At 69.4% G+C, this 55,389-nt stretch carries 62 protein-coding genes (2 of these 62 running past the window's edge); 31 read left to right on the plus strand and 31 right to left on the minus strand.

Annotation, left to right across the window (positions count from 1 at the left end):
* Positions 1-502, plus strand: partial view of a polyphosphate kinase 1 gene (gene ppk1 / locus RYH79_RS10800; RefSeq protein ID WP_370898972.1) — the end only. Its footprint begins 1,982 nt before the window's first position; only the last 502 of its 2,484 coding nucleotides appear in the window; its start codon lies beyond the left edge, outside the window; its stop codon occupies positions 500-502.
* On the opposite strand, the gene RYH79_RS10805 is transcribed toward ppk1, so the two are convergent.
* From RYH79_RS10805 to RYH79_RS10820, 4 genes are all read right to left on the minus strand, one after another.
* Complete coding sequence (locus RYH79_RS10805) at positions 503-739, minus strand: hypothetical protein (protein WP_370898974.1); 237 nt, start codon at positions 737-739, stop codon at positions 503-505.
* Positions 740-989: 250 nt separating this feature from the next.
* On the minus strand, positions 990-1,913 hold the full coding sequence (locus RYH79_RS10810) for an alpha/beta fold hydrolase (protein ID WP_370898976.1): 924 nt from the start codon (positions 1,911-1,913) through the stop codon (positions 990-992).
* A gap of 199 nt (positions 1,914-2,112) precedes the next feature.
* On the minus strand, positions 2,113-4,743 hold the full coding sequence (locus RYH79_RS10815; protein ID WP_370898978.1) for a sensor histidine kinase: 2,631 nt from the start codon (positions 4,741-4,743) through the stop codon (positions 2,113-2,115).
* Between the two features lie 389 nt (positions 4,744-5,132).
* The gene (locus tag RYH79_RS10820; RefSeq protein WP_370898980.1) at positions 5,133-5,312 is read right to left on the minus strand and encodes a hypothetical protein; all 180 of its coding nucleotides are present in this window, start codon (positions 5,310-5,312) and stop codon (positions 5,133-5,135) included.
* Between the two features lie 177 nt (positions 5,313-5,489).
* Between RYH79_RS10820 and RYH79_RS10825 the strand changes: the two genes are divergently transcribed.
* The gene (locus RYH79_RS10825) at positions 5,490-6,074 is read left to right on the plus strand and encodes a response regulator (protein ID WP_370898982.1); all 585 of its coding nucleotides are present in this window, start codon (positions 5,490-5,492) and stop codon (positions 6,072-6,074) included.
* On the opposite strand, the gene RYH79_RS10830 is transcribed toward RYH79_RS10825, so the two are convergent.
* On the minus strand, positions 6,075-7,613 hold the full coding sequence (locus tag RYH79_RS10830; RefSeq protein WP_370898984.1) for a bacterio-opsin activator domain-containing protein: 1,539 nt from the start codon (positions 7,611-7,613) through the stop codon (positions 6,075-6,077).
* Between the two features lie 23 nt (positions 7,614-7,636).
* Positions 7,637-8,605 (minus strand): sensor histidine kinase, encoded by a 969-nt coding sequence (locus RYH79_RS10835; RefSeq protein WP_370898986.1) that lies wholly within the window; start codon positions 8,603-8,605, stop codon positions 7,637-7,639.
* A gap of 222 nt (positions 8,606-8,827) precedes the next feature.
* On the opposite strand from RYH79_RS10835, the gene RYH79_RS10840 reads away from it, so the two are divergent.
* Positions 8,828-9,499 (plus strand): HAD family hydrolase, encoded by a 672-nt coding sequence (locus RYH79_RS10840; RefSeq protein ID WP_370898987.1) that lies wholly within the window; start codon positions 8,828-8,830, stop codon positions 9,497-9,499.
* A gap of 176 nt (positions 9,500-9,675) precedes the next feature.
* On the opposite strand, the gene RYH79_RS10845 is transcribed toward RYH79_RS10840, so the two are convergent.
* Positions 9,676-10,845 carry an HD domain-containing protein gene (locus RYH79_RS10845; protein WP_370898989.1) on the minus strand — a complete coding sequence of 390 codons (1,170 nt, stop codon included), beginning with the start codon at positions 10,843-10,845 and terminating at the stop codon, positions 9,676-9,678.
* Between the two features lie 112 nt (positions 10,846-10,957).
* Between RYH79_RS10845 and RYH79_RS10850 the strand changes: the two genes are divergently transcribed.
* Both RYH79_RS10850 and RYH79_RS10855 read left to right on the plus strand, forming a co-directional pair.
* Positions 10,958-11,104: a hypothetical protein gene (locus RYH79_RS10850; RefSeq protein ID WP_370898991.1), complete on the plus strand. Its 147-nt coding sequence runs from the start codon at positions 10,958-10,960 to the stop codon at positions 11,102-11,104.
* Between the two features lie 48 nt (positions 11,105-11,152).
* On the plus strand, positions 11,153-11,533 hold the full coding sequence (locus RYH79_RS10855; RefSeq protein ID WP_370898993.1) for a DUF8009 family protein: 381 nt from the start codon (positions 11,153-11,155) through the stop codon (positions 11,531-11,533).
* Here the strand turns inward: RYH79_RS10855 and RYH79_RS10860 are convergent.
* On the minus strand, positions 11,520-11,714 hold the full coding sequence (locus RYH79_RS10860; protein WP_370898995.1) for a cold-shock protein: 195 nt from the start codon (positions 11,712-11,714) through the stop codon (positions 11,520-11,522). The genes RYH79_RS10855 and RYH79_RS10860 overlap by 14 nt on opposite strands.
* Before the next feature lie 261 nt (positions 11,715-11,975).
* Between RYH79_RS10860 and RYH79_RS10865 the strand changes: the two genes are divergently transcribed.
* On the plus strand, positions 11,976-12,614 hold the full coding sequence (locus RYH79_RS10865) for an HVO_0476 family zinc finger protein (RefSeq protein WP_370898997.1): 639 nt from the start codon (positions 11,976-11,978) through the stop codon (positions 12,612-12,614).
* Here RYH79_RS10865 and radB read toward each other — a convergent pair whose 3' ends face one another.
* Entirely contained in the window at positions 12,615-13,316 is a 702-nt protein-coding gene (gene radB, locus RYH79_RS10870; RefSeq protein WP_370898999.1) for a DNA repair and recombination protein RadB, read from the minus strand. It abuts the gene before it with no gap.
* Between the two features lie 105 nt (positions 13,317-13,421).
* Here radB and RYH79_RS10875 point away from each other — a divergent pair, with 105 nt between their 5' ends.
* Positions 13,422-14,414: a DUF4349 domain-containing protein gene (locus RYH79_RS10875; RefSeq protein WP_370899001.1), complete on the plus strand. Its 993-nt coding sequence runs from the start codon at positions 13,422-13,424 to the stop codon at positions 14,412-14,414.
* A gap of 206 nt (positions 14,415-14,620) precedes the next feature.
* Positions 14,621-16,846: a S9 family peptidase gene (locus RYH79_RS10880; protein ID WP_370899003.1), complete on the plus strand. Its 2,226-nt coding sequence runs from the start codon at positions 14,621-14,623 to the stop codon at positions 16,844-16,846.
* A 3-nt stretch (positions 16,847-16,849) separates the two neighbouring features.
* On the opposite strand, the gene RYH79_RS10885 is transcribed toward RYH79_RS10880, so the two are convergent.
* Positions 16,850-17,983 carry a glutamate--cysteine ligase gene (locus RYH79_RS10885; protein WP_370899005.1) on the minus strand — a complete coding sequence of 378 codons (1,134 nt, stop codon included), beginning with the start codon at positions 17,981-17,983 and terminating at the stop codon, positions 16,850-16,852.
* A 171-nt stretch (positions 17,984-18,154) separates the two neighbouring features.
* Here RYH79_RS10885 and trpY point away from each other — a divergent pair, with 171 nt between their 5' ends.
* Positions 18,155-18,640: a TrpY family transcription regulator gene (gene trpY / locus RYH79_RS10890; protein ID WP_370900866.1), complete on the plus strand. Its 486-nt coding sequence runs from the start codon at positions 18,155-18,157 to the stop codon at positions 18,638-18,640.
* Between the two features lie 44 nt (positions 18,641-18,684).
* The gene (locus RYH79_RS10895; protein WP_370899007.1) at positions 18,685-19,323 is read left to right on the plus strand and encodes an IMPACT family protein; all 639 of its coding nucleotides are present in this window, start codon (positions 18,685-18,687) and stop codon (positions 19,321-19,323) included.
* Positions 19,324-19,330: 7 nt separating this feature from the next.
* Here the strand turns inward: RYH79_RS10895 and RYH79_RS10900 are convergent, their stop codons facing one another.
* Positions 19,331-19,693 carry a cell division protein SepF gene (locus RYH79_RS10900; RefSeq protein ID WP_370899009.1) on the minus strand — a complete coding sequence of 121 codons (363 nt, stop codon included), beginning with the start codon at positions 19,691-19,693 and terminating at the stop codon, positions 19,331-19,333.
* A 100-nt stretch (positions 19,694-19,793) separates the two neighbouring features.
* Between RYH79_RS10900 and RYH79_RS10905 the strand changes: the two genes are divergently transcribed.
* From RYH79_RS10905 to RYH79_RS10920, 4 genes are read left to right on the plus strand one after another with little or no spacing between them, the layout of a single operon-like run.
* Positions 19,794-20,438 carry a DUF7095 family protein gene (locus RYH79_RS10905; RefSeq protein ID WP_370899011.1) on the plus strand — a complete coding sequence of 215 codons (645 nt, stop codon included), beginning with the start codon at positions 19,794-19,796 and terminating at the stop codon, positions 20,436-20,438.
* Positions 20,439-20,478: 40 nt separating this feature from the next.
* Positions 20,479-21,375, plus strand: coding sequence for an Sjogren's syndrome/scleroderma autoantigen 1 family protein (locus RYH79_RS10910; protein WP_370899013.1), 897 nt, complete (start codon positions 20,479-20,481; stop codon positions 21,373-21,375).
* 40 nt (positions 21,376-21,415) lie between these two features.
* The gene (locus RYH79_RS10915; RefSeq protein ID WP_370899015.1) at positions 21,416-21,808 is read left to right on the plus strand and encodes a DUF7315 family membrane protein; all 393 of its coding nucleotides are present in this window, start codon (positions 21,416-21,418) and stop codon (positions 21,806-21,808) included.
* 40 nt (positions 21,809-21,848) lie between these two features.
* Positions 21,849-22,121 (plus strand): DUF7314 family protein, encoded by a 273-nt coding sequence (locus tag RYH79_RS10920; RefSeq protein ID WP_370899017.1) that lies wholly within the window; start codon positions 21,849-21,851, stop codon positions 22,119-22,121.
* A 25-nt stretch (positions 22,122-22,146) separates the two neighbouring features.
* Here RYH79_RS10920 and RYH79_RS10925 read toward each other — a convergent pair whose 3' ends face one another.
* Positions 22,147-22,962 carry a hypothetical protein gene (locus RYH79_RS10925; protein WP_370899019.1) on the minus strand — a complete coding sequence of 272 codons (816 nt, stop codon included), beginning with the start codon at positions 22,960-22,962 and terminating at the stop codon, positions 22,147-22,149.
* 220 nt (positions 22,963-23,182) lie between these two features.
* Here RYH79_RS10925 and RYH79_RS10930 point away from each other — a divergent pair, with 220 nt between their 5' ends.
* The 3 genes from RYH79_RS10930 to RYH79_RS10940 all read left to right on the plus strand — a co-directional run bounded on the left by RYH79_RS10930 (position 23,183) and on the right by RYH79_RS10940 (position 25,017).
* The gene (locus RYH79_RS10930; protein ID WP_370899021.1) at positions 23,183-23,821 is read left to right on the plus strand and encodes a hypothetical protein; all 639 of its coding nucleotides are present in this window, start codon (positions 23,183-23,185) and stop codon (positions 23,819-23,821) included.
* 125 nt (positions 23,822-23,946) lie between these two features.
* Positions 23,947-24,687 carry a DUF3592 domain-containing protein gene (locus RYH79_RS10935; protein ID WP_370899023.1) on the plus strand — a complete coding sequence of 247 codons (741 nt, stop codon included), beginning with the start codon at positions 23,947-23,949 and terminating at the stop codon, positions 24,685-24,687.
* 63 nt (positions 24,688-24,750) lie between these two features.
* Positions 24,751-25,017 carry a hypothetical protein gene (locus tag RYH79_RS10940; RefSeq protein WP_370899025.1) on the plus strand — a complete coding sequence of 89 codons (267 nt, stop codon included), beginning with the start codon at positions 24,751-24,753 and terminating at the stop codon, positions 25,015-25,017.
* 98 nt (positions 25,018-25,115) lie between these two features.
* On the opposite strand, the gene RYH79_RS10945 is transcribed toward RYH79_RS10940, so the two are convergent.
* From RYH79_RS10945 to RYH79_RS10955, 3 genes are read right to left on the minus strand one after another with little or no spacing between them, the layout of a single operon-like run.
* Positions 25,116-25,355, minus strand: a complete 240-nt coding sequence (locus RYH79_RS10945; RefSeq protein ID WP_370899027.1) for an H/ACA ribonucleoprotein complex subunit GAR1 — start codon at positions 25,353-25,355, stop codon at positions 25,116-25,118.
* Positions 25,356-25,357: 2 nt separating this feature from the next.
* Entirely contained in the window at positions 25,358-25,639 is a 282-nt protein-coding gene (srp19, locus tag RYH79_RS10950; protein WP_370899029.1) for a signal recognition particle subunit SRP19, read from the minus strand.
* 54 nt (positions 25,640-25,693) lie between these two features.
* A complete protein-coding gene (locus RYH79_RS10955) occupies positions 25,694-26,884 on the minus strand; it encodes a PGF-CTERM-anchored ABC transporter substrate-binding protein (RefSeq protein WP_370899031.1) in 1,191 nt (396 codons plus the stop codon).
* 58 nt (positions 26,885-26,942) lie between these two features.
* On the opposite strand from RYH79_RS10955, the gene btuC reads away from it, so the two are divergent.
* The 7 genes from btuC (at position 26,943) to RYH79_RS10990 (ending at position 31,649) form a co-directional block, all read left to right on the plus strand.
* The gene (gene btuC / locus RYH79_RS10960) at positions 26,943-28,037 is read left to right on the plus strand and encodes a vitamin B12 ABC transporter permease BtuC (RefSeq protein WP_370899033.1); all 1,095 of its coding nucleotides are present in this window, start codon (positions 26,943-26,945) and stop codon (positions 28,035-28,037) included.
* Positions 28,034-28,978 carry a heme ABC transporter ATP-binding protein gene (locus RYH79_RS10965; RefSeq protein ID WP_370899035.1) on the plus strand — a complete coding sequence of 315 codons (945 nt, stop codon included), beginning with the start codon at positions 28,034-28,036 and terminating at the stop codon, positions 28,976-28,978. Before btuC ends, RYH79_RS10965 begins: the two co-directional genes overlap by 4 nt.
* Positions 28,979-29,064: 86 nt before the next feature.
* Positions 29,065-30,093: a class I SAM-dependent methyltransferase gene (locus RYH79_RS10970; protein ID WP_370899037.1), complete on the plus strand. Its 1,029-nt coding sequence runs from the start codon at positions 29,065-29,067 to the stop codon at positions 30,091-30,093.
* A gap of 9 nt (positions 30,094-30,102) precedes the next feature.
* Positions 30,103-30,234, plus strand: coding sequence for a hypothetical protein (locus tag RYH79_RS10975; protein WP_370899039.1), 132 nt, complete (start codon positions 30,103-30,105; stop codon positions 30,232-30,234).
* Between the two features lie 24 nt (positions 30,235-30,258).
* Positions 30,259-30,540, plus strand: a complete 282-nt coding sequence (locus RYH79_RS10980; RefSeq protein WP_370900868.1) for a TspO/MBR family protein — start codon at positions 30,259-30,261, stop codon at positions 30,538-30,540.
* On the plus strand, positions 30,501-30,605 hold the full coding sequence (locus RYH79_RS10985) for a tryptophan-rich sensory protein (protein WP_370900870.1): 105 nt from the start codon (positions 30,501-30,503) through the stop codon (positions 30,603-30,605). Before RYH79_RS10980 ends, RYH79_RS10985 begins: the two co-directional genes overlap by 40 nt.
* 63 nt (positions 30,606-30,668) lie before the next feature.
* Positions 30,669-31,649 (plus strand): alpha/beta fold hydrolase, encoded by a 981-nt coding sequence (locus RYH79_RS10990; protein WP_370899041.1) that lies wholly within the window; start codon positions 30,669-30,671, stop codon positions 31,647-31,649.
* A 3-nt stretch (positions 31,650-31,652) separates the two neighbouring features.
* Here the strand turns inward: RYH79_RS10990 and RYH79_RS10995 are convergent, their stop codons facing one another.
* Entirely contained in the window at positions 31,653-31,889 is a 237-nt protein-coding gene (locus RYH79_RS10995; protein ID WP_370899043.1) for a hypothetical protein, read from the minus strand.
* Between the two features lie 195 nt (positions 31,890-32,084).
* Here RYH79_RS10995 and RYH79_RS11000 point away from each other — a divergent pair, with 195 nt between their 5' ends.
* Both RYH79_RS11000 and RYH79_RS11005 read left to right on the plus strand, forming a co-directional pair.
* Entirely contained in the window at positions 32,085-32,582 is a 498-nt protein-coding gene (locus RYH79_RS11000; RefSeq protein ID WP_370899045.1) for a winged helix-turn-helix domain-containing protein, read from the plus strand.
* The gene (locus RYH79_RS11005; protein ID WP_370899047.1) at positions 32,572-33,183 is read left to right on the plus strand and encodes a hypothetical protein; all 612 of its coding nucleotides are present in this window, start codon (positions 32,572-32,574) and stop codon (positions 33,181-33,183) included. The genes RYH79_RS11000 and RYH79_RS11005 overlap by 11 nt, the downstream gene beginning before the upstream one ends.
* A 24-nt stretch (positions 33,184-33,207) precedes the next feature.
* Here the strand turns inward: RYH79_RS11005 and RYH79_RS11010 are convergent, their stop codons facing one another.
* From RYH79_RS11010 to RYH79_RS11025, 4 genes are read right to left on the minus strand one after another with little or no spacing between them, the layout of a single operon-like run.
* Positions 33,208-33,606, minus strand: coding sequence for a Zn-ribbon domain-containing OB-fold protein (locus RYH79_RS11010; protein ID WP_370899049.1), 399 nt, complete (start codon positions 33,604-33,606; stop codon positions 33,208-33,210).
* Positions 33,603-34,769 (minus strand): thiolase domain-containing protein, encoded by a 1,167-nt coding sequence (locus RYH79_RS11015; RefSeq protein WP_370899051.1) that lies wholly within the window; start codon positions 34,767-34,769, stop codon positions 33,603-33,605. The genes RYH79_RS11010 and RYH79_RS11015 overlap by 4 nt, the downstream gene beginning before the upstream one ends.
* Before the next feature lie 53 nt (positions 34,770-34,822).
* On the minus strand, positions 34,823-35,206 hold the full coding sequence (locus tag RYH79_RS11020; protein ID WP_370899053.1) for a DUF5611 family protein: 384 nt from the start codon (positions 35,204-35,206) through the stop codon (positions 34,823-34,825).
* A gap of 48 nt (positions 35,207-35,254) precedes the next feature.
* The gene (locus RYH79_RS11025) at positions 35,255-36,631 is read right to left on the minus strand and encodes a DUF7093 family protein (protein ID WP_370899055.1); all 1,377 of its coding nucleotides are present in this window, start codon (positions 36,629-36,631) and stop codon (positions 35,255-35,257) included.
* Positions 36,632-36,847: 216 nt separating this feature from the next.
* On the opposite strand from RYH79_RS11025, the gene RYH79_RS11030 reads away from it, so the two are divergent.
* Positions 36,848-37,060, plus strand: a complete 213-nt coding sequence (locus tag RYH79_RS11030; RefSeq protein WP_370899057.1) for a hypothetical protein — start codon at positions 36,848-36,850, stop codon at positions 37,058-37,060.
* 23 nt (positions 37,061-37,083) lie between these two features.
* Here the strand turns inward: RYH79_RS11030 and RYH79_RS11035 are convergent, their stop codons facing one another.
* The 9 genes from RYH79_RS11035 to RYH79_RS11075 form a co-directional block, all read right to left on the minus strand.
* Positions 37,084-38,220, minus strand: a complete 1,137-nt coding sequence (locus RYH79_RS11035; RefSeq protein ID WP_370899059.1) for a sensor histidine kinase — start codon at positions 38,218-38,220, stop codon at positions 37,084-37,086.
* 101 nt (positions 38,221-38,321) lie between these two features.
* Entirely contained in the window at positions 38,322-38,897 is a 576-nt protein-coding gene (locus tag RYH79_RS11040) for a cysteine hydrolase family protein (RefSeq protein WP_370899061.1), read from the minus strand.
* Positions 38,898-38,936: 39 nt separating this feature from the next.
* The gene (locus RYH79_RS11045; RefSeq protein WP_370899063.1) at positions 38,937-39,728 is read right to left on the minus strand and encodes a GHMP family kinase ATP-binding protein; all 792 of its coding nucleotides are present in this window, start codon (positions 39,726-39,728) and stop codon (positions 38,937-38,939) included.
* Between the two features lie 30 nt (positions 39,729-39,758).
* Entirely contained in the window at positions 39,759-41,441 is a 1,683-nt protein-coding gene (locus RYH79_RS11050) for an Hvo_1808 family surface protein (protein ID WP_370899065.1), read from the minus strand.
* 59 nt (positions 41,442-41,500) lie between these two features.
* Positions 41,501-41,968 carry an MGMT family protein gene (locus tag RYH79_RS11055; protein WP_370899067.1) on the minus strand — a complete coding sequence of 156 codons (468 nt, stop codon included), beginning with the start codon at positions 41,966-41,968 and terminating at the stop codon, positions 41,501-41,503.
* Positions 41,969-42,020: 52 nt separating this feature from the next.
* Positions 42,021-44,327, minus strand: coding sequence for a DNA mismatch repair endonuclease MutL (gene mutL / locus RYH79_RS11060; protein ID WP_370899069.1), 2,307 nt, complete (start codon positions 44,325-44,327; stop codon positions 42,021-42,023).
* A gap of 96 nt (positions 44,328-44,423) precedes the next feature.
* Complete coding sequence (gene mutS / locus RYH79_RS11065; protein ID WP_370899071.1) at positions 44,424-47,108, minus strand: DNA mismatch repair protein MutS; 2,685 nt, start codon at positions 47,106-47,108, stop codon at positions 44,424-44,426.
* 247 nt (positions 47,109-47,355) lie between these two features.
* Complete coding sequence (locus RYH79_RS11070; protein WP_370899073.1) at positions 47,356-48,210, minus strand: DUF8172 family protein; 855 nt, start codon at positions 48,208-48,210, stop codon at positions 47,356-47,358.
* Positions 48,211-48,526: 316 nt separating this feature from the next.
* Complete coding sequence (locus RYH79_RS11075; RefSeq protein ID WP_370899075.1) at positions 48,527-50,119, minus strand: S8 family peptidase; 1,593 nt, start codon at positions 50,117-50,119, stop codon at positions 48,527-48,529.
* 464 nt (positions 50,120-50,583) lie between these two features.
* Here RYH79_RS11075 and RYH79_RS11080 point away from each other — a divergent pair, with 464 nt between their 5' ends.
* A complete protein-coding gene (locus RYH79_RS11080; RefSeq protein WP_370899077.1) occupies positions 50,584-51,105 on the plus strand; it encodes an NYN domain-containing protein in 522 nt (173 codons plus the stop codon).
* A 77-nt stretch (positions 51,106-51,182) separates the two neighbouring features.
* On the opposite strand, the gene RYH79_RS11085 is transcribed toward RYH79_RS11080, so the two are convergent.
* Together RYH79_RS11085 and kdgK1 are read right to left on the minus strand one after the other, a co-directional pair.
* On the minus strand, positions 51,183-52,055 hold the full coding sequence (locus RYH79_RS11085) for a GAF domain-containing protein (RefSeq protein ID WP_370899079.1): 873 nt from the start codon (positions 52,053-52,055) through the stop codon (positions 51,183-51,185).
* Positions 52,056-52,134: 79 nt separating this feature from the next.
* Positions 52,135-53,121, minus strand: coding sequence for a bifunctional 2-dehydro-3-deoxygluconokinase/2-dehydro-3-deoxygalactonokinase (gene kdgK1 / locus RYH79_RS11090; protein ID WP_370899081.1), 987 nt, complete (start codon positions 53,119-53,121; stop codon positions 52,135-52,137).
* Between the two features lie 101 nt (positions 53,122-53,222).
* On the opposite strand from kdgK1, the gene RYH79_RS11095 reads away from it, so the two are divergent.
* From RYH79_RS11095 to RYH79_RS11105, 3 genes are all read left to right on the plus strand, one after another.
* Positions 53,223-53,699 (plus strand): 50S ribosomal protein L11, encoded by a 477-nt coding sequence (locus RYH79_RS11095; protein ID WP_370899083.1) that lies wholly within the window; start codon positions 53,223-53,225, stop codon positions 53,697-53,699.
* A gap of 75 nt (positions 53,700-53,774) precedes the next feature.
* Entirely contained in the window at positions 53,775-54,545 is a 771-nt protein-coding gene (locus tag RYH79_RS11100; protein ID WP_370899085.1) for a PHP domain-containing protein, read from the plus strand.
* 200 nt (positions 54,546-54,745) lie between these two features.
* Positions 54,746-55,389, plus strand: the 5' portion of a protein-coding gene (locus tag RYH79_RS11105) for a DUF8098 family protein (RefSeq protein WP_370899087.1). It continues 379 nt past the right edge of the window; only the first 644 of its 1,023 coding nucleotides appear in the window; its start codon is at positions 54,746-54,748; its stop codon lies off the right edge, out of view.

Raw genomic sequence — 55,389 nt, forward strand, 5'->3', positions numbered from 1 at the left:
CCGCAACCTGGACAATCGGGTGGAGGCCGTCACCCCCGTCGAGGACCCGACGCTCCGTCGACAGTTGAAGTTCAACCTGGAGCTCCTCCTGTCGGACACGGTCAAGCGCTGGGAGATGCAGCCGGACGGTAGCTACGAGCGGTGTGGCCCCGAAGACGGCGTCCCGGGTCTGAACACCCAGGCGGCGCTGATGCGAGCCGCTCGCCGGGCTGCCGACGCCGAGAAGGTGCCCGTCGGCACCCCGCCGGCGTTCGACGGCGACATCGACGCCGGACTGCTCGTCGGCGACGAGACGGGGCGGGACGGGGACGAGACGGACCGGACGACCGACGACGGGACGACACAGACGGCCGACGGCGAGACGAGTCGAACGGACGGCGTCGGCGCGCTCCAGTCCGGCCACGACACGGAGCGTCCGGTCGGCCGCTTCGGCGACGACGCGCGGGACGGCGGGGCGTCCGGCACGCCCGGCGCCGGCGAGGCGGACTCGGAGCCGGAGTAGCTACGCGAACGAGTCGTCGCCCGCGTCCGGGCGTGCGACGCCGGAGAACTCGAAGCGCCCCCCGCCGACCCACGACTCCGTCACGAACACCGTCCAGTCGTTGGCGTCCACAACCGTCTCCACGGCCGTCCGGAGTGTCCCCGGCAGCGGTTCCGAGACGGGTGTGCCGGACAGTTCGGCGAACGTCTCCGTCCGGTGGGTCGCCTCGGCGCGCCCCTCGTCGACACGGCAGGACACGACGGCGCGGTGGCCGAGGTAGTCGGCGACCGACGTCGCCGCCCGCGCACCGCCGGACCCGTCTCGGCGTCGAACAGCCGCCCCGCGGCCTCGTGGAGCGCCGCGTGGCCCGTGCGGGGCGTCGCCGGTGTCTCGCCTCCCTCCGTCTCGCCGTCGCGCTCGTGCTCGAACTGTATCTGGGTGTCCGCGTGCGACTGGGAACGTGAGCCTGACTACGAGCGGGCGTGTGAGAGGTGTCGACGGAGGTAGCTCACGGGTCGGGGAGGAACTCTCGGAGGAGCCCCGCCACGTCGTTGCCGGCCTCCAGCCAGACGGTGTGGCCGTGGCCGGGCAGTCGCTCGAACCGGGCGTTCGCCATGTCCGCCGCGACCGGCTCACCCACGGACGGCGGCCGGTAGCTGTCCTCCGTCCCCCAGGCGAACAACGTCGGGCAGTCGAGCGCTCGGACGCGGTCGGGGAACACGAACCGGTCGCGGGTGCCCGACAACGGCGACCACAGCGACTCCGCCAGCGTCGCCTGCGTCTCGACCCGACCGGGCAACGCCTCGTTGGCCACCTGCACCGCCAACAGCTCCGTCGGCACCTCGCTCGCGTCGGCGACGACGCTCCCCTCCCAGTCCGACCGGACCCCCTCCGGGTCGTCGTGACGGCTCGCACGGATCAGCAGTCGGTTGAGGTACGGCACCGCCAACAACCGGAACAACACCGGGCCGGCACTCGTCAGCCCGCCGGGCGCGCCCAGCAACGCCAGCCGCCGGAGCCGTTCCGGGCGGTCGAACGCCAGGTGGAACGCCTGGAACCCACCCTGCGAGTGGGCGAGAACGTGTGCGTCGTCGACTCCGAGCGCGTCCAGGACGGCGGGGTACAACGTCCGATTCAGCTCCCGGTAGTCGACGCGACTGTAGTCGATCATGTCGGTCGACCCCTCGCCCGGCCGGTCGACCGCCACCGTCCGGTAGCCGTCCAACGCCGCCGCCAACGGGAGGAACACCGCCGCCGGCTGAGTCGCCCCCGGGAGACAGAGCACGGGCTCACCGTCCGGCGGGCCGGTCTCGACGACGCCGACCGTCGACACCGGGGACGCGTCGACCCGGAGCTCGTGGCTCCGGACCGGGACAGAGAGACTGTCGGCCAACTGCGCCTGTGCCGTCCGAAACGTCTCGCGTGGCTCCACGCTCGCCCCGACGGCGGCGGCCGACCAGAAAGTTCCGCTCGTCGGCGACCCGGCGCCGTCGGCCGTCGCCTCGCTCCAGCACGCGAACGTCCGTAGTTCGGGTCGACTGGAACACACTCACCGGCGTGTGATGGACCCGCAGACCAGTTCGAAGAGAGAGTGCGTCAGAGAGTGTGACTCCGACGACAGACCGGCGACGCTACGACGGGTCGACGGGGGTCGCCGGACGCTCGTCCCCGTGGGGGAGTTCGAGCACGATCTCCGTGCCGTCTTCGTCGTTCTGTCGGAGCCGGAGGTCGCCGCCGTGGTCGTCGATCACCCACCTGACGAGCCACAGTCCGATCCCACTGCCGTGTTGCAGTTGAGTGATCTCTCGTTGGTCGGTGACGACCGCCCACTCCATCTCCGGGATCGGAGGACCGTCGTCGCCGATCGACACCGTCGTCACCTCCGGCGTCCGTTCGACGGACACCCGGAGCGTCGGCTCCGCCGACGGATTGTGGCTCACGGCGTTGTCGAACAGCTCCGCGAGGGCGTGCTCCAGGTACTCCGTCGCCGCGATCGTCTCCGCCGGAGCCGTGTCCAGTTCCGTCCTGACGTCGTCGTACCCCGACAACGTGTCGGAGACGGCCTGGTGGATCATCCCCTCCAAGTCTACGGGGCGTTTCTTCGGTTCCTCCGACTGGAGGATCTCCTGGACCACTCCGGCCGTCTCCGAGAGGTTGGCGAGGTGTTCGGCCGCCTCGTTGATTCGCGTGATCGCCGTGTCGTTGCCGTCCAGCTTGCGGTCGAGCTGGTCCACGAACCCGCGGACGACCGAGATCTCGTTGCGGAGGTTGTGGCGGAGGACCCGGGTCAACACCGCCGTGTGGGTCTCCCGCCGCTTCAGCGCCGTCACCTCCGTGAACACGACGAATGTGTGCGTCTGGTCGTTCACCTCGTAGGGCACGTCCCTGACGACGAAGTGACGGGTCTGGCCGCCGGTCTGGAGCGTGACCTCCGCGCGTTCACCCTCGGCGCCGACCGTCGCCCGTCGGGCCGCCGTCAGCAGTTGGTCGTACACCCGGCTGTCGACGGAGAGGTTCGACAGCGTCGTCCCCGTCACCTCGCCGACCTCCAACAGGGCGTCGAACTCGTCGTTCACCCTGACGAGCTCCGCGTCGGTCGACTCACCCGTCGACGGGAGGCGGAGCTCCACCACCGGGTCCGTCAGGGCGTCGAACAACCCCCCGAACCGGTCGCGGGTGCGTTCTGCCGCCTGGCGGGCCGACAACAGGTCGGAGATGTTGTCGACGGAGACGACCGCGCCGTCGAACGCCGTGGTCGACACCGGGGTCGCGTGGATTCGAACCGGAATCTCCTCGCCCGTGTAGCGTCTGAGCTGCCCCTCCCTGACGACCACCCCCGTCCCGTCCGCCTGGAACATCGTGTCGAGGGCGTCCGAGACGACCCCGGTGTCCACCTCGTCGACCGTCGAGCCGACGAGCTGATCGGAGTCGTACCCCACGGCCTCCGCGAACGGGTCCGTCGCCAGCGTGAACTCGCGGTCCTCGTCGACGGCGAACGCCAGGTCGTCGATCTGCTCGACGAGCGCCTGGTAGCGCCGCAGCGACTGCTCGCGGGTCGCCCGGTCCAGCGCGCGTTCCGTCGTCGCCGCCAGCAGCTCCGCGAAGTACCGGTCCTGACCCGCCAGCGATCCGTCCCGGCAGCCGACGGTGATCGTGCCGCGGTCCCCCATCGGGACGTACAACGCCGTGTCGAGCCCCTCTGGCGTCGCGGCGTTCCCGCGTTCTACCGTCTCACCGCGCTCGAACGCCTCGCCGACACCCCCCTCGCCCGGTTCGTACGCCGGTCGTGGCGGGAGTGACTCCCGGGTCGACTCCGTCGACGCGACCGGGGAGAGCTCCCCGTCGGCGTGGAACCGGACGGTCGTCAGCTCCTGTTCCAGCGTCTCTGCGGCCGTCTCGGCTGCGATCCCGGCGATCGCCACCGGGTCGTCGGTGGCCATCATCCGGTGGGTGGCGGTGAGCAGTCCGTCGAACATCGCCTCCCGGCGACGTTGGTCCGTCACGTCGCGCAACACACCCACCGTCCCGCGGAGCCGATCCTCGTACGGCAACAGTGTCATGTGGTCTTCCACCGGAACCCGAGAGTCGTCCGCACAGAAGATCTCCAGTTCCACCGACGCCCAGGAGGGCCCCTCGGAGGAGAGCATCCCCCGCAGGGCGTCTTCGGCGTCCTCCACGGCGTCCTCCGGCTTGATGAACCCCGGCGGCTGGCCGACAATCTCCTCGCGCTCGTAGCCGGTCAGCTCCGTCATCGCCTCGTTGACGTAGACGAATCGCCCCTCGTCGTCCAGAACGTACACTGCGTCGCCCACGGAGTTCATCAGCTGCTCGTAGGAGGCCAGCCGCGCCTCCGGGCCGTCCGACTCCCCCGGCACCGGAACGGGCTCGTGGCCGACCCTCGTGTCGCTGTCCCCGTCGATTGACAGTTCGTCCGTGCGTCGCTCGACGGCAGCCTCGACGCGGGCCGTCAGGAACGACCACGGCGGGTCGTCGTAGTCCCACCTGACGACTGGCACGTCGGCCGTCGTCACCGTCGCCGCGACCGCCGACTCCGTCGTGACCACGACCAACGCCCCCTCGGTCGCCGCCGCGTCCGCTTCCCCCGGATCGTCGGTGAACACCGCACTCACCTCGACGGGTGCGTCCGGCGTCACCTCCCAGGCGAGTCGGTCCCCTACTTCGGAGACGACCTCGTCCGTGTCGCGCTCGAACCCCCGAACCCGAACACCGGCTGTCGTCTTCTCGGCCGTTGCTCCGCTCATTCAATTACTCTACCGTCTCTGGAGGCAAAACCGTTCGCAACCTTGCCTCGCGTGCCGGAACTGGGTGGACGCATGTGTGTCTCGGCACCACCATAAGATCCACTCGTAATAAAATTGTCCCACAACTGATTGGTACCAACGACGTGTGGAGGGCCGAAGCCGGGGTCGTGTGGAGGGCCGAAGCCGTGGTCGTGTGGGGGGCCGAAGCGGGGTCGTGTGGAGGGCCGAAGCGGGGTCGTGTGGAGGGCCGAGGCCGGGGTCGTGTGGAGGGCCGAAGCCGGGGTCGTGTGGAGGGCCGAAGCCGTGGTCGTGTGGGGGGCCGAGGCCGGGGTCGTGTGGAGGGCCGAAGCCGGGATCGTCTGGGGGAACGCGGTGTCGTGATGGTGTCGTCAGACGAAGTCGCGTCCACAGTCCGAGCAGGCGACCACGACGCTCCCGTCCACGGCGTCGCCGTGGAGGGAGCCCCCACACCACCCACAGGAGTTGGCGGCGGCGATCACACGGGCGTGTGTCAGGGTCGTCCCGTCGGTCGTCTCCGTCGTGTCTCGGCTGGGGGCTGTGGCTGCCATCACGACCAGACGTACGCACCGGGCGGGTTTCGGTTGCGGGGCTAACTACCTAGTCACGCGTCTGGCGGGACTGTTGACTACACAGACGCCGGCGCGTGTGCGTGTCGAGACGGTGACGCCGTAGTGTGTGGCAGATTTATATGAGAGGGACAGACTGAGTACGTACGTGAGCCAGGAGTGACGGAAAGAGACACCGACGACATATCGGACGTTCGGGTGCTCGTCGTCGACGACGAGAAGGAGGTCGCGGACGCCTACGCGCTGCGGCTCCGCAACGTCTGTGACGTCGAGGCGGCGTACAGCGGGCCGGAGGCGCTGGCTACGGTGGACGAGGAGACCGTCGACATCGTCCTGCTCGACCGACGGATGCCGGAGATGTCCGGCGACGAAGTGCTACAGCGCCTGGACGAACGGGGGTTCGAGGGGCGGGTCATCATGCTGACGGCCGTCGACCCCGGGTTCGACGTGTTGGACCTCCCGTTCGACGACTACCTCCGCAAGCCCGTCGAGCGCGAGGGGCTCGAGGCCGCCATCGACCACCACCGGACCGTCCTCGCGTACGACCTCCTGGGGGAGTACTTCAGCCAGGAGTCCAAGCGGGCCGTGATCGCTGCCGAGATCCCGGCGGAGGAACGCGACGGCAACGAGCGCTACTGCGAGGTGGCGGCGGCAGTCGACACACTGGAGGCGCGGATCACTCGGCTGCTGGCCGACCCGGAGATTCTGGAGACGTTCGACGACGTCAGCCGCGAGGGGATCTGACTACCGCCCCTCGCGGGCCGGCTCCTCGAAGAACGACGACAACAACTTCCGTTGGCCCGCCCGCAGGTGGTACAACAGCGTCGGCGCCGTGATCCCGAGCGACCCCGCCACCTCCTCGGCCGTGCTCCCGCGTGGCGACTCGAAGTAGTCCGCGAAGTACGCCGTCCGCAGCGCCTCCGACTGTTTGTCCGTCAGGCGGTCGCCCAGCGCGTCCCGTACGTCGCGTTCCGTCGTGACGGAGCGCTCCCGTTGTTGTTTGGCCGCCAGGTCCGCCGAGAACTCTCGTTTGATCGTCTCGGAGATTCGTCGCACGTCCTCGTTGGGCGACAGTTCGACCGCCATCCGCCCACGGCCGTCGGTGAACGACGCCGACGCGACCGTCCCGCCCAGGGCCGACGCCGCCACCAGCGGCGATTCGCCGACCAGTTCCACCTCGACGGAGCCGTCCGTCTCCCCGTCGTCGATCACGCGGGTGCGCTCGACCCCGGACTGGTCGGCCAGGTAGTCGGCGACGCCCGCGGGGTCGGCGTCCAACACGCTGACGTAACACAGCAGACGACTCTCCTCTTGGGGAACGACGCCGTCCAGCGACAGTTCCGTGCCGAACGTCGCCGAGGCGTCCGGCAGCGGCCCGGCGTCGGCGGTGTACTCCAGGGTCAGCTCCGTCACCGTGTCCGACAGGAGGAGGTTGCGGTGGCGAGCGGCGTTGATCGCGAAGCCGGCGACCCGGCCCAGCGTCCCGAAACTGGCCCGTTCTCGTCCGGAGAAGGCGTCCGCCTCCGTCGCGTACACGCCGACGACGCCGTACACCGTGTCGCCGTACACGAGCGGAATCGACAGCAACGACTGGATCCCGTCGGCGAACGCAGTCTGACGCACCGGCTCGGGCACGGACGGGTCGTCCGCGACCGGTTGGACGAGCCGCACCTCCCCGGTCTCCATCGCGCGCTCCTCCGGACCGACTTCGCCGGCGTCGAGACTCTCCCGGATGCGCTCAATCGCGCCGTCCGTCGCCCCGGCCGACGCCCGGATCACTACGTCGTCGCCGCCGATCTCCCGCTCGCCGAACCAGGCGAAGGCGTACCGATCCGTCTCGCCCAGCCGGGTGACGACCGTCTCGGCGATTCCCTCGCGGGTCGTCGCGCCGACGAGTTCCACCAGAATCGCAGACACGAGGTCGGATATCACCGCCATCCGGTCCAGCTCCGCCCGGAGTCGGTCCGCTTCCTGTGCGTGTTCGCGTCTGTCCGTCACGTCCTCGACGTACACCCGGACGCGGTCGGGCCCCGGCGACACCGTCACCGAGAACCACTGCCCCAGTTCCGGGTAGTACTCCTCGAACGTTCGGTCGCTCGGCTCGTCGGCCTCGAACGTCCGTGGCAGGGTGCGTTCGACGGAGTGAGGAAACGCCTCGGTGACGCCGTCGCCGACGGGGTCGTCCGCCGCCAGCAGGTCGACTGCCGTCCGGTTGGCTGCGGTCACTCGCCCGTCGTGAGTCACGTCGAGCACCCCGACGGGGCAGTCGGACAGCCCGTCCATCGTCGGGAACTGACCCGCGCAGCCTATGTGTCTGTCGGTGCCGCGAGCGACGGACAGGCCACCTCGAAGCGTGCGCCGGCGTCTGTGCCGTCCGTCACGCGGACGGACCAGTCGTGGACCGCGACGATTCGGGCGACGATGGCCAGCCCGAGTCCGGTCCCGTCGTCGCCGGAGTAACCGGACTCGAACACGCGGTCGCGGGCCGCGGGCGGGACCCCCGGCCCGTCGTCTTCCACCGCGAAGCCGTCGGTCGTCTCGACCATCCGGACGGTCGGCGCCGGCCCGGCGTGCTCGATTGCGTTGCGGAACAGGTTCTCGAACAACCGTTCCAACGCCGCCGGGTCGCCCCGGGCCGACAGCGACGACGGCGCGACACGGAGCCGGGCGTCACCCGTGGCGACGGCGTCCCAGGCGCGCCGGGCGACCGCGACGAGGTCCACCGGCCGTGCGTCGATCCCGTTGGCTCCCGCCAGCGTCAACACGCCGTCGACGATCGTCGCTATCCGGTCGTGGGCGTCCGCGACCGCCGCCAGCCGCTCCGTCTCCCCCGTCTCGCGGGCGACACGCAGGTTCGCCTTCGCCACGTCCAACGGGTTCCGGAGATCGTGGCCCAGGACGCTCGCCACCGCCTCGCCGTCCAGACCGTCGACCGTCTCCTCGGTCGTCGTCTCTCCCGTTCCCTCGTCGGCCCGTGCGGGCGGGGACGGCAGGTCGACGAACTGGACGCGGCCGCTCGTCGGCCCGTCGTGGGTCGGTCGGACGAGCAGGTCCGGGTCGTCCCCGTCGTCGGTGACGGCGTACCGGTCGTCGTCGTCGCCGGCCGCGATCTCGCGTGCGAGCGTCGCCGGCGCCGGCCGTTGCAGGATCTCCGCCAGCACCGCAGACAGTCGACGCTCGCCGGGGTCGCCGTACCGGGTCCGGAACCGCTCGTCGGCCCCGACGACGGTCGCACGCCCGTCGGCGACGCGAAACGACAGCGTCGGGTCTGTCACGTCGCACGCCGGGGCCGTCTGTGGAGGGGTGTGGTCGCCCGTCATCGTGTTGTATCGTTCGACACCGCAGCGTCGCGGCGTCACTGTGGTTACAAATAGTACGGTGGCCCGCTGTTTAATCGGGAGGGCTAACTACACAGAGACCACCGTTCGTGGCTAGCCCGGAGCGCGAACCGCCGCAATCGGAACCGACAGGTCGCTGGCGCCCGGAGCTACAGTCGAATGGAGTACGACGCAGTCGTGTTCGACATGGACGGGGTGCTCGTAGAGCGGACACCGGGGTGGGTGTTCGACGAGGCGGCCGAGACCGCGCTCGCGGCCGCTGGAGTCGAGGAGCCGACGGAGTACGAGTTCCACGCCGTTCGGACACTCGACACCACGGTCGAGGCGGCGACCGACCACTTCGAGACGGAGCACGGCGTGACGTTCGCCGACCTGTGGACCCACCGGGACAGACTCGTGACCACCGGGCAGCGGACGGCCGTCGCTCGCGGAGAGAAGACGACGTACGAGGACACCCACAGAGTGACCGAACTGCCGGCGGCGACTGCCGTCGTCTCCAACAACCTCCAGGCGGCCGTCGAGCACGTCCTGGGCGCGTTCGACCTCGCCGACCGGTTCGACGCGCTGTACGGGCTCGACCCACACCTCTCCGACCACGAGAACCGGAAGCCGGACCCGACGTACCTCCGGCGCGCGCTCGCGGCCGTCGACGCCGACGACGCCGTCTACGTCGGCGACCGCCCGAGCGACGTGCGGGCGGCCCACCGCGCGGGCGTCGACAGCGCGTTCGTTCGGCGCCCGTTCGCCGAGGACACGACGTTCGAGGACGTGGAACCGACGTACGACGTGGCGTCGCTAGGGGCGTTCGAGGCGGCGATTCGCGGGTCGTGAACGGGGCCAGTCACGCCACTGCCGCCTCGGGCAACTAACACCTCGGCGGCGTCACGCCACTGCCGCCTCGGGCAACTAACACCTCGGCGGCGTCACGCCACTGCCGCCTCGGGCAACTAACACCTCGGCGGCGTCACGCCACTGCCGCCTCGGGCAGTCCCAACACCTCGGCGGCGTCACGCCACTGCCGCCTCGGGCAGTCCCAACACCTCGACGGCGGCCGCGGCGACCTCCGGCACCTGGTCGGCGGGCGCGTACACCCCCATCCGCCAGCCGCCCCGGCGGGCCGCTCGGAGTCCGGACACCAGGTCCGAGGCGTCCTCCAGGCGTTGGACGACACCGTCGACGACGACCCGGCTGTTGGCCTCCTTGAACCGTGGCCGTGAGGGCACGTCGACGACGACGGTGTGTTCTTCCACGTCGGCGCGCTCGGCGATCTCTCGTTCTGCGTCGCGTTCGTCCGCGTGGTCCATGTCGACCACCGTCGCCGGCACCTCCTCGACGCCGGCCCACACGGCTCGCTTGAACAGATTCCGGTACTCGATCCGACGGCCCAGCTCCGGAACGGACTCCCGGAGTGCGACGAGCAGGTCGTGGTCGGCCATCCGCCGGAACGCCGCCACGTCCGTGTCCGTCCGTGCCAGGAGTCGCTCGGAGGCGCGTTCCAACATCGCGCCGGCGATCCGAGAGACGTGGTGGCGGTAGACGGTCGAGTCCATCAGCGCCCGCGCCAGCAACAACGACTCCGCCGTGGCGACGTTCCCCTCCGCGAGCACGAGCTCCCCGTCTGCGTACTCCAGCTCCCGGACGAGCCGTTCGTGGTCGATGGTGCCGTACGGCACGCCGGTGTGGTGGGCGTCGCGCACGAGGTAGTCCATCCGGTCGACGTCCAGCTCCCCGGAGACGAGTTGACCGAGCTCTCCCTCGCCGCGGACGAGCGTGGCGACCCGGTCCGGCGAGAGGTCGTGGTCCCGGAGGACGGCCCCGATCTCCGTCGTCTGTAGGAGGTCACCCAGTTCGTCGTGGTCCCGACCGGTTCGCCGTTGGATCACCTCCTCCGTCTGGTGGCCGTACGGTCCGTGGCCGACGTCGTGGACGAGCGCGGCCGCGCGAACGTGGCGAGCGCGGTCCCCTTCGATCCCGAGCGACGACAGCGCGCGCGAGGCGAGGTGGTAGACACCCAACGAGTGTTCGAACCGCGTGTGTGACGCGGAGGGGTACACGAGCCGGACGGTCGACAGCTGTTTGATGTGGCGGAGTCGTTGGACGGCGTCCGTGTCGAGCAGGTCCGCGGCGACCGGACAGAGAGTGACGTAGTCGTGGACGGAGTCTTTGATCGCAGTCACACACTCGGGTGGTGGCGGTCGGGTGGAAACTCTGTCGTTGCGGCCGGGCGCCGTCGGAACGGTTCTGTACCCGTGACAACATTTAACACGGTACGCGACTCAAGCGCACACGATGTCGCAGCGTCCGTTCGTCTGTGTCGACTGCGGGTGCAGTGTGAGCGCCGCCTCCTTCCGGGCGGCGTGTCCCGACTGTGGCGGTACTCTCTCCGAGCAGTCGCTCGAGGAGGTACGAGCGGGCGGCCAGTACCGCGAGGCGTAGCGAGTTCGGTCGACAACGCTCTTCTCCGTGTGGCTCGGACGTGACCGCGTGAGCGACGACACAGCCACCGACGGGGACGACCCGACCGCGATCGACACGGTCGCGGTGACGGTCGCGGACGTGGTCGCGGCCGTAGAGGCGCGCGACCGGAACCGCCGGGACACGGTGTTGCGGATCACCCCGCCGTTCGCCGGCCGGATGCGCGCCAGACTCCACGTCGACGGCACGGAAGCGACGTACGACGAGCCCGCACCGCTCCACGTCCACCCCCGGAGGTTCGTGACGGACGTGCCGCCGTACCCCGGGAGCGACCCGGAGACGTGGCGCTCTCGGGTCGCGGACTCGCTGCGAGAGACGACGACACTCGACACCGACCACGGGGAGGTCACCGTCCGCGTGGTCGGTCTCGGTGCGTCTACAGCCGAGTGAGTTCCTTGGCTCGCGGTCCCTTCTCTGCCTGTTCGATCTCGAACTCCACCTCCTGCCCCTCCTCTAGGTCGGGGCCGCCGACGTCTTCCATGTGGAAGAACACGTCCTCGTCGGCGTCGTCCGTCTCGATGAAGCCGTAACCACCCGTGTCGTTGAAGAACGCGACCGTCCCTTGCGCCATTCGCTGATACCTCACCGGGAACGTCTCCGCCGAACCACAAATATCTACGGGCCGACTCGCCGGCAGTTTTCGGCCGTGGGGCAGACCTCGATACAGACTGGGAGCGCGCTCGGGGTCTGTCGGGCACGAGCGAACCCGCACCCGGCTGCGTTCGCCCGGTTCACGGAGAGCGGTAGGGACTCGGCGCCGATCCACGACTCTCGGGAGGCCGGTGATCGACGGCTCGCCGAGTTTATCCCGCTCGGTCGTGGAGTCGGTCGTATGAGCGAGACGAGCCGCGTGCCGGCGGACTGCCCGGCCTGCGGGACGGAGACGGTCCACGAACTGCTGAAGCCCGGGGGCCAGGCGACGGTGCGGTGTACGGAGTGTGACCACACACACAAGACGGAGCTGTCGGAGCCGGAGACGACGGAGGTGGAGGTGATCGTCTCCCAGGACGGGGAGTCCTGGCCGACGACGACGACCGTCGAGCCGGACGAGGAGTTCGCCGTCGGCGACGAGTTCGTCGCCGAGACCAGCGAGGCGATCCAACAGGTCCGGGTGACGAGCGTCGAGGTGGAGAAGGGTCGCGCGGAGTCGGCGACCGCCGAGACGGCAGAGACCGTCTGGACCCGATCCGTCGACAACGTCGGTGTCGACATGACGATCCACCCGAACGACGGCCGGAAGCGAGAGAGCCGGAGCGAGAAGCTGTACGTCCCCGGGGAGTACGAGTTCGCCGTCGGGGCCGCGGAGACGTTCGGCGACGAGGAGGTGGAGATCGTCGGCGTCCACGTCCGCGACGACGCCGACGGCTACCCGTACGACAAAGCCGACTCCGAGGGCCAGAGCGTGTTCGCCAAAGACGTGAAACGAGTGTTCGCCCGCGACCAGGTGACGAGCGCCTGGTCCGGGTGGTAGCTACGGCTCCGCGTCCGTCGCGTCCTCGATCCCGGCGTCCGTGATTCGGAAGCGGGCGCGCTCGCCGGCCGGCTCCGAGCGGTGTTTCTCCACGGTCGCACGGCGGTTGCCGCCGCGGAACCGTTCCAGCCGGACGACCACGCCGGTCCAGTGTTCCAGCGTGTTCCCGCCCAGCGGCCGCGTCCGGTCGCTCTCCGGGTCGGAGAACACCTGGTTGGTGACGATCACCGCGAGGTCGTGGCGACGGGCGAGCGACAGGAGGTGAGTCACCTGGCGGCCGACCGCCCGCAGCGTGTCGCCTTCCGACCCTTCGGCCGTGCGTTCGAGGCGGTAGAAGCCGGTCGCAGAGTCCAACACGATCAGTCCGACCTGCTCGGCGAACGCCTCCGTGTCGCGGACGGCCTCCGCCTGCTCGTCGAAGTCCGTCGCCTCCGTGACGATGAGCCGTTCCGCGACCGTCTCGACGGACGCCTCGTCCGTGCGGGCGGCGACGATGTCTCGGAACCGCGCCACGGACAGGTCCTCCGTGTCGACGTACAACACCCGCTCGCCGTCGACGGCAGCCGCCGCCGCGACCGTCAGCGCGACGTTCGTCTTCCCGGAGGCCGGCGGCCCGTACAACTGGGTGACGACACCCCGTTCTACCCCGCCGCCCAACAGGTCGTCGAACGCGTCACAGCCGGTCGTGAGCAGGTCAGACACGGAATCGAGTGGGTCGTGCCGGTACAAGAACCTCCCGGACGGTGTGTACAGCGACGACTTGAGTCTCGGGAAACCTCAAGTCGGCAGCCGGAGTAGCGGGCGGCCGTGAGCCGATACACGACAGCTCTGACGATACTGTTGGTCGTCCTGGCCGGCTGTGCTGGCGGGAACTCCGTCCAGACCGGCGCAGAGTCCGGTGCCGGCGGCGGCTTCACCCTCACCGGCGAGGCCGACGCCGCCCGCGCGACGCCCGTGGAGTCGGGCGCGGCCGACGGTGCCGAGTACGGCGCCGCCGACGACACCGCACAGGTCGATCGGGGCCGCGAGCTGATCCGAACCGCACGGGTGGGGATCGTCGTCGACGACTTCGAGACCGCCCGCGAGCGGCTGGCGGCGTACGCCGAGTCCACCGGCGGGTTCGTCGGCGACTCCACCCGTCGCGTCGAGGGAGCGGGCAACCGGACCTGGACGGTGGGTCGCGTGACGCTCCGGGTTCCGACGAGCAACTACACGGAGGCGCTGGCGGTGGTCAACGAGACCGGGGAGGTGCGGGCCTCCGAGCAGTCCACCCGGGACGTGACCGACCAAGTGGTGGATCTGGAGGCACGCCTGGAGAACCTCCGAGAGGAACGCGACCAGCTGCGGGCGCTCTACCGCCGAGCGAACACGACGGAGGACGTGCTCGCCGTACAACAGGAGCTGTCGCGGGTCCAGACGGAGATCGAACGCACGGAAGCACAGCTCCAACAGTTGGAACGACAGGTGGCGTTCACGACGATCACCGTCGAGATCCGTGAGCCGCGGCCGGACCCCCCCGACGACCTCGGGACGGCGTGGTACGACACCCCCGTCACGAGCGCGTTCCTGGAGTCGATCGACGGTGTCGTGGTGTTCCTCCAGAGCACGGTCGTGTTGACGGCGTACGCGCTGCCGTACCTGGTCGTCGTCGGGCTGCCGCTGGGAGGCGGACTGTACGCAGTCCGGCGATACCGTCGTCGCCCGACGACGGAGTCGACGGCGAACGGCACGGGGACGGCCGACGGCGACTCCGGCGGCACCGTCGACCTAGAGAACGAGCCGGACGACGACGACAACTGAGACCACCCCGACGACTCGGCGACCGAGACCACCCCGACCACAAGCTATTTTCCGACGCTGTCCCGACGGCCGGGTGCGGGGACGGAACTACTCTCTCCACACCCACACACTCACCGTCCCCGGCCGCCGTGAGCGTCCGACCGGCGGAGCCGGTCACGACGACCGATAGCCTGTCACTTACGTGACCGGGCACCGACTGGCCGGCGATGGCCGTTCCCGAGCCGACACCGGTCCCCTTAGAGACCCACTACGACCTGACGAGAGTCGGATCGACCGCCCTCTCTCCGGACGGCGACCGCGTCGCCTTCACCGCCGTCGAGGCCGACCCGGACGAAGAGGAGAACGTCACCTCGTTGTTCGTCGTCCCGACGGACGGTTCGCGGGCGCCACACCGACTCACCCGCGTCGACGGCGCCAGCAGCCCCGCCTGGGGCCCCGACGGCGACCGACTCGCCTTCCTGGCGACCCGCGAGGAAGACACCGACCGGCGGGTGGGACACGACACGGACGAGACGGACGACGACACGGCGGCGGACACCGCCGACGTAGACGACGCCGGCGACGACACGGACGAGACAGACCCCGACGACACGGACACGGGCGACAGCGCGGGCGGCGACGAGCCGACACCACAGGTCTGGCTGTTCGACCTGGCGCTCGGCGGCGACGCCCGCCAGGTGACGGCGTTCGCGGAGGGCGCCCGGTCGTTCGACTGGGGGCCGGCGGGCGACCGACTCGTCGTCGCCGCCCGCGACCCGACCGAGGAGGAACGGGCGTACCTGGACAGCCGCGAGGACGGCGGGCCGGTCGAGACGGAACGACTCCAACACAAGCTCGACGGGGTGGGCTACCTCGACACGGTGGACACCTACCTCCACGTCGTCGAACTGGACGGCGAGACGGAGCGACTCGACGACGCCTACGGCGCGAACGGGGCGTTCGGCGAACTGTACGGGCTCCAGCCGGCGTGGGGCGACGGCGGCCGGATCGCCTTCCTCTCGTGTCGGGGCGACCGACCGGACGACACGCTGGCGACCGACGTGTACACGATCCGGCCGGACGGCTCTGCTCTCCGGCGGGAGACGGACGGCGACGTCGCCGCGTCGGCGCCGGAGTGGGACCCGACGGGCGACCGGCTCGCGTTCGTCGGACGCGACCCGGAGAACTGGTGTATCCCGGCGCAGGTGTACGTCACCGGACCGGACGGCCCGCGGCCGCTGACGGCGGATCTCGACCGGACGGCCGGCGGCCGGTTCCACTGGACCGACGAGTCGACGCTCGTCGGCCAGATCGGCGACGAGGGGCGGACGCGGCTCGTCCGGGTGGGAACGGACGGGACGGTCGAACGGATCTTCGAGGCCCAGGGCACCGACCGCGCGCTCGCGGGGTTCGAGTACGGCGACGACCGGTGTGCGTTCGTGTTGTCCGACCCGTCGGACGGGCGGGACGTGTTCGCCGTCGACACGGCGGACCTGGACGCGACGACGGAGCCAGCGTCACTCACCCGGCTGTCGGCCACCGACGAGTCGTTCCTCGCCGACCACTCCACGCCGGAGGTTCGGCGAGTGTCCTGGGAGAGTGACGACGCGGAGATCGAGGGCATCGTGTACAGCGATCCGGCGGTCGACCTCTCCGAGGGCGATCACCCAGTCGTCGTCGCCATCCACGGCGGTCCGGTGAGCTACGACGAGCCGGAGTTCTCACACGCCCACACCGTGTTGACCTCGCGGGGGTACGTCGTGTTCCGCCCGAACTACCGGGGCGGCTCCTCGTACGGCCGCGAGTTCGCCGAGACGCTGCGTGGCCAGTGGGGCACCCACGAGGTGACGGACATCGTCACCGGGGTGGAGTCGTTGGTCGACCGCGGCTGGGTCGACCCCGACCGTGTGTTCGGCTACGGCTTCTCGTACGGCGGGATCGCACAGGGGTTCCTCGTCACGCAGACGGACCTGTTCACCGCCGCCGCCCCCGAGCACGGGATCTACGACCTCCGGGCGTCGTTCGGCGCCGACGACAGCCACGCGCTGGTGAGCGACGAGTTCGGCCTGCCGTGGGAGGAGCCGGAGACGTACGACGCCGCTTCCGCGATCACGGACGCCGGCGAGATCGACACCCCCCTGCTCGTCGCCGCCGGCGGCCGCGACTGGCGGTGTCCGCCCAGCCAGTCCGAACAGCTGTACGTCGCCGCCCGGAAACAGGACGTACCCGCGCGGCTCGTCGTCTACGAGGACGAACACCACAACGTCGGCGAGCCGGAGCGGGCGATCCACCGGATGGAGGAGGTGTTGGCGTGGTACGAACGGTTCGACCCCGCCGTCGACGGAGACGGTGAGGATCCGCACGGGCGGAGTGAGGACGACGACGCGGACGACGCCACAGACGAAGACGACACAGACGGCGACACCGGCGGTGCCGAGGAGTCGGGAGCGTAGCGGCTACAACACCAAGTCCCGACACAGCGCGTCGAACTCTCCGTCGCCTGCGAGCCGGCGCTGCCGTGCGGCGCCGGACTCCCGCTCTAACAGCTCAACGAGCGCGTCCGTGCCCAGTCGGTCCGTCTCCCGTTCGACGTGGTCCGGCAGCGTGACGAGGCTGTCCCCGTCGCGGTCGAGGAAGTCCGCGTCGTGGCCGTACCGCATCGCGCGCCACTTGTTCTCGTCTAGGAGCTCCCGGCGGAGCCCGCGGCCGTCGCGGTCGACATCGACGGTCGGCGGGGCCGTCGGCTGCGTCTCGTCTTCGTACCGCTCGGCGAGGTCGACGACGAGCGCCCGGACGTACTCCGCGACGGTCGTGACGACATCGGGGTCGGACTGGCCGTCTGGCACGCGCACCTCGACGGTGCCGTGTTCCGTGTGGGGTCGCACGTCGAACCAGAGCTCTCCTCGGTCGCGGACGCGGTCGGCCTCCAGCATCCGGCGCTCGAACCGGCGGAACGACTCGAAGTCGTCGAACCGGGTCGGGACGCCGGTGTTGGGCAGCGCCTCGAAGATCTTCGCCCGGGCGGACGCGAGCCCGGTGTCGAACCCGTTCCAGAACGGGGAGTTGGCACAGAGCGCCAGGAGCGGGCCGAGGAACCACCGGGCTTGGTTGGCGACCCACACCGCCTTGTCCGCGTCGTCGACGCCGACGTGGACGTGGACGCCGGCGGTCGTGTTGCGGTGTTGGGGGAACTGGATGCGATCGAGCTGCGAGCGGTAGCGGGGCTTCTCCGCGTGGTCGAGCTCCCGCCACCGAGCGGCGGGGTGGAGGCCGGCGCCGGCAATCCGGTAGCCGTCGGCGGCGGCGTGGTCGACGAGCGCGTCGCGCGTCTCGTGCACCTCTGTGGCGATCCGGTCGGGGGTCGGCGTCTCGATCGTCGGCGTCTGCGTCTCGATCGTGAACGCGAACAGCTCGTGTGCGAGACGGTCGGCGAGCCGGGCGGGTGGCTCCCGGTCACCGTACACCAGGTCGTCGATCCCGGCGGTCGGTCGGCCGGCGTCGTCGACGATGTAGAACTCCTCTTCGACACCGAGACTGCCAGTGCGTGTGAACGCCTCCGACCCTTCCATCGCTGTGTGGTTCGGCGGCATCACTGAAATACCCCCTGACTCGGCCACCGTCGGCGACGGAGCTTCTTTGAGTGTTCGGCCCGACCCGCCGAGAGACGGATGACAGACGACGACCCAACGGACGGGAACGTGGTCGACGGGCCGCCCGCGAGCGACGGCCACGAGCCGGCAGACACGGAGTTCGGCCGGATCATGGAGAAGTTCGCCGGCTCGCCCGGCCAGCAGACGGTGGTGAGACTCCTGTTGGAGCGGGGGTTCTCCGTCAACGCGGACGGCCGGGTCGTCTCCGGCGGCATCGAGATCCCGGACACGGGGATCGCCCGCGAGGCGGACGTCGACCGGCGTGTCGTGGACGCCACCACCGACGCGATCCTCCAGGACGACGAACTCCGGCGGATCTTCCGGAACATCACGGCCGTCCCGAGTCTGATGGATCTCGCGCCCGTGCTCGGGCTGACCGTGCTGACGGTGGAGGTGGGGGAGCCGGAGGCGGCCGGCGTCGTCGCGGAGATCACCGGGCTGCTCGCCGAGCGAGACGTCCCGCTGCGACAGGTGCTGTCGGACGATCCGGAGTTCGCCGACGAGCCGGAGCTGTACCTCATCACGGACCGCGAGGTGCCCGGAGAGCTCCTCGTCGAGATCCGAGAGCTGTCGTACGTCCGGAGCGTCGAGTTCTGACCGGGAGCAGAACGCACTTGCGCCTCCGGACCGAGTCGTCGGGCGTGGAGCCGTACCGCACTGTCGCCGAGCGCGCGACCGCGAGCTTCGAGGTTCGCGGCTCGGAGTTCCTGGGTCACGTCGCGCCGGCGAGCGACCCCGGGGCCGCCGAGTCGTTCGTCGAGACCGTCCGGACGGAGTACGACGACGCCACCCACAACGTCCCCGTCTACCGGGTGCCCGCTGACGGGGAGTCGGGCGCCGAGGTCGGTGACACCCCGACCGGGGGCGGGCTGCTCCGAGAGTACGAGAGCGACGACGGGGAGCCGTCCGGCTCGGCGGGCAAGCCGGCGCTGAACGTGCTCCAGCAACGAGACCTCCGTAGTCTCGTCTGTGTCGTCACGCGCTACTACGGCGGGACGAACCTCGGCGTCGGCGGGCTGGCCCGAGCGTACTCTCGGGCGGTCAAAGACGCCGTCGACGCCGCCGGCGTGACGGAGCGGCGCCCGCGCGAGCGGTTCGCCGTGACCGTCGCGTACGACGACTCCGGGACGGTCCGGGGGTTGTTGGAGGGTGCCGACGCGGAGTTCGAGGCGGCGTACGCCGAGCGGGTCGCGTTCGACGTGGCCGCGCCGACGGAGACGGCCGCCGGGCTGCGCGACCGGATCAGGTCCGCCACCTCCGGCCGGGCGGAGATCGACTGACCGACGACTACGGCTGTTCGTTCAGCTTCGTCCGGGCGATGCTCACGCCGGTCGGCGCGATGATCAGTTGGTCGTCACCCTTCCGGACGATGTCGCCGTCCACCTCCTTGGTCACCTGGCGGAGCTCGTCGATCAGGTGCTCGGTCGTCCCGTCGGAGGTGGAGTGGCGGGTGATGTCGGCGATGACGAAGTCACCGTCGTAGACCGCGTCTTTGATCTCGATCACGTCCGTCTGGTCACCCAGTTCCGCGATGTGGACCTGCATCGCCGCCGTCCCCCGTTGCGTGTCGAAGTCCTCGGCCTCGAGTTCCACGTAGTCCCCGGCGGACCGCCCGTCTTCCCCGCCGAGAATCTTGCTCATGATCCCCATACTCCACCCACGGGTACGGCGGTGTTAAGAACTTACGTCAGACACACACGAGTCACGGCGAGCGAAACCCCTACGACGCTGCGTCGCCGACGGACGGACGATGGAGCGCACGGCCGCACTGGACCGCGTGGAGGCGATTCTCGACACGATCGAATCCGAACCCACCCCGGTCCCGGTGAGAGAGGTGTGGGTGTACGGCGACGTCGCGTTGGGGCTGGACCCCGTCGACCGGCTGGACGTGTACGTGACGAAGGACCTCCACCTCCGTGGGGACGACGACGCGGCCGCGGAGTTCCGGGCCGAACACGGCGTCGACGGGGTCGGGCAGTCCGTCTCGGCGGAGTGGGCCCGGGCGTTCCCGGAGCACCTCCGGGCGAACGACACCGGCCACGCCGCCCCGGAGAAGTGTCTGGCGGCACACCTCCTGCCGGACGACGAGCCGATCCACCTGGAGGTGTGTAACGCGCCGTTCGACGACAACGTCACCCGTCGGCTGCAGGCCGCGCTGGACCGCGAGCAGTACGCCCAGGTGTTGGACCCTCGGGGGGTCCAGCTGTGGGCCGACGGCACGCGCGCGACGGAGACGCTGGAGAAGCTCCGGGCGGGGGAGCTCCCGTTCCCGACGCTGACGGGCGCGTTCGAGATGCTGGACGTGGCCGACGACACTGCCACGGAGATCGCCGAGGCCGTCCGGGGCCACCGCCAGGGCCAGGAGTCCGCGACCGTCCGTGGCGACGTGGTGTGAAGGACGGAGTTTTTCGCCGTCGAACCCGGACGGGTCGGGTATGAGCGACTCCGGCGACGGCTTCGACCGCGAGGCGGAGCGACGCAAGCTGGAAGAGAAGTACGGCGACGACGCCGAGCGCCGCCAGTCCACCCAGCGCATGAGCGACCTCCTGTTGAAGGGGGCGACGATGACGAACAGGCACTGTGACACCTGTGGCGACCCCATCTTCCGCAAGGACGACCAGGAGTTCTGTCCCACCTGTTCGGCGGAGGGGCAGGCGGCCGAGGGTCAGGCGGCCGAGGGGCAAGCAGCCGACGGGCAGGCGGCCGAAGGGCAAGCAGCCGACGGGCAGGCGGCCGAAGGGCAAGCAGCCGACGGGCAGGCGGCTCGAGAGGCGAGCGAGTCCGAGGAACCCGCCGCGGCCGGCGGTCAACGACCGCCACAGCAGGGACAGGCGAGCACGCCGGAGCGCGGGCGCACCGAGAACGGTCGCAGAGCGGCCGACGCTTCTAATAGCGGCCGCACGGCGGCCGACGCTCCCAACAGCGGCCGCACGGCGGCCGACCCTTCCAACAGCGGCCGCACGGCGGCCGACGCTCCCAACAGCGGCCGCACGGCGGCCGACGCTGCCGGCGACGCCCAGCCGACGCCAGCGCAGGGGCACACGACACAGTCCGGCGGGACACAGACGCACGAACGGCAGGGCCGCGGTGGCGACGCCGCCACCGGTCGGCAGCCCGCCGGCGACGCTGCCGACACTGGACGGCGAGAGCCGGCGACACGACGACGGTCGTCACCCGCGGGCGGCGACCTCGCGGCTGCGCGGGCGGCGTTGACGGACGCGATCGCGGAGCACGCGACCCGCGGGGCGGAGGCGACGGATCCGCGGACGGCGGCGGACCACCTCTCGGCCGCACGGGAGGCGGCCGAGGCGCTGTCCGCGCTCCGGCAGTGAGTCCGAAGAGCAGTTGTACCGCGGCCGTGTACACCGGCGCATGAGTGACGCCGGGGGAACCGACCGAGCGGAGACGGACGAGCGCGGGAGCCGGGACGTCGTCGTGCCGATGCCGATCTACAAGACCGTCACCGTCTTCTCGACGCTGTTGGCGGTCGTCGGCGTCGTCGGCGGCTTCGTGTTGCTGGACGCCGCCGTGATGACCGGCGGTGTCGTCCGCTTCGCCGTCAACGCCGTGTTGTCCGTCTTCGCCGTGCAGGTGTCGCCGGGGGTGTGGGCCACACTCCAGCCCGTCTTCGCCGTGCTGGGGCTGGCCGGCATCGCGCTCGGGGCGGTCGTGTACGTCCTCGGCTCTCGGTTTCGGGCCGAAGGGATGGGTGAGGACGGTGACGACGAGCCCGACGAGCCGCCGGCCGACGGCGCCGCGGAGTGAGACGGAAACGCTCAAGACGACCCGCGCCCGACGCCCGGTAATGGCCGACGAGTTCATGAAGGGGCTGGGTATCTTCACCGGGGCCAGCCTCGCGTGGATGGTGCTCGCCGGGTGGTACCGCACCACCTCCTTCGAGAGTTCCCGCCAGCTGATCGCCGCGCCGTCGGAGCCCGCCAACGTGTTCGACGCCGTCGGTATCTTCCTCAACGACGTGTTCTTCTGGATGGCGATCGTCGGGCCGCTGACGTTCTGGGTGCTCGTGCCGGCGCTCCGGCGCGCCCAGGAGGCGTTCGCGGAAGGCTCCGGGAGCTGAACGGACGCAGAGACCCGGACGGGCGTCAGGCGTCAGTCGTCGCCTCGCTCCGGCGTCCCTCGCGGAACGCGCGTCGGACCCAAGCCGACGCAATCTCCGGGCCGGGTGAGTCCGACTGTCGTCCACGGAGGTTCGACACCGTGGTCTGGGTTGCGAGGAGGAGGACTCGCTCGTGGCCGTGTTCTGCGCTCACCCGTTCCACGCGGTCGAGCGTTGCCGCAGCCCGGTCGCCCGTCTGTCGGGCGCTGGCAACGAGAAACGCGAAGACGCCGACGGCGAGGGCAGCCGTCGAGCCGGTGTCGACCACGAGCAGGAGAGCGACGGCCGGGGTCAGGAGCACGGCGAGCAGTGCCGCGAGCGTCTGTGTGGAGCGTGCGACGAGACGGACGGCTGTCGGGGCGAGAAACGCGGCCGCGACCGTCGTCGCCACACCCGTCGCCGAGAAGACGAACGCCGTCGCAGCGACGGCGACCCACTCGACGAGCGTAGAGACGAGCCCGCCGGTCGAAAACAGGCCCGACGACGACCCCTCGACTCGGTAGACGGGCGTCGACCGGTCCGTCTCCAGTCTGTCGGCCGCACACTCCTGTGGCGAACTGATACTCCGCGTTCCGAGCGCGTACAGAGCGTAGCCCACCAGACTGTAGAGGCCGAACCCCGTCGCCGTCGCCGGCGACCGGAGGAACGCGCGAGCCCACGCCGTCAGGCCGAACTCGTCGTCCGAGGACTCCACGAAGACGGCGTCCGCGTCCGTCTCGTCGACGCGCGCCGACAGCTCCCGTTGGAGGATCGAGAGCCGGTCGAACCCGGCGGCCGCGAACAGATCCAGTGTGACACTCATACGCGGGAAAGTATCGTCGCTCGTGTATAAATCTACTTCTACTACCGGTATAGCCGCGTCCGAGACACAGATATTGCATACACAGACCAAAATGCTCTTTCGACGGCTAACGTTCACGTACAGCGCTTGCACCGCACGTCGTAACAAGCTCATTTCGCTCCAAATAGAAAGGCTTAATTATCACCTCTCAATTCTAACTCATGCATGACGCAAGGTGACGGTGACTGGTGACGGCGACGGTTTCACCACCCAGGAGATGGACCGGTTCCGTCAGGTGATCCGCGAGCGTGCCGCCCGTGACCTCGCGGCCACCGAGGAACTGAGTGCCGAAGGTATTCCGAGTTGGCTGTCCAAACTTCCGACGGCACTACCGCTTGAGTTCTGCGCACAGGTCCCATTTGCAGACAACGTGTGCATGAAGGCTCCATCTCCGGTCAGTATAACTTCGTACCAATGTGGCGGCCTGACATACAGTGGATTAAGAACCCGCATGGCAGTCGGCTGGGGGCCGGGCGTTGAGATTGAGAACGGAACCATCGGCGGAACCGTTCGGTACAAAGCAGCGTTGAACCTCATTATCGACCCGTCAAAGCCGTGTCCACTCGCTCTCAAGCTTGAATCCGGAACTGGAGAAGAAGTCTGCATCAGCCCTCAAAACTGTACTATTTCTCCGAAGGAGACCGTCGTCGCGTTGGCCAATGACCTCTACGACACCGTCTACGATGCCGTCAAGGACGGGTTCCAGCAGATCGGCTACGTTCCGCCAGAGCAGGTGCTGATCGCTATCACTGCGTTGGCGTGTATCGCGTACGCAGTGTTAATCGGCGCCTCGGTGCTGCCGGGGCCAGCCAGCGAGTGAGGGTCGGATTAACCACAAGACACAGGTTAGAGATCGCTTGTGCCAATTTTTCTGTAGTTGACATCTTGTCTTGGCCATACTCTACTAAGACCAGATATAAAATACAATTTTCAACAGATCTGATAATGACAACACGGCGACAGCTGCTCGTCGGAGTCCTCCTCGCAGTGTTGCTGCTCGGTGTCGGCACCGCCGACGTGGTCAGTCAGTACGACAGGGTGAACACCGCAGCGACGACGACGGGCACGGTCCAGACGGCGAGCGTCGAGGAGGACTCGCTCGACATACCACAGCTCATCAACGACGAGTTCTATCGGACGAATCTCACGTACACGTACACGGTCGACGGAGAGCGGTACACCGGTCAGGGGCCGTTCCCGGCGTGGGCGTCGGGCACCGAGCGAGCGACGGTCGTCACGGTCGAGCGGTTCGAGTCGGGCGAGCGCGTGACGGTGTCTTACCGGCCCGCCGATCCGAGCGAGAGCTACCTCGTCGGGCGGTACGCCCTCTTTCCCGGGTTCGCCGCGCTCATCGTCGCGCCGTACCTGCTCGCGGTGCTCACCACACCCGGGTTCAGACTGGAGACGATCCTGGACGTTGCACTCCGGGGTGTCACAGACCAGCCCGCTCACAGGACCCCGAAGCTGGCCGACCCGGTCGACACGACGACGGGCGACGGGGTGGAGTGGCTGCCGCTGACCGGGACCGCAGAGTGGGTCGTGTGGGGAACCGCGACGCTGGCTGCGCTCGCGGTCGTCGCCGTCTACCTCGCCGTCGCCCCGCCCGGCACCCGCCGGCTCGGCTACGCCGTCGGTCTGGTCGTGGTCGGTCTGACGGGCGTCCGGACCGCGTTCCGACGCCGGTAGCGCGGACGCGCCGAGCCGTCCGACTCCGAGACAGTTTTCCTCACCGGGTCCCGACCCACGGCCGTGACGGACGACGACCTCTCGGAGCACCTCGATCCGGAGCTCGACGGCGCGATCGCGGGGACCGACACGGACGACACCCTCCCGGGGCCGGTGACGATCCCGCGGCTCGTCGTCGCATTACACGTCGGGGGTGCCGCCGGACTCCTCCCGTTCGCGCTGGAGGCGGCACAGAACGGCGAGACCGGACGGCTCGTGACGATGGCTGTCGTCGCGGGCGGGCTCGTGGCCGCCGGTGTCGTGATCGCGCGCGCGACTGCCCGGCGGTAGATCGCTGCCCGGCGCTACTGTCGCGGTCCGGCACTACTGTCGTCGTCCGACACTACTACTCTCGTCCGGCACTACTGTCGTCGTCCGGCGCGACCGACTCACGACGACCGGGCGTACACCGGCTGCCCGACGAGCGACGGGAGAGAGACGCCGTCGTCGGGCGTGACGGCGACGTACGGCCGCGCCGCTGGCCCGAACACGTCGACGATCTCGCCGACCGTCTCCAACGACTCGTCGACCACGCGCCGGCCGATCGACGGCGGCTCCGTCGCCTCTGCCGGCACCCTGACGATCGCGAGCCGTTGGGCCGTTCGAACCACTTCGCCGACGCGGCGCACGGCTACTCCCCGCGGACGGCCGCGACGTAGGCGCCGACGGCCCGCACGAGGTCGTTCTTCGTCGTGTCGGTCGTTCCCCGTGCCAGGACGCGCCCGCGGGTCTCGTACTCTCTAGAGTACGTCTTCCCGCGCTCGACTGTGGCGTCGTACCCGACTTGCTGGACCGCCTTGGCGATCTCGTCGACCGTCGGCTCCGGGACCGCCTGGTCCGTCGGGAGCCGCCGCCCGTCCGCGCGGGTCAGCTCCGCGTCGAAGTAGGCGGGCCACAGGACGTTCTCGACCATACTCCGAGTGGCGTGGCCACGGGCAAGTGCGTTACCCTTCCGTCGGCGGGCGGCTCACGCCCGTCGCCGGCCGAGCAACGCGGCGACCCCGGCTGCGACGAGCGCAACGACCGCACCCATCCCGGGCGCGGACGTGGACGTCGTCGGCTCCGGCGTCTCCGTGGCCGTCGGCTCCGGCGTCTCCGTGGCCGCCGGCTCCGGCGTCTCCGTGGCCGTCGGCGTCTCCGTGGCGACGCTCACTTCGTCGCGGGCGGGGAACGACACGTCTGCCGTCGTCTCGGGCGCGACCCCCGCAGAGAGGTTCCGGACGCCGTAGACGACGGACCGGGGTGCCGGCTGGTTCAGCCAGTTCGTGTTCACCGTCACCGTCCGGTTCTGTTGGACCGCCGATAGCTGTCGGTACGGCTTCTCGCCGGCGAGGTACGCCGTCGTGTCGCCGAACACGACCACGTCCGGTTCGCTCGTGAGGACCACCTCGCTGGACACCTCTCTGTAGCCGCTGATCTCTCCGCGGAACACGTTCTGGCCGCCCGCGGCCCGGATCATCTGCGTGATGAACGTCTCCTCACCGACGACGAACCCGCCCGACAGCGGGTACAACACGGTCGGTCGCTCCGTGTCGGCCGTCGCCTCGCTCACGGCCTCCACGTTCGCGGTCATCCAAGCGTTCGCCTCCGCGGCGCCCGCGCAGTTGCCCGTGAGCTTCCCGATCAGGGTCGTCTTCTGACGGACGTCGGCGATGTCACCGGCCCCCTCGAACTTGAAGACAGTGAGGCCGGCGTTCCGCAGCGACTGGATGGTCTCGTTGCGGACGACGTTGGGTGCGAGCACCAGGTCCGGCTCCGTGCCGACCACCTTCTCCACGCTCGCCCCTCCGAAGCCACCGGTGGAGATGTTCGTTCGCTCGCCGGCACCGTCCAAGTACGTCGCGTACTTCGAGACGCCGACAACCTGGTCGCGGCCGCCGATCTCCCACATCGTCTGGGCGGCGCTGGGCTGGAGTGTCGTCACCCGCTCGGGGCGCTCCGTCACCGTCACCTCCGTCCCGGTGGCGTCGGTCGTCGTCACCGGGAACTCACACGTCGTCTGTGTCTGTGCCTGGATCTGTTCCTGTGTCTGTGCCTGGATCTGTTCCTGTGTCTGTGGCTGTACACCGACTGCGCCCGCGGCGGCGACGCCGACCGGGGCGAGAGCGAGCAACGCGACGACCGCCAGGGTCGCCGCCAGTCTCTTGAACTCGGTCACGTCAGTCTCGTGGACCGAAGGCAATATATGCTTGACTAAATCAAGTGAGTTTGTACCCGTGCAGCGAGTGTGGCGACGGACGGCGGCGTACGCCGCGGCCGCGACGGTGGTGCTAGTCGTGTCGGTCGTCGTCAGCGCCGGCGTCGGTCCGGTTTCGATTCCGGCGCTGGAGGTCGCGGCAGTGGTGTTGAACGCCGTCAAGCTCCCGGTCGGGGTGTCGTTCGACGGTGCCCCGGGGCTGCTCCAGACGCCCGGAATGACAGTCGAGTTCGTCAGTCTGTTCGACTTCTCCGTCGACCGAACGTACGCCGTGATCGTTCGGACGGTTCGACTGCCGCGCATCCTGCTGGCGGCGCTCGTCGGAATCGCGCTGTCTGCCGCCGGCACCGTGATGCAGGGGTTCTTCCGCAACCCGATGGCCGACCCCTCTATCGTCGGGGTGTCGTCGGGCGCCGCCGTCGGTGCCGTCGCCGCCATCGTCTTGCCGTTCGCGCTCCCGTTCGGGCTCGGGCTCCAGGCGGCCGCCTTCCTCGGCGGGCTCGTCGCCGGCTTCGCCGTCTACCTGATCGCCACCCGGGACGGTCGGACGCCGACCGCGACGCTGTTGTTGGTCGGGGTGGCCATCCAGACGCTCCTGAGTGCGGTCGTCTCGACGATGATCCTCTTCTCCGGGAAGTCGATGCGCCGTGTCGTGTTCTGGCTGATGGGCCACCTGAAGAACGCCGGCTGGGACGAGGTGGCCGTCGCGGCCGTCGTCGTCCCGCCGCTCGTGGTCGCGCTGTCGGCGTACGCCCGCGACCTGAACGTACTCTTGCTGGGCGAGGGGGACGCCGGCGCGCTCGGGGTCGAGGTGGAACGCTCCAAGCGAGCCCTGTTGGCAATCTCGTCGGTGTTGACGGGCGCGGCCGTCGCCGTCACCGGCGTGATCGGCTTCGTCGGGCTGATCGTCCCGCACGGCGTCCGGCTGCTCGTCGGCCCGGACCACCGCGTCCTGTTGCCGACGAGCGCACTCGCCGGCGGCAGCTTCCTCGTCGTCGCCGACACGGTCGCTCGGTCGGGCGTCGTGGAGATCCCGGTCGGCGTCGTCACCGCCGCCGCCGGCGCCCCCTTCTTCCTGTACCTCCTCCGCACCAGGGAGGTGTACGAGCTGTGACGGGAGCGCTGTCGGCGTCGGACCTCCGGGTCCGACTCGGCGGGGAACCCGTGTTGACGGACGTGTCACTCGCCGTCGACCGCGGGGAGTTCGTCGGGCTCGTCGGCCCGAACGGCGCCGGCAAGACCACGCTCCTCCGGACGCTCAACGGGACGCTCACCCCCGACTCGGGGACGGTCCGCGTCGACGACGCCCCGCTGTCGGACCACTCCAGCCGCGAGATCGCTCGCCGGGTGGGGACCGTTCCACAGGGGACGAGCCTCTCGTTCGACTTTTCCGTCGCCGACGTGGTGGAGATGGGTCGGACGCCGTACGTCTCCCGGTTCGGTCGGACGGACGCAGACGACCGCGCCGCCGTCGACGACGCGATGGCCGCCGCGGAGGTGACGGAGTTCGCCGACCGTTCCGTCCAGACCCTCTCGGGCGGCGAGCGTCAACGCGTCCTCCTGGCCCGGGCGCTCGCTCAGGAGACACCCGTGCTCCTCTTGGACGAACCGACCGCGAGTCTCGACATCAACCACCAAGTGCGCACGCTGGGGCTCGTCCGGTCGACCGTCGACGGCGACCCCGGTCGGGCCGTGTTGGCAGCGATCCACGACCTCGACCTGGCTGCCCGGTACTGTGACCGACTACTGTTGCTCGCGGACGGCGAGATCCAGGCCGCCGGTGACCCGGCGACCGTCCTCGGGAGCGACGCGCTCCGGACGGCGTTCGGCGTCCCGACGGAGCTCAGCCGCGACCCCACGACCGGAACCCCGCGGGTGACGGCGCTGCCAGACGACGCCTCCGGCTCGTCCGAGTCGTCCGAGAGGGCCGGAACGTCCGAGTCGTCCGAGAGGGCCGGAACGTCCGAGTCACCCGGAGGGGTCGAGGCGTCCGAGTCGTCCGAGAAGGCCGGAACGTCCGAGTCACCCGGAGGGGTCGAGGCGTCCGACGAGTGACGCGACGGCGCTCCGGTCGGGCGTCCGCGGACGGACCGACGGCCACGACCGACACGCCCTTGACCGCGGCCCGCCGACAGCGGGTCGTGAACGCACCGTGTGTCCGAGTCGCCCGCGAGCGCGGGGAGACGACCCGCGAACGGCTCGCCGACGCCGGGCTGTTGGACGGCGACCGCCGGATCGAGGTCGAAGACGGCCGGATCTACGTCCCCGTCGTCGACCCGGACGCGGTGCCGTCGGAGCTGCCCGTCGTCGACCGTGCGACCGGCGAGCGCGACCGACAGACCACGCCCGCGGATCTGCTGGACGAAGAACCCACCTACGAACGGCTCGGCGACGTGGTGGTGATCGACGAGGACGACCCGAGCCGGGCACGCGAGGTGGCCGACGCCGTCGTCGACTCCGACGTGCCCTGTCAGGCCGTCGTCGACCGCGCCTCGAAGGTCCAGGGGGAGTACCGCGTCCGGGAGTGGACGCTCCTGGCCGGCGAGGAGACGGAGACCGTCCACCGGGAGTACGGCCACGAGTTCTTGGTAGACCCGACGACGGTGTACTTCTCACCCCGGCTGGCGACGGAGCGTCACCGCGTGATCGAACAGGTCCAGCCGGACGAGCGACTCCTCGACATGTTCGCCGGCGTCGGCCCGTTCGCCGTCCCCGCGGCCAGCCGGGACGCCGAGGTCGTCGCCGTCGACGCCAACCCCGCCGCCGTGCCGTTCCTCCGGGAGAACGCCCGCCGCAACGCTGTCGCCGACCGCGTGACCGCCGTCGAGGCGGACGTGCGCACCCTCGCGGACGGCGACGGGGGGTACCGCGGCTGGGCCGACCGACTGATCGCCAACCTCCCGCACTCCGCAGACGAGTTCCTGGACACCGCCGTCGCGCTCGCGGGCGACGACTGTGTCCTTCACTACTACGACATCCAACACGAAGACGACCCGTTCGGTCCCGGCGAGCGGGCTATCCGTGCGGCCGCCGGCGACGAGTACGACGTGAGTGTCGAGACTGAGCACGTCGTCCGGTCGTACGCACCCCACGAACTCAACGTCTGTCTGGACGTGCGGCTCACCCGACGCGAGCCCGCGCAGGGGGAGTTATCAGATCCGGGCGAGTAGGGGTCGGACGTGGACTCCCGGACGACGGTCGAACGGATCGGGCGTGGGCTGGAACGGCCGCTCGGGTTGGCGGCGCTCGTCGTCGCCGTCGACATCGTCGGCGCCGCGCCCGCGCTGTTGGCCGGACCGGACACCGCGTGATTCGCCACGCTGGACAAGCCCGCGATCTACCCCCCGTCGGCGACGTTCGCCGTCGCCTGGACGACGTTGTTCACCCTGCAGGGCGTCGCCGTCTGGCTCGTCGTCCGGTCGCCGCCCGGGCGTGCTCGGACGATCGCGCTCGCGGCGTTCGTCGGCCAGTTCGTCGTCAATCTGGCGTGGACGCCGACGTTCTTCGGGCTCCAGGCGATCCGGCCGCGCTGGCCGTCGCCGGGCTGCTCGTCCCCACGGTCGCCGCGACGGCCGTCCTGTTCGGTCGAGTCGACCGGCGTGCCGCTTTCCTGTTGATTCCGTACCTCCTGTGGGCCGGGTTCGCGGTCCTGCTCACCGCTCGGTTCCTCGCCGTGAACTGAGCGGACGGCCTGGTGGCGGTCTGTCACGCACTTATTAAGTCGCCGGCGGGCGTACGTTCTCGTATGGCTCTCGAACGTCTCCGATCCGGACTGAAGTACGCTGGCTACGGCGTAGCCCTCGCGGGGGCGGCCGCCGCCGTCTCGCGCGGGCTACGCGCCCGGGCCGGCGAACTCGAACCGCCGTTGAGCGGCGACCACGACACCCTCCGGTGGCGTGGGATGGACGTCGGCTACACCGAGGCCGGCGACCCGGACGACGACACCCTCGTGCTCGTTCACGGGATCAACGCCGCCGGCTCCAGCGGGGAGTTCCGCGAGATCTTCGACGACCTCGCGGCCGACCACCACGTCGTCGCGCCGGATCTCCCCGGGTTCGGCTGCTCCGACCGACCGCCGCTGCGCTACTCCGCCGCGCTGTACGAGGACTTCCTCGCGGACTTCCTGGCCCGCTACGACGAGCCGGCCGTGCTCGCCTCCTCGCTGTCGGCCGCCTACACCGCCGCCGCGTTGGACCGGGGCGACGTGACCGCGAGCCGGCTCGCGCTCGTCTGCCCGACCGCGACCGGCGGCCCGGAGCCGCCCAAGGCCTGGCTGCGGGAACTACTCCGAGCGCCCGTCGTCGGCGAAGCGGTCTACAACGTCCTCGGGTCGAAGCCGTCGATCCGGTACTTCAACGCCGACCACGGCTACTGGGACCCGGAGAAGGCCGGCGACGACTGGCAGGAGTACGAGTGGCGCACGGCCCACCAGGAGGGCGCCCGCTTCGCCCCCGCATCGTTCATCTCCGGCAGCCTCAACAGCGACGTGGCGCTGGGCCCGCTCCTGTCGGAGCTGGACGTGCCGACGACGATCCTCTGGGGCCGCGAGGCCGACCTCCCGCCGCTGGCGGAGGGGCGCGAGTTGGCCGAGACCGCCGACGCCCGGCTCGTCGTGTTCGACGACGCCCTCCTGCTCCCGCACGTCGAGTTCCCTCGGCAGTTCGTCGACGCCGTGCGGGGCGACACCGCCGACGCCGAGCGACCCGTGACGGTCGAACGGGAGTAGTCGTCAGTCGAAGGCGAACTCGTCCGTCTCGAAGTGTTTGAGCTTCGATTCGATCTTCCAGCGTTCCCAGTCGCAGGTGTCGTACAGGAATTGTGCCAACGCGCCGAACTCGTCGGTCTTCAAGTCTGCTTGTTCCGGCCCCCTGTTGCCGACGAACGGGTACGCCTCCGACGTGCGGAGCGTCTCGAAGTCGTCTTTGGCCCGGTCGAGATCGTGGCTGGGCACAGCAGCGAAGTTCACCGCTGCGTCGCGCGAGATCGGGGGCCCCCCAGCAGTGACGAGAGACTAGCACGGAGATGAGCTGACAGGCATACGTTGGTTTATCATTCGTCACATAGACCCTTTCTCTGCGCCATCGGTTATAAACCTCCGCCTTACCCAAACAGATTTGCGTCCCAGGCGCTTTTGTACTACAACGGCGAACATCAGGCACGCATGACTGACGAGAGTGAGGATCGACCGACCGAGACCCAAACTGACCTTGGGGAACGCCCCGGCCTGGACGAGATCAAACGGATGCGTCGGGAGCATCCCAGCGGTTGGCTGGAACTGTCGATGACGCCGGCGCGGGCGCTGTTGATCGACGCGATCCTCGACTCGCCGCCGGGTCACGAGTTCACTACTGGAACGATCTCCGAGCGCGCCGGAATTACGCCGCAGGCCGTCCGGGACCACCTCGGCGTTCTCGTCGACCGCGGCGTTGTCGAGGCAGTCGACGGGACAACGTACCGGATCGTCGACGACAGCGTGGTCTTGCGGGAACTGGAAGAGCTGAACGCCGCCGTTGGCGCCGTTCGCGCCGGGGCCGCGGACGAACGGGTCCACGAGACGCCGCCACACGAGCGGGTCGACAACGCGGACGACGACGGGAGCGGGAGCGGCCGCAGGGTTGCGGAGACAGCACCAGATCCGGGGGTCCTGAATGCCGACTGATCGACGGATCGAAGCTGTGGCCGCGGAGATCGCCGAGAAGTACGAACGAGTCGGCTACGAGGTCGAAGAGTTCGACGGACCAGCAGAGCGGCCCGACGCCGAAGAGTTCTACCTCTACGTCTCCACGGAGTACGCGAGCTTCTACCTCACGTTCCACACGGGCGTACCGGCCGTGACCGTCGCGTACCCGTTCACTGTGACACGCGCGCTCGGGGGGAGGCTCGGGGAGTCCGAGCGGGAGCGGCTCGTCGAGTCGACCCGAGGAGACGGGACAGAGCCGACGCCCGAGGCTGTAGGCGAGATCGTCCTCGGTCGAGCGGACGCGGACACGCTCCACGAGATCGAGTTTCGGCTCGCAGACCACGCGACCGTCTCGCTCGTCGATGTCGAGTTCGACCGGACGGACGACGGACTCCCGACGCGATTCTCCTCGTACACGAACCTTCTCCCGTACGCCGACGGGTTCGATCTCCAGACACTCGACACGCGAACGGACGTGGCGATTGCCGCGGGAGCGAGCGGCAAACGCTTCGTCGAACACGCCCTCGCGGTCGACACCGACGGCGATCCCTCGGAGTACGCCGTCGAGCTACGGTTCTGATCCCGGCTCTCGTCGGGCCCCCGCTCACTGCTCTCGCGGCCGGAACACGATCAGCCGTTTCCCGGTCGTCCGATTCTGTGTCACGTCCACTTCCACGTCCGTGCCGATCTCCACGTCGTCGTTGTCGATGCCGCGGACGACCCCGGTGAGTCGGACCGGACCGAAGTCGACGACGGCTGTGACGTACGGCGTGTCGTCCGCGAAGTCCGGCGGCGCGACGTGGACCTCCGAGAACGTGAGCACCTCGCCGACCAACGGGAGCGACTTCTCCGACAGCGAGTCGGAGCCACACTCCGGGCACACCCGACGGGGGGGCAGCGAGCCGTGGCCCTCGTGACACTCCAGGTAGAAGGCGTCGTCCGCGAGCGCGTCGGCCCACTCGTCGTACCCCTCGTCGACACCGGGCACGGGGTCGCCGCTCATTTCGCCACCTCCAGCACGTGGACGACGGCACTCGCGACCGTCCCGCCGGCGTTGTGCGCGACGCCGACCTCCGCGTCCGGGACGGCGTCGCTGTTGGGGTGGTCGCCCCGGAGCAAGCGTGTCAGCTCTGCGATCTGTGACCCGCCGGTCGCGCCGACCGGGTGACCCTTCGCCTTCAGTCCCCCCGAGAGGTTGACCGGGAGCGCCCCGTCGGCGGTCGTCTCCCCGCGGCGGGCCGCTCCGACGGCCTCACCCGTCTCGTACAGTCCGAGCGACTCCAGCGCCAACACCTCGGCGATGGTGAAACAGTCGTGGACCTCCGCGACGGCGACGTCGTCGGCCGCGACTCCGGCGTCGTCGTACGCCGTCTCCGCCGCCCGCCGAGCCGCCGGGGTCTCCGCGATGGCGTCCCGGTCCTGGAGCGCTGCCCGGTCGGAGCCCTGCCCCGTGCCGGTGATCGCCACCGGCGCCGTCACGTCCGCCTCGGACGCGAACGACTCCGAGATCAGGACGATCGCGCTGGCGCCGTCCGTGATCGGACAGGCGTCGAACAACCCCAGCGGCGACGCGATCTCCGGGGCGTCCAACGCCTCCTCGACGTCGATCTCCCGTTGGTACTGAGCGAACTCGTTGTCGACGGCGTTCGCGTGGTTCTTGACCGCGACGTGTGCCAGGTCCTCCGGGTCACCCCCGAACCGGTCGAAGTACCGCCGCGCCATCAGCGCGTACGCTCCCGGGAACGTCACTCCCGCCCGCACCTCGAACAGTTCGTCGGCCGCGACCGCCAGCGACTCCGTCACCTTCGGCGTCGAGAGGTTCGTCATCCGCTCCATCCCGCCGGCGACGGCCACGTCCACTTCGCCGGACCGCACCGCGCGCACCGCCTCCCGGACGGCGACCCCGGCACTGGCACACGCCTCCTCGTAGCGCGTCGCCGGACACCGCAGTCCAGCCGCCTCGGCCATCAGCGGGGCCTGGTGGCCCTGCCGCTCCGCGAGTGTCCCCATGAAGTTGCCGTAGTTGAGCTGTTCGACCGTCTCGCGCTCGACGCCGGCGTCCCGCAGTGCCGTGTCCGCGGCCTCGGCGAACAGGTCTCGGCCGGTTCGGCCCGGGTGTTCCCCGAACTTCGTCAGGCCGACGCCAGCCACTCGTACAGCAGTCATGTGCGTGGCTACGGAGAGGTGCCAGTAAAATACTGCCGGAGTCCACGACCCGACTACACGTCGGGCGCGTCGTCTTCGACCGCCCGCTTCATCGAGTCGCGCCGCGACTTGGCGTCCCGCCCGGTCGCCGCCTCCAAGAAGTCGTTCTTCACCTCGACCGCGTCGGAGGCCGCCTCGGCGTTCCCCTCCGCGATCACGTCCTCGGCGTCGCGCTCCTCGAAGTGGACGGCCAGTCGGTCCTTCTTGCCGCCGTACGCCGCCGCGCCGGCGACGATCCGTTCGAACACCGGATTGTCCGGGTCCTCGACGACGTACAGTTCGTGCCCGTTCACTGCCTCCGTCCCCGTCACCTCGCCGAAGTACTCCTCGATTTCCCCCTGGAGGTCCGGCATCCGGTCTTCCAGGTACTCCCCACGACGCATCTTGTACTCCTTCATGATCCGCCGTTCGACTGGGGCGTTGTTAGCAGTTTCGTCAGACGGTCGTTACTCTGTGGGCCGCTCGTCGATGTAACCGCGCATACACTCCGGGCAGATGTCTCCCTTCCGCATCGACGACGCTCCGACCGGCTCCGCGTGGCCGCAGTCCGGACAGAAGTACTCTCCCACCGGTTCGTCGCGAGTGGTCGAGAGGTCGATCCCGGTCGCCTCCCCCCCCGGGTCGGTGCCGTTCGTCACCGGCCCGGTCGTCGTCGGCTCCGACGTCACGAACTCCGTGTCCTCGTCGTCGACGAGCGACTCCGGGTCGACGGACGGCTGCATCCCGTCGACGGAGACGTCGCTCGCGGAGTCGTCCGGCTGGGCGTCGTACCCCCCGTCGTCCGCGTCGTGACTCGGCCAGGCGTCGTCGTCGCCGTCGACGATCTCCGCGTCGTCCGTCGGCGTCGGCGGATCGTCCGTCACCCCCTCCACCACGTCGCTGCGCGCCTCCCGGGCGGCCGGACTCTCCGCCGAGTGGGTCTCGTCGACGATCTCCGCGTCCTCGCCGCCCGGACCCTCCACGATCTCCGCGTCGTCGACGACCGACCCCTCGCCGTCCGGCGTCTCCTCGCCCGCGTCTACGGTCTCTGCCGGGTCGTCTGCCTCTCGGGCGTCTGCGTCCACGATCTCCGCTGGGTCGTCTGCCTCTCGGGTGTCTGCGTCTACGGTCTCTGCCGGGTCGTCGGCTTCGCGCGCATCCGCGTCCACGATCTCCGCCGGGTCGTCTGTCTCTCGGGTGTCTGCGTCTACGGTCTCCGCCGGGTCGTCTGTCTCTCGGGTGTCTGCGTCTACGGTCTCCGCCGAGTCGTCTGTCTGCTGGGCGTCCGCGTCCACGATCCCCGTCGACTCCTCGGAGTCGTCGCCCGTCCCACGGGGGTCCGTCGGCGTGGGTGTGTTGTCCGCACCGGGCGCGTCCTCCGGGTGTGTGGCGTCACTGTCCGGCCACTCCCTCGGGTCCCGCTCTGGTTCGGTGGCCGACTCGGACGGCGTCGGGTCGTCGCCGTCGATGATCTCCGCGTCGTCCGTCGTCGGCAGGTCCGTCTCGACGCTCCGGTCGCCCGTCGACGCCGCCGGTCCGTCGAACCCCCCCGTGTCCGACTCCGCGTCGTCGATCACGACCTCCACGTCCTCCGGGGGCGCGGCGTCCGTCGGCTCCGGCGGCTCCTGTTCGTCGGACTCCGGCTCGTCGGTGGACGGCTCCGTGCTCTCGGCGTTCGCCAGGCTCCGCACCTCGGTGTTCTCGGAGACGACCCGCGTGTCACCACACCGCGTACACTCCTCGATCTCCGTCTCGGTGACGACGATCTCGTCGCCCCGTTCCTCCTCTTCGCGCTCGGTTCGGGTGTCCCCGTAGTCGTGCCCGAGCAGACACCTGAGTCCCATTACCCGTAGAAACCCATCCCCGACCTAAAAGCGTTCCCTCACGTCTGACGCCCGACAGACGCCGAAACTGCCGGGCTCGGCCGCGACGACGCTCCCGAAGGCCGACGGCGACCCCCCGGCGGCTGCCGACGGATCTGTTGTGGTAACAATTGCCACAACACTTAGGATAGAGCCGTCCCTACGTTCTGGTGCCCGCGGCAAACGCGGCCACAAACTATGAGCTCAAACTCCCCAGCGACGTTCGTTCGGACGACGACCGACAGCCCGACTGTCGACGACACCGCAGAGATCGACTGTCGGGGCTGTGGCGAGCGGTTCGAGCGCACCGACCCGCGAGTGTTCGGCGCCCCGGTCGCGTACGCCTGCCCAGAGTGTGGTACCTCCGTCAAACTGTGGCTGGCCGGCGGTGAACTCCAGTACGAGTCGTAGTCGACGATCCGCTCCCGAGGCACTCACTCCTCTCTGACGCCACCGGCCCAGTCGCCGCTCCCGTCTGCGGTCGCCAGTTCGCCGCCGTCGACACTCCCCGTCTCGGACACCTCGACGCGGTCGAACGCGAACCGAGCGCCGCCGGTCGTCGACTCCCCGACCGTCAGCCGCCAGCCGTGAGCGGCCGCGATTCGGTCGACGATGCTCAGCCCGAACCCCGTGCCGTCGTTGGCCGTCGTGAGGCCAGCCTCCGTCACCTCGTCGCGCCGCTCCGGCGGCACCCCCGGGCCGTCGTCGTCCACGCGGAAGCCGTCGTCCGTAGCCGCCACCGTCACCGTCGGCGCCGGGCCGGCGTGGTCGACGGCGTTGCGAAACAGGTTCTCGAGCAGTCGTCGGAGGTACGTCTCGTCGGCCACGATCACGGTCCCCGGCTGCACCGTCAGCTCCAGCGTCGCCTCCTCCGTGGCGACCCCGTCCCAGGCCGTCCGGACGCTGTCGGCGAGTCGCACCCGCCCGGTCTCGACGGCCGCCGGGCCGATCCGAGCCAGCGCCAACGCGTCGCCGATGATCTGCTCCATCCGGTCTAAGGAGTCCACGACCGCGTCCAACCGGTCGAGATCGCCGTTCTCTGCCGCCACGTCCAGGTTGGCGCGCGCCACCTCCAACGGGTTCCGGAGGTCGTGGCTCACGACTCCCGCGAACGACTCCATCCGGTCGGCCTGTCGCTCCAACTCCGCCCGCTGTGCGGCCGCTCGTCGTTCCCGGTCGACGAGCGCAGCCGCCCGTCGTCTGTCGACGGCGACCCACCTGGCGACGGCCGCGGCCACGCCCACACAGCCGGTCGCCAACGGCACCGTCGTCGTCAACAGATCGACCGGAGGCGGACGGGCGACGACCGGTCCCAACGCCTGCCCGATCGCGCCGACGTACACGAGCCCGGCGCCGCCGAACAACAGCCGGCCGACCGTCCGGGTCAGCTCTCCGCGTAGCCGCCCCACCACCAGGACCCCTCCGGCGACCGCCGCCGGAAACGCCAGCCCGGCCAGCCGCCACGGCCCCAGCACCGTCGTCGGAAACACCGCCGTCTGGGCCACGGCCGCAGCTACACCCGTAGCCAGCACCGTGACCGTCCCCGCCGCACGCCGCGCCGCACTGTCCATCGACTAGGGCATACGATCACCGCGTCTTCGTTCTTTTGTTTGTTACCAGATACTAGAGTAGTAACTTCACGATGTGTCGGGAACGATACCGGTTCGGCGGGTTACTCGGCGAACGAGACGCTCTCACGGCCGACCGTCTCGCCGAACAGCCAGTCGGCGTGGTCGACGGCGTACTCTCGGTGGTCCGGCTGGATGTAGCCCAGGGCGTCTTCCACGACGACCGGGCGGTAGTCGCGCAGTCCCGCCGACCCGGCGGTGTGGAGGACACACACGTTGGCGAGCGTGCCGCAGATCACCAGGTCACGCACACCGCGAGCCGACAGCCAGCCGTCCAACTCCGTCTCGTAGAAGGCGTCGTACGTGTGCTTCTCCACGACGTGGGCGGCCGACTCCGTCGGGAGGTCGTCGACCAGCTGTGCGTCCCACGACCCCTCGACGACGTGGTCACCCCAGCGCTCGAACTCGTCGTAGTAGTGGTTGCCGTCGAACTGTCCCGGCGGGTGGACGTCCCGAGTGTACACGACTGGGACGCCGGCGTCGCCCGCCCGCTCGGCCAGCGCGACGACCGGCTCCACGACCGCCTCGCTGTGCGGGGCGTGGAGGCTCCCGTCCGGGTGACAGAACCCGTTCTGTACGTCCACCACCAGGAGGGCCGTCTCGGCCGGATCGAACTCCATGCCGGACGTTCGGCGGCCACGGACAAAAATCCGGCCGCGTCACCGGAGTCGTGCGCCCGTGTCCGTCAGCCGTGTGGCGTTCGGGAGGGTGTCGCCGGCACCGGTCGCCACCACCGTCTCCCCCACCATCGCCGCCGTCGCCGTTCCCCCGGCCGCCGCCACCCGTTCGAACGTCTCCTGCACTCGGTCGGTCGCCAGTCCCGTCCGGTCAGTGAACGTCCGCCCGACCGACAACAGCGTCGACAGCGACGCCGACGGGTCGAACGCGGCGAAGGCGTCCGTCGCCGCCGCCCGCACCCGCTCCATCGCCGCCTCGTCGCCCAACACGTCCGCCGTCGTGATCCCGCCGTGTGAGACGTACTGGAGATCACCCGTCCGGGCCCGACGGCGCCGCCCGTCGCCGGTGTCGTACACGAGCCCGCCCCGGTTCTGGACGAACACGTCGCCCAGCCCCGTGCCGGCGGCCACCTCGGCGCGGGCAGCCGCCTCGACGAGCGCCGACCGGTCGCGGCCGAGGTCGAACGCTGCGTTCGCCGCCAGCGCCGTCGCAAGCGTCGCCGCGCCGCTGGCACCGAAGCCGGCGCCGACCGGCGTCGCCGCCGTCAGCTCGACGGCCGCCGCGACACCCAGCCGTTCCAACACACCCTCGACCGGTTCGAAGGCCGTCGCTTCACCGTCGAGCCAGACGCGGGTGTCGTCTGCCGGTCGGACCTCCGCCTCGACGCCGTCTGCCGTGGTGAGAGAGATGCCGCGCGACCCCTGGCCGTCCCGTGTGGGCGCGAACGCGAGCGTGACGCTCCCGGGGGCGTGTGCGGTCGCGGTCCGTGTCACACCACGACTCCGACGGGGGCCGTGGTAAGCCTACGGGTCCCGCCGCCGCGCCAGCCCGGCGGCCGCCAGCAGTGCCACGAGCGCGACCACTGCGCCGAACCCGGGCGTCCGGGTCGCCGTCTCCTCGCCCGCGGTCGCCGTCGGGGTCGGCGTCGGCGAGTCGCCGACAGCCGGGGTCGGCGACGCCGTCCGGCCCGGCGTCGGCGTCGCCTCCGTCGCCGTCGACACCGACGACGCCGACGTGCGGACCTGCGTCAGGTCGTCCAACGTCGGCGCGTTGACGATCGTCACGGTGTCGCCGGACCGACGGATCTGGAAGGCGTCCGCGAACCCGGAGTCGGGGATCACGTAGGTGTCGTCCCCGACCTGGTCACCGCCGTAGTGGCCCAACAGCTGCCGGTAGCCGTCGACGAACTCCCGGGCGTCCGCCTCCGACTCCCAGGCGATCCGCCAGACGTAGCCGGTCTCGTTGTCGGCGTTTCGGTAGACGTGGAGCCGGTCGCCGTCCCAGCCGTCCGCGACGGACACGGAGTAGTTCAGCGGGTCGTCCGCGAGCTCACCGGTCTCGGTCCGGTTGAGCCAGTTCCGGGGGTCGACCACCCACGTGTCCGGGTTCGCGTCGTTGTACAACGGCCGAACGAACATCGCCGCCACGCCCGGCTGTCCCAGCTTCGCGTAGCTCGGCCGGCCGTTCACCTCGACACGCTGCCAGTCGCCGGCCGTCTGATCCTCGATCGTCACCGTCTGTGGCTGCGTCTCGTCCAGGTCCACCTCGGCAACTGCCGCCGAGGAGACCGGCGGGTTGTCGTACAGGGCGTTGACCGCCTCCCAGCCGCCGCGCTCGCGGACCGCCTTCACGTACTTCGGGCCGTCCGAGTACGGCTGGAACGTCACGAAGTACCGTCCGAAGTTGATCGACGTGCCGCCGCCGCTGCTGTCCTCGCCGCCGGTGTCGGTGAGACAGTTCCACTCTTCTTCACACTGTTGGCTGTACAGGCTGTCGACGTAGTTGCCGTCACCCTCCACGACGCCGTCGGCGGTGTTGTGCCCTTCACGGGTGGCGTAGTTCAGCGCGTCGTAGCCGAACCGTTGATCCTGGAGCGCGTGGAACAGCTCCTGTGACAGCGTCACCTCGCTGAGCTGTGGCGTCTCCGTGTTGTCGCTGACCACGACGATCCGATCCTCGCTGGGGCTGTAGAACCCCCCGACCGTCGCGCCACGGTTCCGGTTGGCGACCGCGATCGAGTCGGCCGACTCGTTGATTGCGAAGATCGCCTCCCACTTTGCGTTGTCGAACGCTCGGTAGGCGGGCGGCACGCCCCCGCCGTCGCCGGAGGCGTACCGTTGTTTGAACGTGTCCCGGTCGATGAGCGAGACCGGCACCGTCTTCTCGAACTCCACTTCTCTGATGTGCTCGACACGGGCCATCGACCGGGCGACGACCTTGTCCAGTTCCGTCTGGTTGAGCCCGTCGGTCGGATCGACCGCAGGTAGGGGGTCGTCGTACCAGTAGCCGTCCTCCCACCCGAGCGTGTCGTTCGCCGGGTCGGGCCGTACGTCGTCGGCCGTCTCGACTGTCGCGTCGTCGGCCGTCTCGACTGTCGCGTCGTCGGCCGTCTCGACTGTCGCGTCGTCTGCCGGGGCCGCCGCGGCCGCCGGAGCGAGCGCCACCCCGACCAGGGCCACGACGAACAACGGCACGAGCCATCGCATACGGATGGATCGTCGTCCGGTAACAAGAGCCTTGCCTGTTCGTGCACTGACAACGGGTGTCAGATACCCTCCATCTCACGCAGTCGGTCGGCGACCGGTCCGGGCGTCGCGCCGCTCGTCTCCACGCGGTGGTCCGGGACGAACACCGGCACCGGGTTCTCCCGCAGCGCCGACTGGACCGTCCGCACGTCCTCGTCGTCGTCCGGGTCGATTCCGGCGGCCATCCGCGCCACCCGCCGCGCCCCGACGGACCGCCCGTACGGCACGTTCCGGGTCGCCTCCAACACCGTCCGGTGGTCCGTCGGCACCGTGAGCGCGACGGCGATGTCCTGGAACTCGTCTGCCTCGCCGTCGAGATACTCGAACACCCGAGAGAGAACCGCCCCGTCGTCGGCCGCGTCCCCCGGCGCCGTCTCCGGGAACGACACCGAAACCACCTGTCCGCTGGCCGTCCCGACCTCGACGTACCGGCCCAGTCGCTCGCTGTGTCGCGCGTACACCCCAGTGTCGTCGGCTGTCAGTGTCACGAGCGAGAGTCGGGGCGGGAGCCACTTGACCGCGACGGCACGGTGGTGGCGCTCACCGTTCCCGCCGGTCGTCGTGGCCGGGGTAGTCGCGTTCGAACCGGTCGTCGATCTCCGTCGCGTCGAACCGAACGAGCACCGGCCGGCCGTGCGGGCAGGCGTACGGGTTCTCACACTCGTCCAGCGCGGACAACAACGCCGCGACCGACCCCTCCGTCAGCGACGTCGCGCCGGTGATCGAGGGGTAACACGCCAGGTCCGCCAACAGGTCGTCTGCGGCGTCGGCCGTCGGTCGGTCGTGGGTCGCAACGTCCTCTGCGAACGAGACGAGCGTGTCTCGCAACAACTCCGGGTCCAAGGCGGCGTCGAACACCGCCGGCACGGCCGTCACCGCGACCGCACGGTCCGCCGACGGGTCGTCGACCGACTCCGCCCGGAACCCTGCGGCCGTCAGCGCCTCTCGGAAGGCGTCGAACAACGCCGCCTCCCGGGCCGTCACCGACACCGTCACCGGTTCCGCCAGCGCCTGGACCGCCGGGTCGTCCCCGTCCGCCAGCCCCGCCGCTCGCCGCAGCCGTTCGTAGTTCACCCGTTCGTCGGCCGCGTGCTGGTCGACGAGCACCAACCCCGCGGCCGTCTCGCAGACGACGTACGTGTCGTCGTACTGCCCCAACACCCGCAGCGACGGCAGACTGTCGTGGTCCCGCCAGTCGTCCGTCCGCCCGCCGTCCAGTGTCCGCTGGCCCGCCGCCGACGCCTGCCAGTCCCGCGGGGTCGGGGCGTCGCCCGCAGTCGCCGCCTCGCTCGCCGTCGCTGCCGACTCGTCGTCGTGTGGGTCGTGTGGACTCGCCGGGTCCCCCGAGTCGTCGGCTGGGTCCCCCGTGTCCGTCGTCCCCGTCTCGTTCCCGTCGGCTGGGCCTCTCGCGTCCGTCGTCCCCGCCTCGTTCCCGTCGGCTGGGTCCGCGTCGTCCTCCGACTCCGTCGCCCCCCACGCCGACAACACCTCGTCTGTGGTCGTCGCCGTCTCGTCGTCGGCCGCCCCCATGGAGTCGTCTGTGGTATCGTCGCGCGGCGTGTCGGTCTCCGCAGCCGCGTCGGTGTCGGTGTCGGTGTCGGCGTCCGTCGGGCCCGACGCCGTGTCGCTGTCCTCACTCGGTGAGGCGTCGTCGGTACCGGTCGGTGTGGCGTCGTCGGTGTCGCTCGGCGAGGCGTCGCTAGTGTCGTCACCCTCGCCCGGCGTCGGTCCGTGACCCGCCCCGCCCAGCACCGCCGGGTCCAGCTCCGTCTCTTCGGGCGCGGACCGTCCGCGTGGCGCGCTCGTCCGGAGGAGCCCCGCAGACAGCAGTCCCTCGCGGACGGTCTCCCGGACCGTCTCCACGACGGCCGCGTCGTCGTCGAATCGCACCTCGGTCTTCCGTGGGTGGACGTTCACGTCGACGGCCGCCGGCGGGACGGAGACGGACAACACGGCGAACGGGTACCGGTCCGCCGCCAACTGCCCGTCGTACGCGTCCACGACCGCCCGACGGAGTTGGCCGTCTCTGATCCACCGCCCGTCGACGAACGTCGTCACGTACGACCGGCTCGCCCGGGTCGTCTCCGGCTCCGACACGAGCCCGGTCACCCGGACCTCGGCGTCCGTCCCCGCGACCGTCACCGACCGCGCCCCCGACACGGACAGCATCGACTCCGCCACCTCGCGACCGTAGACGGACAATACCGCCGACCGCCGGTCGCCGTCGCCGGGCGTGGCGAACACCTCTCGGTCGTCGTGCTCCAACGACACCGCCACCCCCGGGTTGGCCAGGGCGTACGCCGAGACGACGGCGTTCACGCGGTCGAACTCCGTGGCGGCCGTCTTCAGGAACTTCCGGCGGGCCGGCGTCTCGCCGAACAGCTCCCGCACCGTGACGACGGTGCCGGTCGGACAGCCCGCCGGCGTCACCTCTCCGGTGTCGCCGTGGTCGACGACCACCTCCGCGCCCGTCTCCGCGCCCGACGGCCGCGACCGCACCGTCAGCCGCGACACCGCACCGACCGTGTACAACGCCTCCCCGCGGAAACCCAGGCTGCCGACCCCGGCGTCCAGCTCCCCGATCCCGTCGAGCTTGCTCGTCGCGTGTTCCGCGACCGCCCGCCGGAGCTGGTCGCGGGCGATCCCGTGGCCGTCGTCGCGCACTCGGATCGACTCCTGGCCGCCGTCCGCGACGCTGACGGCGACACGGCTCGCGCCGGCGTCCAAGCTGTTCTCGACGAGTTCCTTCACCACGCTGGCCGGCCGTTCGACCACCTCCCCGGCGGCGATCTCCCGGACCGTCCGGTCGTCCAAGGGTGTGATCTCGACGGGGTCGCGCTCGCTCATCGTCCCGACCGTGTCACGCTGTGGGATTCACTCTGTCGGGTCCGGAGGCTCCGGAGGGGCCGGCGACACCGAGCGTCGGGCGACGCCCGACCCGGCTCACGAGTCGTCGATCCGTTCCTGCCACTCCTGCACCTGCGACATCAGCTCCAACGGCGACACCGCCGTCACGTCCGTCTCCTGCAGTTCCGAGACGACCGCTTCCGTCTCCGGATCGACGGCTGGAGCGTCGGAGTCGTCGCCATCGTCGGCGGCAGCCTCGTCGGCGCCGTCGGCGCCGTCATCGCTACTACCGCCCTCGCTCCCGCCGGTGAACTCTCCGGCCGAGAGGTCGAACACAGCCTGTGTCGGCTCGGAGTCGCCCGCCTCGCTCGCGTCACCCGCCTCCCCGCCACGAGCCTCGATGGCCTCCTCGGCCCGGAGTCGATCCAGCACCTCGTCGGCGCGGTCCACGACCGGACCCGGGACGCCCGCCAGGTCCGCGACGTGGACGCCGTACGAGCGGTCCGTCGGGCCGTCGCGCACCCGACGGAGGAACGTCACGCCGTCGTCGTCCGCGACGGCAACGTGGACGTTGTGGACCCGGGGGAGGTGGTCCGCGAGCGTCGTCAGTTCGTGGTAGTGGGTGGCGAACAACGTCTTCGCCCGGACCTCGTTGTGGAGGTACTCCGTGGCCGCCCAGGCGATACTGATCCCGTCGTACGTCGCCGTCCCACGACCCACCTCGTCTAACACGACCAGCGAGTCAGCCGTCGCGGAGTGGAGGATGTTCGACAGCTCCTGCATCTCCACCATGAACGTCGACCGGCCCTGTGCCAGTTCGTCCAAGGCGCCGACGCGGGTGTAGACCCCGTCGACGACCGGCAGCGTCGCGGCGTCCGCGGGAACGAAGCTGCCGGCCTGCGACAGTAACACGATCAGCGCACACTGGCGCATGTACGTCGACTTGCCGCTCATGTTCGGCCCGGTGACGATCAGGAACGAGCGGTCGTCGTCCATCCGGAGGTCGTTCGGGACGAACTCCGTCGTCGCCTCGACGACCGGGTGGCGCCCACCCTCGACGGCCAGCCGACGGTCGTCCGACAGCGTCGGTCGCACCCAGTCCGCCTGGGCGGCGTGGGTCGCCAGCGCCGCCAGCGTGTCCAGCTCCGCCAGCGTCCGGCCGACCGTCTGGAGCAGTTCCGCGGCCTCGGCCACCCGTTCGCGCACCTCCGTCACCAACTCCGACTCCAGTTGCTCGCGGCGTTCCTCCAGCCGCAGCACCTCGCGTTCCCGCTCTGCCAGCTCGTCGGTGACGAACCGCTTGGAGTTCTTCAGCGTCTTGATCTCCCGGTAGTGCTCCGGCACGTCGTCGGCCGACGACTTCCCCACCTGAACGTAGTAGCCGTCCGTCTTGTTGCGGTCGACCGTGACGTGGCTCAGCCCGTGCCGGCGCTTCTCTCGGTCCGCGAGCTCGTCCAACCACTCTCTGGCCGCCTCGTAGTCGTCGACGACCCCGTCTAGTTCCTCGTCGTATCCGGGCGCGATCACCCCCTCGCCGGGGTCGTCCGGATCCGCGGCGAGTGCGGACTCCAGCTCCTCGTACAGCTCCCGGGCGGCCGACTGGTCCGGCTGCGCCAACACGTCCGCCACCGGCCCGTCCGACAGCGGCGTGTCGGCGACCGCCGCCGCCAGCTCCGGGAGGAGCCCCAACGCCGTCCGGACGGCGACGAGGTCCCGCGGGCCGGCGCTCCCGTTGGTTGCCCGGGCGGCCAGCCGCGCTACGTCGGCCGTGCCGGACAACAGTTCCCGGAGTCGGTCGCGGGCCAGCGCTGCTCCCGCCAGCGCCTCGACGGCGTCGTGACGCCGACGGATCTCCGTCCGGTCCTGGGTGGGCGCCGTCAACCACTCCCGGAGCAGCCGCGAGCCGGCCGCCGTCTCCGTGTGGTCCACCGTGGACAGGAGCGTGCCGTCCGTGTCCCCCTGCATCGTCTCGACCAACTCCAGGTTCCGGCGGGTCGTCGCGTCCAGCGTCACCCGGTCGCCGGCGTCCAACGGCCCCAGCCGAGTCATCGACGCCGTCACGCCGACGCCAGTCGTCTCCACGTACGCTAGCACCGCTCCGGCGGCCGCGACGGCCGCCTCGGCGTCCAGTCCGACGGCGTCCAGCGCGGTCTCGCCGAACTGCTCGCGCAGGCGGTGACGCGCCCGCCCGGGGGCGAACGCCGTCGTCTCGTGGAGCGTGACGGTCGCGTCGTCCGCCCGGTCGACGGCCGGGTCGTCCGTCCGGGCGTCCGGGCCGGGCAGGAGTTCCACCGGATCGAAACGGTGGAGCTGTGCGGTCGCGGCCGTCGCGTCCGCGACCCGGCCGGCGCGGAATCGACCGGTGGTCACGTCCGCGAACGCCAGCCCGTAGCCGTCGCCGTCCGTCTCCCGGACGACGGCCGCGAGGTACCGCGCCGCCGCGTCGTCCGGGTCGATCACGGTGCCGGGCGACACCACCCGTTGGATCTCGCGGGCGTGGCCGCCGGCCGTCTCGTACTGGTCCGCGACTGCGACGCGGTAGCCCCGTTCCACCAACGACCGGACGTACGGCTCCAGGTCGTCGACGGGCACCCCGGCCATCGGGTACGAGGAGCCGTGCGAAGACTTCTGTGACACCTTCAGGTCCAGTTCGTCCGCCACCGTCTCCGCGTCCTCACCGAAGAACTCGTAGAAGTCGCCACACTGCATCGCCAACAGATCCGCCGCTGTCTCCCGCTTGAGCGACATGAACTCGCCGACGATTCCGGAGGGAGCGCTCATACCCCTCTCGTCTGCCGACCGCCGGGTAAAGTCCTGCGGGACGGGCGAGGGCGGGCACCCCGTCTGGTGTGCCGGGCTCTGGTTTCGTCACAGTCAGTGAGGTGAACAACAGACAGACCTATACCGTAGCCCTCGTACCGTAACGTATGGAGTTAGGAGAGGCAATCTCCGAGCTGGAGCGCGAGTGGGAGATCAGCCACAGCCACGAGATCGAGCGCGTTGCTAGATCTGTCTCCGATCTGCAGGACTAACTCAACTGTTCTAAGTAGCCCGCGAACTCCGCTCTCCCGAGGCCGCTCTGTGCCGGGTCGACCTGTTGCTGACGCTGTAGAATCTGCTCGGTGAGCTCCTCGCACAGTTCTTCGTGGTCTTCTGCGTACTTCTCGTGTGACCGGTTCAGGTCTCTCATCAGATCCCACTGCTCCAGGTCGATCTCTACCCCACCCTTTCTCACGACGGTCTCACAGCCGAGTTCGTCGAGATGGTAGAATCTGGGAGCGTTTCGCCTGACAGTCAAGATTCGTTTGGACTTCCTGATGTACTCGTCTGCCCACTCCTTCCACTCGTAATCGGAAGTGTGCACTCTCGGCAGGTCGAATTCCCGCTCGTTGGCGGCGACGTACCGTTCGAGCATCGTGAGACTCGTCCGGTGGTTCGCGTTTGGAAACGGGTGACGAAGAATGAGGTTCGACATCAGTCGCCCACCGATCTCTGTCACTGTTCCGTCCCAGTCTACGCGATCGAGCGCGTCAACGACCCCCTCCAGTTCCAGCTGTTTGTACGCCCGCAACCGTTCGTCTTCCTCCATCCGCTTGTCTTCGACGACAGCCTGGAACGCTTGTAGCGATCTGATCAAAATCGTGCGGGTCGGGGCTTCGACCTCGGAAGCTAACCGCTGTGGATCCATTTCGACTTCCTCGGCGCTCTTTGGGGCCTCTGATCCGGCGTACAACACGTACGCTCTCTCGTCGAGATCGTACGACAGTACGTCAGTCTCGGATTCGTCCAGTTCGTCGGCCTTGGCCTCAACAGAACTCCGGTCGGGGTGGACAAAATCGATCGACATGTGGTTTCTATCTGGGTGGTGGTATCTGACAGCCATATTTGAGGTATTAGTTACGGCATACAAATACTCGAGGGTAGACTCACACTCGGACTATTTTGTAGGCCGGCCCGCCCGCGACGGACGGACCGGCCCTGTCGCCCGTCGTCGGGCGCGGACCCCTACCCGGTGCCCGGACGGCACGACGGTGGACTGCCTCGCCGCGACGGACTTGGCACTTGTGTTCTCGCGTCCGCGCCCGAGCGTGGCGCTGCCGGGCGTCGAGCGGGGTGAACGAGAGCCGCTGGAAACTCCGAGAACGGGCGTCGTGCCCGAGGGCGTCGGACGTGGCCGGACCTCCGGCCACGGCGTCAGTTCACTGGTACTCGGTGATCGTCAGGGTGTAGGTGCCGCTCCCCTGGTAGGAGTCGACGGAGATGTACAGGTCCGTCGAAGTGTCCGGGTTGTCGATAGTGATCGACTCCTGGCTGTCCGTCGTGTAGGAGGCGTAGTCGTTGCCGTAGTAGTCCGGACAGGCCGCCTCGCCGTCGTTGGCGTACAGGTCGAAGTCGGCGTCCGACGGGCCGGACAGCTCGATCACGACCTTCGACGGGCTGGAGTAGTTGAACCCGTACGTCCAGCAGTCGCTGTCGTAGGAGCTGGAGAGGGAGTCGTCCAGCGACGCCGTCGTGGAGTCGCCCCCGCCGCCGCCACCGCCGTCGCCACCGTCGCCGCCGTCGCCGGGCTGTGTCGTGACTGCAGCCTCTGCGTCGACAATCCCGGAGCCCTCCTCCGAGTCCGACAGCGACGTGTCGTTGGCCGTCGCCTTCAGGTGGCTACGTGTGGTGACGTTGTCCGTCCCCCACTGGTCGATGATCAGCGCGGCGACACCCGCCGCGCACGGTGACGACATCGAGGTGCCCGACAGACGCTCGTACTCGCCACGGCCCGTGGTCGTCGTCGACAGGTAGTCGACACCGGGTGCGGCGACCTCCACGCCGCTGCCCGTGTTCGTGAAGGAGGCGAGGTTGCCGTTCGCGTCGACCGCGGAGACGGCGATACACTCGCTGTAGGCCGCCGGGTAGCCGACGGAGCTCCGAGAGGCGTTCCCGGCGGCACAGACGATCGTACAGCCGGCGTTGTTGGCGTAGCTCACGGCGTTCTTCATCGTGTCCGTGTAGCCGCCGCCGCCCAGCGACATGTTGATCACGTCTGCGCCCTGGTCTGCGGCCCACTGGACCGCGTCGGCGATGTCCGTCAGAGAACCGCTGCCGGACTCGTCCAGCGAGCGACCGTTGATGAGCCGAGACTGGCTGACGCCCGCGACGCCCGTGCCGTTGTCCGTCTCGGCACCGGCGATTCCGGAGACGTGTGTGCCGTGGTACTCGTTGGTGGCGTCCGGCGCCGGGTCGCCGTCGTTGTCGGCGAAGTCCTTGCCGGGGTCACTGGCGAAGTTGCCGTCGAGGTCCGGGTGGCTGTACTGCGCTCCAGTGTCGATCACGGCCAAGGTGACGTTCGACGATCCGAACGTCGTGTCCCAGGCCGCACGAGCGTTGATCAGGTCCAGCGAGGGCTGACTCGGCTCCTGCGGGTCGTTGACCGCCGCCTGTGCCTCGAACGTCTCGTTGCGCTCGGCGTACTTGACGGCGCTCTTCTTCGTGACCGTCTCCATGAAGTTCTGCTTGGCCCGTTCCGAGGCCCGACTCGGGAACTTCACCGAGACGTAACGGAGCCGTTCGTTCTTGTGGACAACCTCCGCGTTGCCCGGCACCGCACTCGAGACCTCCTTCTCCATCGACGAGACGTCCGGCGAAGCCGAGACCCCGACGACGATCTCGTCCTTCTTGGGACCGAGCTCGCGTCCGCTCGGATTCGCCGAGACGACGCCGCTGGCTGCCGCCGCCCCTGCAGCGGCACCCGTCGTCTTCAGGAAACCACGCCGTAGCATACCCCTGTCGTTGTCTGACATGCTTCGCTCGTGCAATTCGGGCGGGCCTACTTGATACTTACGCCTACCTACAGTATATAACCGAGACAGATGTGGATATCTCACGACGATACGTGTAATACGTCCGATGCGCCGTGTAGCGCAGACGCGTGTGAGAGTCCCCCAAGCGTACGATTTCGGAGACTGGGAGTTGATCTCGTATCTGAAACGTGTATCGTACACCAGATTGAAGTAGCGTTTCCTAGCGGTTCGTACCCGCGACGACCGTCGCGACCCGACGGGAGGCGAATCTCTCCACGAACGTGGTGTCGGCGGCAAGCTTCCGGGACTGCAGCCGTCTCGCGGCCGGTGACGGCGAGTGCGGGGAGCCACGGCGACGGTCGTCGCGCCGTCGGCACGTCGGTCGTCCGCAGGGGGCCGTGGCTCGCGCGCGGTCACCCGACGTGTTCCGTCGGTCTCTTGCCCACCGCCGCGAGACGGGAGGTATGGAGTGGCTCGGTCGGCTGCTGGGCGGCGGCGAGCGCGCGGACGACGAGACGGACGAAGACGACAGTCGGGGCCCGCCGCACCCGCCCGGGAGCGTGCCACAGGGTGTCGCCCTGTTCGTCGACGGCCCGAACGTCCTCAGAGAGGAGTTCGACGTGGACTTAGACGACGTGCGCGAGGCGGCCGCCGACGCCGGGCCGTTGGTCGCCACACGGCTGTACCTCGACGAGCACGCGCCCGCGGGACTGATTCAGGCCGCCGAAGCGCGTGGCTACCGGGTGGTCACCACGAGCGGCGACGTGGACGTTCGGCTCGCGGTCGACGTGGCCCGGTTCGTCGCCGAGGGACGGGCCGCCACCGTCGCCGTCGCCTCGCGTGACACGGACTTCAAGCCCGCCCTCGAAGTCGCGAACGAGTACGGGCTCGCCACCCTCGCCATCGCACCCGGCGAACACGGCCGGTCTGACGCGCTGCGAAACGCCGCGGACCGCGGGCTCACACTCGCCGACGGCGAGACGTAGTCGACGCATCCGACGCCGGCAGAGTCGACGCACCCGACATCGCCAGAGTCGACGCACCCGATGTCGCCAGACCCGACTCACTCGACGCCGACTGCCGCCTGCGTCTCGACACCCGCGAGCGCCGTCGAGGCGTGTGCCGCCAGCGTCTCCAACAGGTCCACGTCCTCGTCGTCGTAGTCGATCTCCGCGGTCGTCGACAGCGAGACGATCGTCGCCCGCCCTCGGTCCGTGCGGACGGAGATGACGAGCGCCGCCTCCGGGCTGTCACCCCCGAGCTCCACCGTCGTCTCCGCGTACCGGGCCGCCTCGATCTCTTCGTCCGGCTCCACTGCGGCCGCCAGCGACTCCAACACCGCGAGCTCCTCGTCGCCTCGGAGTGTGCTGTCGACGACTGTCACCGCGGGCTCGCCGTCCGTCTCGTCGACGAGGAGGAACGCCGCCCCGTCGCCCGGGATGAGGAACTCGACGGCCTCCACGCACAGCGCACTGATCTCGTCGAGCGTCTGCGAGCTGTTGAGCGCCTTCCCGTAGGTGTTGAGCGCCGAGGCAGACCGGGCGAACGCCTGGATCCGGTCGCGGTCCGCCCGGCCGCGTACGTCGTACACCCCCACCAACAGCCCCAGCAGCGCCCCGCCGGTGAACCCGTCGAGGAGCAGTCCGGCGACGGCGATGGAGCCGGCGACGCCCAGCACCGCGAGGGTCGACACCGCCGCAACCGTGGCGCCGCCACCGACGGTCCACGCCAACAGCCGGTCCGTCTCCCCGCCCGGCACGTCGCGGAGCGTCGCCCACCCCCCGGCGTACGTCACCGCCGCCGCCACCGCGAGCATCGGTCCCGTCCGGATGGCGACTACCGCCGTCGTCCCGTCGCCGGCCGTCAGCGCCTGTGCGGCTGCCAGCCCGACGCCGAGCGCAGAGAGCGTCACGGCCGCGAGCGTCTCCCGTCGCATACCTCGGGCGTTCGAGCGGCCGTCTGGTAAAGCTTCGTCCGCCCGCCGCCCAGCGGTCCGTCCCGTCGCCCCCGGCGACTCAGCGGTCGATCCCCCCACCGTCGCTCGCCACGACCGACCGCACCTCCTCGGGCGTGACCACCGCGAGGTCGCCCGCGACCGTCCGTTTGAGCGCCGCCGTCGCCGCCGCCCACGACAGCGCCGTCTCCACGTCTCCCCCGCGGGCCCGCTTGGCCAGGTAGCCGCCGACGAAGGCGTCGCCCGTGCCGATAGCGTCCAGCGTCTCCGCCTCGTACACCGGCTGTCGCGTGACTGTGCCGTCGTGGAGCGCCAGCGCCCCCTCGTCGCCCCGCGTGACGATCACCGTCTCGAAGTCGTGGTCGGCCGCGAGCCCGCGGGCGACCCGCGCTGCCGGACTGTCGCCCGGGTGGTCGTCCGTCTCGCCGTCACGGTCGAGCACCGTCGCCGCGTCCCGCTGTGCGGCCACGAGCACGTCGACCTCGGGGAACAGTTCCCGGAACCCCTCCCGCGCCGCCGCGGGCGACCAGAGCTTCCGGCGGTAGTTCAGATCGAAGACGGTCGTCGTGCCGGCCGCCCGCGCCCGCTCCAACAGCGTCCGGGTCGCCTCGGCGGCGGCCGTCGACAGCGCCGGAGTGATCCCGCTCGTGTGACAGTAGTTGGCTGCCTCGGCGCGCCCCACCGCCAGCTCGTCGGGCGAGACGGTCGTGATCGACGCGCCCGTTCGGTCGTAGATCACGTCCGTCCCGCGTGGTTCGCCGCCGGGCTCCAGGTAGTAGGTGCCCAGCCGGGCGTCCGGGTCGTCGTCCCAGGCCACGGCCGGCTCGACGCCGTGACTCCGCAGTTCCCGGACCACTCGCTCTCCGAGCGGGGACTCGGGCAGCTTCGACAGCCAGGTCGCGTCGACGCCCAACGACGCCGCCGCGACGGCCACGTTGCTCTCTGCCCCGCCCGCCCGGGCGTCCAACGTCCGGGCGGTCGAGAGCCGTTCACCGGTCGGCGGGGAGAGACGCAGCATCGTCTCCCCGAACGTCACAATCTCCGTCACACCCCGTCCGTGGCCGACGCGGCTGAAAAACCCGCCGGGGTGGGCCGGGCGGCGCGAACAGAAGACAACGCTTAAACTCCGCGGCGGTGGAATCCTCGGGTATGGCTGGATCTATCGAGGTACTCGTTCCGGGCGGCCAGGTGGACCCTGGTCCGCCGCTCGGCCCCGAGCTGGGGCCGACCCCGGTCGACGTGCAGGCGGTCGTCCAGGATATCAACGACGAGACGGCGGCGTTCGACGGCATGGAAGTGCCCGTCACCGTCGACTACGAGGACGACGGCAGCTTCGGAATCGAGGTCGGTGTTCCCCCGACTGCGGAGCTCGTCAAAGACGAGGCCGGCTTCGACACCGGCTCCGGCGAACCCCAAGAGGAGTTCGTCGCCGACATGAGCGTCGAACAGATCAAGACGGTCGCCGAACAGAAGCAGTCGGACCTCCTGGCGTACGACCTGAAGAACGCCGCCAAGGAGATCGTCGGCACCTGCACCTCGCTGGGCGTCACCATCGAGGGCAACGATCCGCGGGAATTCAAAGAACGGATCGACGCCGGCGACTACGACGACGTGTTCGCGGCCTGACGCCGGCCCCGTATTCTTCCCCTCAATCGTGCCGCGAACGAACAGCGTTTAGTCGCGGCGCGCACAGGAGTGGACGTGTACGACTACCACGTCCACTCGCTGTACTCGGACGGCGAGTACTTCGAGCCGATGCTGTCGGCCGCCGCCGAGGCGGGCGTCTCCGCCGTCGGCTTCGCCGACCACTGCAACCTCGCGGGCGACGCTCGGCGGCGGCGCGAGCGGGCGCGGTACGGTCGGAACTTCGATCTCACCTACGAGCGCCGCCGGGAGGCGCTGGCGGCGTTGGACGAACGGACCGACCTCACCATCTTCGACGCCGTCGAGGTGGACTACGAGCCGGGACTGGAGTCGGAGATCGACGACTTCCTGACGACCGCCGACTTCGACTACGCGCTGGGCAGCGTCCACTACGTCGACGACCAACACGTCTTCTCGTACGACCCGTTCGAGGGCGGTGAGGCCGCTCGCCGTGACTTCGTCGACGACTACTACGAGACGATCGTCTCGCTCGTGGAGTCGGAGCTGTTCGAGATCGCCGCCCACGTCGACATCGTGGAGTCACACCCCGCGCTCTCCGGGATGACGACGTGTGAACACGCCGAGATGGTCGCCGACGCCTTCGAACACTCTCGGACCGTCCCGGAGCTCAACGCCGGCCGTTTCGACGACGACGACAAGCCCGCCTCCTTCCACCCGGAGGGGCGCGTGTTCGAGGTGCTCTTAGAGCGTGGGGTTGAGTTCACGCTCGGCTCCGACGCCCACGAGCCCGGCGACTTCGCCGAGCGGATTCCGGCGCTGCGGGAGCGGGTGGAGCGGTTCGAGTTGGAGCCGGTGTGCCCGTTGTAGGGGATGGTCAAAGAACACTCAACTACCTTTACCGACTTTGACTTGATAATGGGTTTATAACACACCAGAACCTATTAACCGCTATGCTGGAAAAGAGGAATATGGAGACCCATTACAGAATTTGAGTATGCAGAGAAAAGGAATTTGGCTCTTAAGTGGGATGAAAGAGCTAAAGTGCCTGGGCGCCAGAATCTGGGCGTATGCTGACGCTCGGTGACGAAGAATCCCTCCTCATGGATATAAAAGAGGGGGTCCAGTACGCTCTCTATCTTGGTAAGCAAGAAGGAAGATTTACCGAATGCGATATCCTTCTGGACAAAATTCGAATGAATAAGCTACAGTATATAGTTAATGAAGAAAGAGATTTAGGCCTGACCTTCGGTTGGTTCAAGTACGGACCAGCCCCCGAAGATGTTACTACAGGCACAGGAGTAGAACTCGGGCCGAAGTCGGGCGACGAGATCGCACAGTTGGAGAGAAGTCGGCTGCCGAGCAAGAACCACCTCTCAACAGAAGCATTTGCTTATTATTTCCTTAAGAACCTCAATGACGAATTCGATAGGATTGTAACCGCAGAAGAGACAAAAGTGTATTTGGAGGATTTTTATAATCAATACGGCCCTAAAGACAAATACGCTAATCAGTTCACTAGTCTGTACAAGGCCAGCGTCCGTCTTCAGCGAACGCTTGACGCGATCGGTGATGGGGGAAGTTGGCATCAGGATTCTACACAGTACTATTACGAACTAGATAGGAGATTTCTATCAGTGAGCGAAGAGATAGCCAAGCACGACTCACTAACCTATACACTCGAACCATTTGAGGAGTATCAGTTGTTACTCAC

Source organism: Halobaculum sp. MBLA0143, from assembly GCF_041361465.1.
Classification (GTDB): Archaea; Halobacteriota; Halobacteria; order Halobacteriales; family Haloferacaceae; genus JAHENP01.

What these genes read in the sequence shown, in the direction of transcription:
- RYH79_RS10880 (WP_370899003.1), top strand. Translation starts at nt 14,621, where the DNA reads ATGGCCGTTCCCGAGCCGACACCGGTCCCCTTAGAGACCCACTACGAC.
- RYH79_RS11040 (WP_370899061.1), bottom strand. Translation starts at nt 38,897, where the DNA reads ATGGAGTTCGATCCGGCCGAGACGGCCCTCCTGGTGGTGGACGTACAG.
- RYH79_RS10905 (WP_370899011.1), top strand. Translation starts at nt 19,794, where the DNA reads ATGGAGCGCACGGCCGCACTGGACCGCGTGGAGGCGATTCTCGACACG.
- RYH79_RS11095 (WP_370899083.1), top strand. Translation starts at nt 53,223, where the DNA reads ATGGCTGGATCTATCGAGGTACTCGTTCCGGGCGGCCAGGTGGACCCT.
- RYH79_RS11015 (WP_370899051.1), bottom strand. Translation starts at nt 34,769, where the DNA reads ATGACTGCTGTACGAGTGGCTGGCGTCGGCCTGACGAAGTTCGGGGAA.
- RYH79_RS11010 (WP_370899049.1), bottom strand. Translation starts at nt 33,606, where the DNA reads ATGAGCGGCGACCCCGTGCCCGGTGTCGACGAGGGGTACGACGAGTGG.
- RYH79_RS10830 (WP_370898984.1), bottom strand. Translation starts at nt 7,613, where the DNA reads ATGGACGGGCTGTCCGACTGCCCCGTCGGGGTGCTCGACGTGACTCAC.
- RYH79_RS10865 (WP_370898997.1), top strand. Translation starts at nt 11,976, where the DNA reads ATGAGCGAGACGAGCCGCGTGCCGGCGGACTGCCCGGCCTGCGGGACG.
- RYH79_RS11025 (WP_370899055.1), bottom strand. Translation starts at nt 36,631, where the DNA reads ATGGGACTCAGGTGTCTGCTCGGGCACGACTACGGGGACACCCGAACC.
- RYH79_RS11085 (WP_370899079.1), bottom strand. Translation starts at nt 52,055, where the DNA reads ATGCGACGGGAGACGCTCGCGGCCGTGACGCTCTCTGCGCTCGGCGTC.
- RYH79_RS10840 (WP_370898987.1), top strand. Translation starts at nt 8,828, where the DNA reads ATGGAGTACGACGCAGTCGTGTTCGACATGGACGGGGTGCTCGTAGAG.
- RYH79_RS11035 (WP_370899059.1), bottom strand. Translation starts at nt 38,220, where the DNA reads ATGGACAGTGCGGCGCGGCGTGCGGCGGGGACGGTCACGGTGCTGGCT.
- mutS (WP_370899071.1), bottom strand. Translation starts at nt 47,108, where the DNA reads ATGAGCGCTCCCTCCGGAATCGTCGGCGAGTTCATGTCGCTCAAGCGG.
- RYH79_RS11080 (WP_370899077.1), top strand. Translation starts at nt 50,584, where the DNA reads ATGGAGTGGCTCGGTCGGCTGCTGGGCGGCGGCGAGCGCGCGGACGAC.
- RYH79_RS10920 (WP_370899017.1), top strand. Translation starts at nt 21,849, where the DNA reads ATGGCCGACGAGTTCATGAAGGGGCTGGGTATCTTCACCGGGGCCAGC.
- RYH79_RS11005 (WP_370899047.1), top strand. Translation starts at nt 32,572, where the DNA reads ATGCCGACTGATCGACGGATCGAAGCTGTGGCCGCGGAGATCGCCGAG.
- RYH79_RS11075 (WP_370899075.1), bottom strand. Translation starts at nt 50,119, where the DNA reads ATGTCAGACAACGACAGGGGTATGCTACGGCGTGGTTTCCTGAAGACG.
- mutL (WP_370899069.1), bottom strand. Translation starts at nt 44,327, where the DNA reads ATGAGCGAGCGCGACCCCGTCGAGATCACACCCTTGGACGACCGGACG.
- srp19 (WP_370899029.1), bottom strand. Translation starts at nt 25,639, where the DNA reads ATGGTCGAGAACGTCCTGTGGCCCGCCTACTTCGACGCGGAGCTGACC.
- RYH79_RS10915 (WP_370899015.1), top strand. Translation starts at nt 21,416, where the DNA reads ATGAGTGACGCCGGGGGAACCGACCGAGCGGAGACGGACGAGCGCGGG.
- RYH79_RS10820 (WP_370898980.1), bottom strand. Translation starts at nt 5,312, where the DNA reads ATGGCAGCCACAGCCCCCAGCCGAGACACGACGGAGACGACCGACGGG.
- RYH79_RS10990 (WP_370899041.1), top strand. Translation starts at nt 30,669, where the DNA reads ATGGCTCTCGAACGTCTCCGATCCGGACTGAAGTACGCTGGCTACGGC.
- RYH79_RS11020 (WP_370899053.1), bottom strand. Translation starts at nt 35,206, where the DNA reads ATGAAGGAGTACAAGATGCGTCGTGGGGAGTACCTGGAAGACCGGATG.
- RYH79_RS10815 (WP_370898978.1), bottom strand. Translation starts at nt 4,743, where the DNA reads ATGAGCGGAGCAACGGCCGAGAAGACGACAGCCGGTGTTCGGGTTCGG.
- RYH79_RS11070 (WP_370899073.1), bottom strand. Translation starts at nt 48,210, where the DNA reads ATGGCTGTCAGATACCACCACCCAGATAGAAACCACATGTCGATCGAT.
- RYH79_RS10860 (WP_370898995.1), bottom strand. Translation starts at nt 11,714, where the DNA reads ATGGCGCAAGGGACGGTCGCGTTCTTCAACGACACGGGTGGTTACGGC.
- RYH79_RS10910 (WP_370899013.1), top strand. Translation starts at nt 20,479, where the DNA reads ATGAGCGACTCCGGCGACGGCTTCGACCGCGAGGCGGAGCGACGCAAG.
- RYH79_RS11030 (WP_370899057.1), top strand. Translation starts at nt 36,848, where the DNA reads ATGAGCTCAAACTCCCCAGCGACGTTCGTTCGGACGACGACCGACAGC.
- RYH79_RS10925 (WP_370899019.1), bottom strand. Translation starts at nt 22,962, where the DNA reads ATGAGTGTCACACTGGATCTGTTCGCGGCCGCCGGGTTCGACCGGCTC.
- RYH79_RS11050 (WP_370899065.1), bottom strand. Translation starts at nt 41,441, where the DNA reads ATGCGATGGCTCGTGCCGTTGTTCGTCGTGGCCCTGGTCGGGGTGGCG.
- RYH79_RS10900 (WP_370899009.1), bottom strand. Translation starts at nt 19,693, where the DNA reads ATGGGGATCATGAGCAAGATTCTCGGCGGGGAAGACGGGCGGTCCGCC.
- RYH79_RS10885 (WP_370899005.1), bottom strand. Translation starts at nt 17,983, where the DNA reads ATGCCGCCGAACCACACAGCGATGGAAGGGTCGGAGGCGTTCACACGC.
- trpY (WP_370900866.1), top strand. Translation starts at nt 18,155, where the DNA reads ATGGAGAAGTTCGCCGGCTCGCCCGGCCAGCAGACGGTGGTGAGACTC.
- RYH79_RS11000 (WP_370899045.1), top strand. Translation starts at nt 32,085, where the DNA reads ATGACTGACGAGAGTGAGGATCGACCGACCGAGACCCAAACTGACCTT.
- RYH79_RS10850 (WP_370898991.1), top strand. Translation starts at nt 10,958, where the DNA reads ATGTCGCAGCGTCCGTTCGTCTGTGTCGACTGCGGGTGCAGTGTGAGC.
- RYH79_RS10935 (WP_370899023.1), top strand. Translation starts at nt 23,947, where the DNA reads ATGACAACACGGCGACAGCTGCTCGTCGGAGTCCTCCTCGCAGTGTTG.